The 57,671-nt window shown below is 57.4% G+C and carries 50 protein-coding genes (2 of these 50 cut by a window edge); 22 read left to right on the top strand and 28 right to left on the bottom strand.

Annotation, left to right across the window (positions count from 1 at the left end; all coding sequences use genetic code 11):
• The 13 genes from ACR0CR_RS16620 to ACR0CR_RS16560 form a co-directional block, all read left to right on the top strand.
• Positions 1-1,250 carry the 3' portion of a sugar ABC transporter ATP-binding protein gene (locus ACR0CR_RS16620; RefSeq protein WP_480601189.1) on the top strand. It extends 301 nt beyond the left edge of the window, so only the last 1,250 of its 1,551 coding nucleotides appear in the window; its start codon lies off the left edge, out of view; it ends in the stop codon at positions 1,248-1,250.
• Between the two features lie 27 nt (positions 1,251-1,277).
• Positions 1,278-2,564: an ABC transporter permease gene (locus tag ACR0CR_RS16615; RefSeq protein ID WP_480601187.1), complete on the top strand. Its 1,287-nt coding sequence runs from the start codon at positions 1,278-1,280 to the stop codon at positions 2,562-2,564.
• A gap of 84 nt (positions 2,565-2,648) precedes the next feature.
• Complete coding sequence (locus ACR0CR_RS16610) at positions 2,649-3,605, top strand: substrate-binding domain-containing protein (RefSeq protein ID WP_480601185.1); 957 nt, start codon at positions 2,649-2,651, stop codon at positions 3,603-3,605.
• 114 nt (positions 3,606-3,719) lie between these two features.
• Complete coding sequence (locus tag ACR0CR_RS16605) at positions 3,720-4,532, top strand: IclR family transcriptional regulator (RefSeq protein WP_480601183.1); 813 nt, start codon at positions 3,720-3,722, stop codon at positions 4,530-4,532.
• Between the two features lie 566 nt (positions 4,533-5,098).
• Complete coding sequence (locus ACR0CR_RS16600; RefSeq protein ID WP_480601181.1) at positions 5,099-5,308, top strand: DUF1963 domain-containing protein; 210 nt, start codon at positions 5,099-5,101, stop codon at positions 5,306-5,308.
• Positions 5,309-5,329: 21 nt separating this feature from the next.
• Entirely contained in the window at positions 5,330-6,715 is a 1,386-nt protein-coding gene (locus tag ACR0CR_RS16595) for a DUF1963 domain-containing protein (protein ID WP_480601179.1), read from the top strand.
• Between the two features lie 589 nt (positions 6,716-7,304).
• Entirely contained in the window at positions 7,305-7,982 is a 678-nt protein-coding gene (locus tag ACR0CR_RS16590) for a TetR/AcrR family transcriptional regulator (protein ID WP_480601177.1), read from the top strand.
• Positions 7,979-9,106, top strand: coding sequence for a TRAP transporter substrate-binding protein DctP (gene dctP, locus ACR0CR_RS16585; protein WP_480601175.1), 1,128 nt, complete (start codon positions 7,979-7,981; stop codon positions 9,104-9,106). Before ACR0CR_RS16590 ends, dctP begins: the two co-directional genes overlap by 4 nt.
• Positions 9,107-9,183: 77 nt before the next feature.
• Entirely contained in the window at positions 9,184-9,681 is a 498-nt protein-coding gene (locus ACR0CR_RS16580) for a TRAP transporter small permease (RefSeq protein ID WP_480601173.1), read from the top strand.
• Positions 9,674-10,987 (top strand): TRAP transporter large permease, encoded by a 1,314-nt coding sequence (locus ACR0CR_RS16575; RefSeq protein WP_480601171.1) that lies wholly within the window; start codon positions 9,674-9,676, stop codon positions 10,985-10,987. The genes ACR0CR_RS16580 and ACR0CR_RS16575 overlap by 8 nt, the downstream gene beginning before the upstream one ends.
• A 4-nt stretch (positions 10,988-10,991) precedes the next feature.
• A complete protein-coding gene (locus ACR0CR_RS16570) occupies positions 10,992-11,501 on the top strand; it encodes a GAF domain-containing protein (RefSeq protein WP_480601167.1) in 510 nt (169 codons plus the stop codon).
• Between the two features lie 9 nt (positions 11,502-11,510).
• Complete coding sequence (locus tag ACR0CR_RS16565; RefSeq protein WP_480601164.1) at positions 11,511-12,758, top strand: metal-dependent hydrolase family protein; 1,248 nt, start codon at positions 11,511-11,513, stop codon at positions 12,756-12,758.
• Between the two features lie 418 nt (positions 12,759-13,176).
• The gene (locus ACR0CR_RS16560) at positions 13,177-13,242 is read left to right on the top strand and encodes a LamB/YcsF family protein (RefSeq protein WP_480601269.1); all 66 of its coding nucleotides are present in this window, start codon (positions 13,177-13,179) and stop codon (positions 13,240-13,242) included.
• A gap of 199 nt (positions 13,243-13,441) precedes the next feature.
• Here ACR0CR_RS16560 and ACR0CR_RS16555 read toward each other — a convergent pair whose 3' ends face one another.
• The 3 genes from ACR0CR_RS16555 to ACR0CR_RS16545 all read right to left on the bottom strand — a co-directional run bounded on the left by ACR0CR_RS16555 (position 13,442) and on the right by ACR0CR_RS16545 (position 16,620).
• On the bottom strand, positions 13,442-14,446 hold the full coding sequence (locus tag ACR0CR_RS16555; protein WP_480601161.1) for a formylglycine-generating enzyme family protein: 1,005 nt from the start codon (positions 14,444-14,446) through the stop codon (positions 13,442-13,444).
• 61 nt (positions 14,447-14,507) lie between these two features.
• Positions 14,508-14,903, bottom strand: coding sequence for a DUF4345 domain-containing protein (locus ACR0CR_RS16550; RefSeq protein ID WP_480601158.1), 396 nt, complete (start codon positions 14,901-14,903; stop codon positions 14,508-14,510).
• Between the two features lie 142 nt (positions 14,904-15,045).
• Complete coding sequence (locus ACR0CR_RS16545; RefSeq protein ID WP_480601156.1) at positions 15,046-16,620, bottom strand: arylsulfatase; 1,575 nt, start codon at positions 16,618-16,620, stop codon at positions 15,046-15,048.
• A gap of 144 nt (positions 16,621-16,764) precedes the next feature.
• Here ACR0CR_RS16545 and ACR0CR_RS16540 point away from each other — a divergent pair, with 144 nt between their 5' ends.
• Entirely contained in the window at positions 16,765-17,670 is a 906-nt protein-coding gene (locus tag ACR0CR_RS16540; RefSeq protein ID WP_480601153.1) for a LysR family transcriptional regulator, read from the top strand.
• Positions 17,671-18,121: 451 nt separating this feature from the next.
• Here the strand turns inward: ACR0CR_RS16540 and torA are convergent, their stop codons facing one another.
• From torA to ACR0CR_RS16520, 4 genes are all read right to left on the bottom strand, one after another.
• Entirely contained in the window at positions 18,122-20,590 is a 2,469-nt protein-coding gene (gene torA, locus ACR0CR_RS16535) for a trimethylamine-N-oxide reductase TorA (RefSeq protein ID WP_480601150.1), read from the bottom strand.
• A 14-nt stretch (positions 20,591-20,604) separates the two neighbouring features.
• Positions 20,605-21,225 carry a TorD/DmsD family molecular chaperone gene (locus ACR0CR_RS16530; protein WP_480601147.1) on the bottom strand — a complete coding sequence of 207 codons (621 nt, stop codon included), beginning with the start codon at positions 21,223-21,225 and terminating at the stop codon, positions 20,605-20,607.
• Positions 21,222-22,748, bottom strand: a complete 1,527-nt coding sequence (locus ACR0CR_RS16525; RefSeq protein WP_480601144.1) for a c-type cytochrome — start codon at positions 22,746-22,748, stop codon at positions 21,222-21,224. The genes ACR0CR_RS16530 and ACR0CR_RS16525 overlap by 4 nt, the downstream gene beginning before the upstream one ends.
• Positions 22,749-23,368: 620 nt before the next feature.
• A complete protein-coding gene (locus tag ACR0CR_RS16520; protein WP_480601142.1) occupies positions 23,369-23,995 on the bottom strand; it encodes a TetR/AcrR family transcriptional regulator in 627 nt (208 codons plus the stop codon).
• A 265-nt stretch (positions 23,996-24,260) separates the two neighbouring features.
• Between ACR0CR_RS16520 and ACR0CR_RS16515 the strand changes: the two genes are divergently transcribed.
• The 6 genes from ACR0CR_RS16515 (at position 24,261) to ACR0CR_RS16490 (ending at position 32,062) form a co-directional block, all read left to right on the top strand.
• Positions 24,261-24,938 carry a type 1 glutamine amidotransferase domain-containing protein gene (locus ACR0CR_RS16515; RefSeq protein WP_480601140.1) on the top strand — a complete coding sequence of 226 codons (678 nt, stop codon included), beginning with the start codon at positions 24,261-24,263 and terminating at the stop codon, positions 24,936-24,938.
• A 209-nt stretch (positions 24,939-25,147) separates the two neighbouring features.
• Positions 25,148-26,599: a coniferyl aldehyde dehydrogenase gene (locus ACR0CR_RS16510; protein ID WP_480601138.1), complete on the top strand. Its 1,452-nt coding sequence runs from the start codon at positions 25,148-25,150 to the stop codon at positions 26,597-26,599.
• 173 nt (positions 26,600-26,772) lie between these two features.
• A complete protein-coding gene (locus ACR0CR_RS16505) occupies positions 26,773-28,635 on the top strand; it encodes an AMP-binding protein (protein ID WP_480601137.1) in 1,863 nt (620 codons plus the stop codon).
• A gap of 215 nt (positions 28,636-28,850) precedes the next feature.
• The gene (locus ACR0CR_RS16500) at positions 28,851-29,828 is read left to right on the top strand and encodes an NAD(P)H-dependent flavin oxidoreductase (RefSeq protein WP_480601135.1); all 978 of its coding nucleotides are present in this window, start codon (positions 28,851-28,853) and stop codon (positions 29,826-29,828) included.
• 40 nt (positions 29,829-29,868) lie between these two features.
• The gene (locus tag ACR0CR_RS16495; protein ID WP_480601133.1) at positions 29,869-30,645 is read left to right on the top strand and encodes an enoyl-CoA hydratase; all 777 of its coding nucleotides are present in this window, start codon (positions 29,869-29,871) and stop codon (positions 30,643-30,645) included.
• 403 nt (positions 30,646-31,048) lie between these two features.
• Positions 31,049-32,062: an AraC family transcriptional regulator gene (locus tag ACR0CR_RS16490; RefSeq protein ID WP_480601131.1), complete on the top strand. Its 1,014-nt coding sequence runs from the start codon at positions 31,049-31,051 to the stop codon at positions 32,060-32,062.
• Between the two features lie 252 nt (positions 32,063-32,314).
• On the opposite strand, the gene ACR0CR_RS16485 is transcribed toward ACR0CR_RS16490, so the two are convergent.
• The gene (locus ACR0CR_RS16485) at positions 32,315-32,680 is read right to left on the bottom strand and encodes a winged helix-turn-helix transcriptional regulator (protein ID WP_480601128.1); all 366 of its coding nucleotides are present in this window, start codon (positions 32,678-32,680) and stop codon (positions 32,315-32,317) included.
• A 120-nt stretch (positions 32,681-32,800) separates the two neighbouring features.
• Between ACR0CR_RS16485 and ACR0CR_RS16480 the strand changes: the two genes are divergently transcribed.
• Together ACR0CR_RS16480 and hchA are read left to right on the top strand one after the other, a co-directional pair.
• Entirely contained in the window at positions 32,801-33,448 is a 648-nt protein-coding gene (locus tag ACR0CR_RS16480) for an NAD(P)H-dependent oxidoreductase (protein ID WP_480601125.1), read from the top strand.
• Positions 33,449-33,466: 18 nt separating this feature from the next.
• Entirely contained in the window at positions 33,467-34,327 is an 861-nt protein-coding gene (gene hchA / locus ACR0CR_RS16475; RefSeq protein ID WP_480601122.1) for a glyoxalase III HchA, read from the top strand.
• Positions 34,328-34,708: 381 nt separating this feature from the next.
• On the opposite strand, the gene ACR0CR_RS16470 is transcribed toward hchA, so the two are convergent.
• From ACR0CR_RS16470 to ACR0CR_RS16375, 20 genes are all read right to left on the bottom strand, one after another.
• Positions 34,709-35,767: an acyl-CoA dehydrogenase family protein gene (locus ACR0CR_RS16470; protein ID WP_480601119.1), complete on the bottom strand. Its 1,059-nt coding sequence runs from the start codon at positions 35,765-35,767 to the stop codon at positions 34,709-34,711.
• 3 nt (positions 35,768-35,770) lie between these two features.
• The gene (locus tag ACR0CR_RS16465) at positions 35,771-36,958 is read right to left on the bottom strand and encodes an acyl-CoA dehydrogenase family protein (RefSeq protein WP_480601117.1); all 1,188 of its coding nucleotides are present in this window, start codon (positions 36,956-36,958) and stop codon (positions 35,771-35,773) included.
• Positions 36,959-36,960: 2 nt separating this feature from the next.
• Positions 36,961-39,021 (bottom strand): 3-hydroxyacyl-CoA dehydrogenase NAD-binding domain-containing protein, encoded by a 2,061-nt coding sequence (locus tag ACR0CR_RS16460; RefSeq protein WP_480601115.1) that lies wholly within the window; start codon positions 39,019-39,021, stop codon positions 36,961-36,963.
• A 19-nt stretch (positions 39,022-39,040) separates the two neighbouring features.
• The gene (locus ACR0CR_RS16455; protein ID WP_480601113.1) at positions 39,041-39,766 is read right to left on the bottom strand and encodes an IclR family transcriptional regulator; all 726 of its coding nucleotides are present in this window, start codon (positions 39,764-39,766) and stop codon (positions 39,041-39,043) included.
• 5 nt (positions 39,767-39,771) lie between these two features.
• Positions 39,772-40,959, bottom strand: a complete 1,188-nt coding sequence (locus tag ACR0CR_RS16450; RefSeq protein ID WP_480601111.1) for an acetyl-CoA C-acyltransferase — start codon at positions 40,957-40,959, stop codon at positions 39,772-39,774.
• Positions 40,952-42,442 (bottom strand): class I adenylate-forming enzyme family protein, encoded by a 1,491-nt coding sequence (locus tag ACR0CR_RS16445; RefSeq protein ID WP_480601109.1) that lies wholly within the window; start codon positions 42,440-42,442, stop codon positions 40,952-40,954. The genes ACR0CR_RS16450 and ACR0CR_RS16445 overlap by 8 nt, the downstream gene beginning before the upstream one ends.
• 150 nt (positions 42,443-42,592) lie before the next feature.
• A complete protein-coding gene (locus ACR0CR_RS16440; protein WP_480601106.1) occupies positions 42,593-43,771 on the bottom strand; it encodes an acetyl-CoA C-acyltransferase in 1,179 nt (392 codons plus the stop codon).
• 185 nt (positions 43,772-43,956) lie between these two features.
• Positions 43,957-44,079, bottom strand: coding sequence for a hypothetical protein (locus tag ACR0CR_RS16435; protein ID WP_480601104.1), 123 nt, complete (start codon positions 44,077-44,079; stop codon positions 43,957-43,959).
• A gap of 284 nt (positions 44,080-44,363) precedes the next feature.
• Entirely contained in the window at positions 44,364-44,981 is a 618-nt protein-coding gene (locus tag ACR0CR_RS16430; protein WP_480601102.1) for a DsbA family protein, read from the bottom strand.
• Positions 44,982-44,993: 12 nt separating this feature from the next.
• Positions 44,994-45,224, bottom strand: coding sequence for a hypothetical protein (locus tag ACR0CR_RS16425; protein WP_480601099.1), 231 nt, complete (start codon positions 45,222-45,224; stop codon positions 44,994-44,996).
• A gap of 431 nt (positions 45,225-45,655) precedes the next feature.
• A complete protein-coding gene (locus ACR0CR_RS16420; protein ID WP_480601097.1) occupies positions 45,656-46,738 on the bottom strand; it encodes an ABC transporter ATP-binding protein in 1,083 nt (360 codons plus the stop codon).
• A gap of 9 nt (positions 46,739-46,747) precedes the next feature.
• Entirely contained in the window at positions 46,748-47,590 is an 843-nt protein-coding gene (locus ACR0CR_RS16415; protein WP_480601094.1) for a carbohydrate ABC transporter permease, read from the bottom strand.
• Positions 47,590-48,525 (bottom strand): carbohydrate ABC transporter permease, encoded by a 936-nt coding sequence (locus tag ACR0CR_RS16410; protein WP_480601091.1) that lies wholly within the window; start codon positions 48,523-48,525, stop codon positions 47,590-47,592. Before ACR0CR_RS16410 ends, ACR0CR_RS16415 begins: the two co-directional genes overlap by 1 nt.
• On the bottom strand, positions 48,522-49,781 hold the full coding sequence (locus ACR0CR_RS16405) for an ABC transporter substrate-binding protein (RefSeq protein ID WP_480601088.1): 1,260 nt from the start codon (positions 49,779-49,781) through the stop codon (positions 48,522-48,524). Before ACR0CR_RS16405 ends, ACR0CR_RS16410 begins: the two co-directional genes overlap by 4 nt.
• A 41-nt stretch (positions 49,782-49,822) precedes the next feature.
• Positions 49,823-50,974, bottom strand: coding sequence for an aminotransferase class I/II-fold pyridoxal phosphate-dependent enzyme (locus ACR0CR_RS16400; protein ID WP_480601086.1), 1,152 nt, complete (start codon positions 50,972-50,974; stop codon positions 49,823-49,825).
• Positions 50,967-51,716: a FadR/GntR family transcriptional regulator gene (locus ACR0CR_RS16395; RefSeq protein WP_480601084.1), complete on the bottom strand. Its 750-nt coding sequence runs from the start codon at positions 51,714-51,716 to the stop codon at positions 50,967-50,969. Before ACR0CR_RS16395 ends, ACR0CR_RS16400 begins: the two co-directional genes overlap by 8 nt.
• 654 nt (positions 51,717-52,370) lie before the next feature.
• A complete protein-coding gene (gene sstT / locus ACR0CR_RS16390) occupies positions 52,371-53,600 on the bottom strand; it encodes a serine/threonine transporter SstT (protein ID WP_480601081.1) in 1,230 nt (409 codons plus the stop codon).
• Positions 53,601-54,080: 480 nt separating this feature from the next.
• The gene (locus tag ACR0CR_RS16385; RefSeq protein WP_480601079.1) at positions 54,081-54,227 is read right to left on the bottom strand and encodes a hypothetical protein; all 147 of its coding nucleotides are present in this window, start codon (positions 54,225-54,227) and stop codon (positions 54,081-54,083) included.
• Positions 54,228-54,310: 83 nt separating this feature from the next.
• Positions 54,311-55,864: an indolepyruvate oxidoreductase subunit beta family protein gene (locus ACR0CR_RS16380; RefSeq protein WP_480601077.1), complete on the bottom strand. Its 1,554-nt coding sequence runs from the start codon at positions 55,862-55,864 to the stop codon at positions 54,311-54,313.
• Positions 55,861-57,671, bottom strand: partial view of a thiamine pyrophosphate-dependent enzyme gene (locus ACR0CR_RS16375; protein WP_480601074.1) — the 3' portion only. It continues 340 nt past the right edge of the window; the window shows 1,811 of its 2,151 coding nt (coding positions 341-2,151); its start codon lies beyond the right edge, outside the window; its stop codon occupies positions 55,861-55,863. The genes ACR0CR_RS16380 and ACR0CR_RS16375 overlap by 4 nt, the downstream gene beginning before the upstream one ends.

Here is a 57,671-nt window from a genome sequence, read left to right as displayed (position 1 = left end):
AGGAGTTGAGCCTGATCCCCGAGATGACCGTGGCCGAGAATGTTCTGCTTGGGCATGAACCAAAAAAGTTCGGCACTTTTATCGACCGCAAGACTTTGCGCGAAAGGGCGCGCACAGCGCTGGCCCGGTTTGGTTTTACGCTGGATATCGACACTCCCGTCAAGGACCTGCGCGTCGGAGAGCAGCAGCTGGTTGAAATTGCCCGCGCCCTACTGATGAACGCGCGCCTGTTGATTATGGATGAGCCCACATCGGCCCTGTCTCAGGCCGAGGCGGACGTCTTGATGGAAGTGGTCCGTGATCTGGCGCTGCAGGGCGTGGCCGTTGTTTATATCTCGCACCGCATGGACGAAGTGTTTGAAATCTCGGACCGTGTCACGGTACTGCGCGACGGTGACCTGATCGGGACGCGACTGGCGTCCGAGACGACACCGGCCGAACTGATCCGGATGATGGTCGGCCGCACGGTCGAGATCAACCCGGTCGATCGCCAGAGACCTGCCACTGAAGATGTGGTCATGAAGGTCGACAACCTGTCGGCCTGGGAAGGTCATCGTCAGGTTCTTGACGGTGTTTCCTTTGACCTAAAGCGCGGCGAAGTGCTGGGCGTGGGCGGCTTGCTGGGCGCAGGGCGCACAGAGTTGCTGGAAACGCTGTTTGGGGCTCGTGGCGGAAGTTATCACGGCGAGATCACAATCGAAGGCCAAAAATTTCGTCCGGTCAAGCCGCAGGACGGTGTACGCAACGGGTTGGCACTGATCACCGAAGACCGCAAGGGCAATGGCCTGCTTCTGGATCGCTCGATCTCGGCCAACGTTGCCCTGCCCCTGATGCCGCTGCAATCCCGATTTGGTCGGTTTTCTGAAACGGAACAGCGCAAACAGGCATTGAAGGCTATTGAAACACTCAAGGTCGCCGCGACGGGTCCCGATCACCCGGTCGGCAAGCTAAGCGGTGGCAACCAGCAAAAGGTAGTTCTGGGCAAGTGGCTGGCGACGCAGCCTCGTGTCCTACTGCTGGATGAACCTACCCGTGGCATCGACATCGGTGCCAAGGACGAGATCTACGATCTGGTCGGGCGGTTGGCAGATCAGGGCATCTCGGTCCTGTTTGCCAGTTCGGAACTGTCCGAGTTCATGGCTGTTTGTGACCGCATCATCGTTCTGTGCGAAGGCCAACTGGCCGGCGAGCTTTCGCGAGAAGACATGACCGTAGATTCAATCAAGGCCCTGGCGATGCAGTTCCGCTGACTGCCCCGGCCCAATCAGAGAAAAGACATGACTGTTATGGAACCCAATAGCACCACAATCAAACAAGAGCGCCGAGGATCGGCCATGTTGATGCAAGCGCTGAACAAGACAAAGCTCTATTGGGGTCTGTTTGCCCTCATCATTTTCGGCGCGCTGACTTCGCCGTTAACCTCCAAGGGCAACAACATCTTTTTGTCGCTTGGGAACCTCACAGACATTCTGCGTCAGGTTTCGGTCACTGGGATTGTGGCTGTGGGAATGACGATGGTCATCTTTATCGCCGGTATCGACTTGTCGGTGGGTTCGGTGATGGCGCTAGGTACTGTGATTTGCGCGATGCTGCTGACACAAGAAGGGTGGACGGCTGCAAGCTATTTCGGTGTTTCCTCGACGGGAATCGTCTTGTTCGTTTGCATTAGCGCGCTGATCTATTTCGTTCAAAGCAACCTCAATCGCGAAGCTGAGACGGCCGCAACCTCTAGTGCGCCGTCGCGAATGCTGAGCCGTCTGGTTGCCGCGGCCATTGCCATCGGCGTGATGGTTTGGCTGGCCGGTCAGGTGATGCCTAAATTCGGTGTTCTGGCTGTGCTGATCGTGGTGCCTTGCATCGGAGCCGTGATGGGGACGGTCAACGGCGCGTTAATCGTTTATGGCCGTCTGCAGCCGTTCATCGTGACGCTGGCGATGATGGTGGGTGCGCTGGGTTTGGCCCGCGTGATTGCCGGACAGGACACCGCTGTTTATCCCGTCTACACCGGCTCGAATGCGACCGAAAATTTCGAGGTGCTGCGCGAGTTGCTGTGGGGTGTGCTGCCCGTACCTGGCCTGTTCTTTCTGGCCGTTCTGCTGGTGTTCTTCCTTGTGACGCGCTTCACCACCTTCGGCAGCTACCTGATGGCCATCGGCGGTAATGAAGAGGCCGCGCGTCTGGCAGGCATCAATGTGGGCCGCAACAAGATCATCACCTATGCGCTGGCCGGAGGGCTGTCGGCGCTGGCCGGGGTGCTGTATGTGGCGCAGTTCCGTCAGGGGAAACCGGATGCGGGCCTTGGGCTGGAACTGGACGCGATCGCGGCCGTGGTGATCGGCGGCACCAGCCTGATGGGTGGACGTGGGGCCATCATGGGGACATTTGTCGGGGTGCTGATCTTTGGCTTCCTCAGCAACATCCTGCAATTGAACAACATCGACAGCAACACGCAGCTGGTGCTTAAGGGCATCATCATCGTGGTCGCCGTTCTGCTTCAGGAAGGGCGATTTGAAGAGATCTTTGTCATGGCGAAAGAGCGCCTCGGCAGAGGGAGGAGGCTCTGACCTCAAAGTCTTGGAGGACCAAGGTCAGAGCAATCAGAACGCGGGAACATTGGAGAAACCCGCATCATGACTAAGGAGTAGACTATGAAAAGAAGAACATTTGGCAAGGGCCTGATGGCCGCCACCGCGCTCGCAACCTCGTTTTCGGCATCAATGGTGCTGGCCGCTGACAACTATGTGATCGGTTTCTCGCAGGTGACGACCGTTGAACCCTGGCGTGTCCAGTTCAACAAGGACCTGCGCGCCGAAGCGGACCTGCACGACAATGTCGAGTTGATCATCGCTGACGCCAACGACCGCACCGAAAAGCAGGTTGCGGACGTTGAAAACTTCATCCGTCAGGAAGTCGACGCGATCCTGATTTCGCCGAAAGAATCCGCTGGCCTGACCGGCGTGGTCGAGCAGGCAACCGATGCGGGCATCCCCGTATTTGTTCTGGACCGTAACGTCGACACCGACAAATTCGTTCAGTGGGTTGGCGGCGACAACGAACTGATCGGTCGTGAAGCCGGCAAGTTCGCGGTCGAGCAACTGGGCGGTGCAGGCAATGCCAAAGGCACAATCGTCGAAATCTGGGGTGGCCTGGGTACGCAAGCCGCGCACGACCGCGCCAACGGTTTCCACGAAGCCTTTGAAGGCGAAGAAGGCGTGACCTTCCTGCTGGATCAGCAGTCGGGCGACTGGAAGCAGGATCAGGCCTATGACATCATGTCGACCGCCCTGCGCAACTATGAAGACATCACCATGGTCTACGGTCACAACGACCCGATGGCTTATGGTGCCTATCTGGCCGCCAAAGACGCTGGCCGTGCGGATGACATCATCTTCATCGGTGTTGACGCTCTGCCCGGCGAAGGCGTGACCTGGGTTGCAAACGGCGAACTGTCGGCCACCTTCCTGTACCCGACCCCCGGTGCAGAAGGTCTGCGTCAGGCACTGAAGCACCTGAAAGGTGAGGAAGTACCGAAATCCGTTGTCATGGGCACCGAGGCCATCACGTCGGAAAACGCAGGTGAGGTCCTGAAAAAGAACGGTCTGTAAAGACTGTTCAAGGTCGGCACCCTTTCTCCTCCCTGTCGGGATGGCCGACCGGACACGCAGGGGCTTGCGCCCCTGCTGTCTACTTTGAGAAAGCTGACGGAAATGGGTAACTGAATGTCCGAACAGAAGACAAAGCTACAGAAATACTCGGCACCCGCCTTGGAAAAAGGGCTGGATATTCTGGAGTTTCTGTCTTTGTCAGATGTTGCACCTACCCTGTCGCAATTGGCGCAGGCCATCGGGCGTTCAAAAAACGAAATCTTCCGAATGATGATCGTGCTGGAAGAGCGCGGCTACATCGAACGGCTGGACGGTGATCTGTTCAAACTGACCAGCAAACTTGCGCTGTTGGGCGGGGAACGAACCGACAACAGCAAACTGGCCGAACTGGCCGAACCCTATATGGAGCGCCTCGCTGAAGAGACCGAGTTGTCAAACCACTTCTGGGTACCTAACGGAAAAGACGAGTTGATTGTGATCAACAGCGTATCCTCGTCGCAGAACTATGGCGTGACCGTTCAGGTCGGATATACAATGCCTGTGTTCCAAACTTCCGCAGGGGCGTGTTTTCTTTCAGGGGTCGAATCGAACGAAGAAAGACTGCAATATCTTCGTAATATCGTGACGCGGGAAAGCGAAGAGGCCCTGCAAGACTTTTCTGATTGCGCAGCTCTCTGCGCGGATCAGAATTTCGTTTCTCACAAAAGCCCCGAGAGCAACGCAATCAGCGAAATTTCCACCCCCATATGCCATGGTCCGGGTCGGTCGGTTATTGCTGCGCTTACGATCCCTCATTTCGCAACAGCCCTAATCGACAATCGCCGCGAGATTGTAATCGATTCATTGAAGACTACGGCTGCACAGCTTCAGGCCAGTATTGCGACCCGAATGCCCCTGCCCCGTAGGCCGTGGTACCAGGTTGGCTGAGGCTGTACTTCGAGCAACGCAGTTTAAGTTTCGGTGTTAACTTGCGACCCATGGCGTATCGCCTAGCTGCGGACGTGCTCGGCCACGTCATCATACAGGCTGCGAAGGGCAGTGTTGCCAGCGGCAACCCAACGAGGCCCGTCGACCAGTCGCCCCAGCATGTGACCCATGGCCGCAGCGCATAAGAATTCAGGGCCGCATTGTGCGCAACCTTGGCTATTTCCCGATTTGTTCCTGAAGGTCGCCAATGCGCCGGTTGCCGATGAAAATCTGGTTCAATGACGCTAACGTCCATCCGCCCCACAAAAATGCGGATATCTACTGCCGCGACGGCTAGGAGATGATCAAATGTGCGACATCAAATATGTCCCGATACCCTGCGCGCCTGGGCCGGTTTACGCCGGATGGCCACAACGTTGATATTGTCCGCGAAAACTTCAGACGGATTCGCCGAACCCACGATACCGGAGTTTCTTTCAGTGATCTGTCAGAAGTGTTTTTCGTATCACGTCCAGTAGTTTATCAAGCTTTGAGGAAACACAGCCACTAAACACTGGGCAGTACCTTTGAAACAAACTTCTGTCATACTAAAGCGCCAAGTTCCCATTCGTTTTGATGAAGCTCCGCGTTCTTGGTTGGGTGGACTTCCATTGATGCCAAGGCTCACCAAGTGGCCGCGCGATGGGGAAGGCGCACCACTACATTTCCTCGCGCAGATTTGCTGCGCTGATTTGCCGAAGGCGCTCTGGAATGGTCTGGGACCACGCAAAGGTTGACCACTGCTTTTCGCAGAGACCTTGAAAGTCGATGACTTTGCAGAAAATCCAACCGCCCAAGTTTTACACGTCAAGCGATTGGGATCAGAGCGCCAGCCCCCAAAGGACGCACCAACAGTACGTCATGCAATGTCTGACTCTATCGACCATAGTTCGCCCAATATTCGGCAAGGTGTTCCTAAATTCTGGCGCAAGTGGCCGGTAGATATTCTTGTACACGAGTATGAGGTTTCTGGCAGTGAGCAGGAGGAATGTGGTCCGCCGCTCATGCCAGTGGATGACCTGTATGCTGGACCTGTCTCGATGGATAGCATCAACGGGAACCTTTGCGCTTTGGATGGTCCGTTGACCTGGAGGGGAGCACTTTATGTTGTCGAAGGTGCCCTGAGGGACCTGGCGCCTGAAGAGTTCAAACGAAACTACATTGGAAATCAAAGGGGCTTGCTTGAGCGTCCTGTTGTGGATCGGGACGCATTTGACGAGGTCGTGGCTCAGCGGATTGCTCAGCGACCCGAATTGGAAGGCATGATTTTTCATCTACGCGCTTCAGCCCTCGAAGAAATTGAGCTTCAGGTTCGGGCTGAGCTATCAAGTGGATGGCTCTCTGAAGCGCATTCATTGCTTAATGCCAAAATCGCCGAAACCGTGAAAGAGTTGAATGATTGCCGCTCCGAAGCCGCCGAGGTTGGACTGCATGAACTGCAGCCAAACGGTGGCACATTGGGCAGTAAACTCGAGTATCTGGAAGCCAAAATCGCGTCAGTGGAAGAGGATCGCCAATACTTTGACGAGTTGATTGCACGTTATCCCGGCCCCGAAGGTGAAGCGGGCTTGACCACTGAAATTCAGGAATTGGGAAGGGGGCACTTGGCCTGGGGCGCACAAAAAAGACGGCAACTGGAAGCGATTTATGAAAGACTCCTGTCAAAAAAGCTGGACTCTCCCATTTCTGATAGCGACTGGTTCGATATCAGGAAGGCCATTACTGGCGACGGCTTTGCGTCTTGGCGTGGGCCGCTCATTGCTGGCGACAACCGCATTCTCAAGAGGGTCGAGGCCAGAGTTTCCATTGATCGATGCATACACATGGCTATCCGCGAGGATATCTTGGATTTGTACGCACATGGTTCGGATGCGAGCGCGGCACTCGTCCATGATCAGATAGAGAAACTCGAAGAGTTTCTGCGGTTTGTTGAGGACGGCGTGCTGCATCGCATGGGCGGGCAGCCAGATTTGTTTCAGGACATGACGCTTGATCCCGACGATATTCTGCTATTCCAGCTCGCATCAGATCGCGCCATGGGATGGATGTGGGGGGACCTCGGTGCGTTTTATGTCGCGATCAAAGACCGAGATCTTCGGCGCGGTTGGTTCAATTCTATAGAAGCATGGATAGAAGGCCACTGACGCCAGCAGAATATGGCAAAGTTGACAGGCTAACATGCCCAACGAACTATTCGATCCTTTACCGAATTCGCACCCTTTTGATGTCCGCACCCAGACATGGCTTTTGAGCCGATTCGCCGAGCATCCAAATGCCTAGATCAAGATGTCGTCGTCACCTTTGTGTCCAAAGTTCCTCATCAGGCATCCAAAATTAAACGTTGGCGGCACGCGTGTCGTGCTCAAGCGGCACAGCTCAAAAGACATGGCCGCACGCAAAAAATGGAAGTTGGATCGTTAGCGAAGCCGGCGCTCTTTGTTGAACGGTGCAAAAATTTGTTCTGTCCAAGGAGTGCGAGGCAAAGCGATGAACACGCGGATGAGCCAGCTTTGGCAAGGAGGTACCCACTCGCAATTTGGGACGAACAAAGCACGTAATTTGAAATGATTCGGAATTCAATTCTCAGGATCGGACGGCTTCAATGAATCCCCATGCAGGTGTTACCGGCTGAATTTGTTCAGACTTTTCGGCGAAGAGTGATTTGAATTGACAATTGTGCACCGCCAATAGATTTTACATACCAATCGGTCGGTATGTTATTTGGAGCACGAAATGGCGAAAGAAACCAAAGCCCCTTCACGTATTCGGGACGCGGATCGGACCGTCGCGCTGTTGAAACAGGCGACGATCGAGCAGCTGATTTCGAACGGCTTTTCCGGGCTTTCCATCATCCCGATCCTCAAAAAGGCTGGTGTTTCGCGCGGCGCATTGTTTCACCATTTTCCCAGCAAGGATGATCTGGTCGCCGCGGCATTCGAAGATCTGCTGGATCAATTTGCGGCACGCCTGAACGATATCTCGCTGCGGTTGCGGCAACGCCGGATCACTCGGGAAGAGTTTGTCGCAGAAGTTGGCGCGGCTTTCGCAAGCGACCTGTTCATAGCCTGTATGGAAATGTCGCTCGGCATGCGGTCCGAGCATTCGCTTTCGGAATCTGTTCAGGGCGCAATTCTCAAGTGGCGTGCAGCCCTGCTGGCTTTCTGGACGCAGACATTCGACCTGCCGGACGTGCCGGAAAACGACCGTGAAACCCATTGGGCGATGGCGTCGAATACCCTTCGCGGACACGGGTTTACCACCTCATTCGGGCATGAGGATCTGGCGCGGAACCATCTGCAAAAAGGCTTTGCAAAAATATTTCTGGACGCAGCGCAACTGCGCCCACTCACGGACGATGGGGTCCTGCCATTTCTGGCAAACGATGACACAATTCAGGGAGAAGAGAAGTGAAACCCATTCAACTAGCCGCCTGCGCGGCGTTGGCATTTGGTCCTGGTGTCGCTGTGGCGCGCGACAGCATAACGGCCGCGACATGGTTGCCGCCACAACACCAATATTCCAGGTACCTATACACCTATTGGGGCGACAGGGTTGAATATCACTCGAACGGCGCTTTGACCGCGAATGTCGAGTTAGGTTCGCCCCGCGTCACGGCGACCGGAAATCTGACCGAAATCGCCGATGGCTTGGCGGATGTGTCCGGACATTTTGCGCAATACACGCCCAGTGACCTTCCAGTTTCGAATGCGGTCGAGGAGTTGGGGATGACCTTCGATGACCCGCGCGTCATCATCGCAGCAGCGACCGAGTTCAATATCAAGGACCCATTACTTTCTGCGGAATGGGCGCGGCACGGAGTGGTTTTTGGCGGCTCTTATGCGACCAATCATTACAAACTGATCTGCAACACGCCGATACGCAATCTGCACGAATTGAAAGGCGCGAAACTCCGTCTTCCGGGGCGAGCACCTGCTGAATGGGCCAATTCCGCCGGGGCAGCAACGGTGTCCTTCAACACGAATGAGCAGTATGGAGCCCTGGACAAGGGCGCGCTGACCTGCACGACAACCACCGCGGCAGATGCTTACGTCCGCAAGCTTTATGAGGTCGCGCCACATATCACAGACATGCCCATCACCCTGTTCTGGGCGGGTTTAGGTCATGGCTATAACCCACAAACCTGGGCCGAGCTTACCGAGGATCAACGCCGTGCCGCTCTTTATGCTGAGGCGGACGCAATGGCGGCTTTGATCGTCGACGGCACTTTGCTGGAAGAACAGCAGGCCGAAGCAAAGCTGAAAGAGTTGGGCGTCACATTCCACCCCCCGCAAGAGGACCTGCTGGCCTCGATCAACGCGTTCCGCGAAGCCCAGCCAGGTGCCGCCGTAGCAATCGTTCAGGACACCTATAACGTGGCCGAGGCTCAGGCGCTTCTGGACCGGTTTCAGGCGACGGTGACCAAATGGGCAGATTTGCTGCAAGGCGTCCCTGTCGAGGACAAAGACGCGCTTGCCGCGCTGATGCGGTCGGAAATCTACGACACTCTGGACCTGACGACCTACGGCGGCAGCTAACCACCCACCCGAAGCCAATCGAGCACGGCCGGGCAACTTCAAAGCCCGGCCACAGTTCCAAGCCGAGGGCTATTCCAATGCACACTCTCTACACATGGGCAGAGCGCCTTGCGCGCGGCCAATTGGCTGTTGCTGCGATCGCGATCCTAGCAATCCTTGTCGCCATCTCACTGGATGTCATCCTGCGGGCAGTTTTTCAGGCACCGCTGACCGGAACGATGGAAGTTGTGTCTTTCTACTGCATGATCCCGATTGTCTTTCTGCCGATCATGCTGCTGGAAATTCGCGGCGAACACATCGAAACCGACCTGTTCTATCGCTTCTTCCCGCTTGGCCTGAAACGGTTCTCCATCCTTGTGTCCGGTTTTTTGTCCATCGGTATCTACTGTCTTCTGACCTACATCACCTTCGAACAGGCACTGGCCTCGACAAGCCGGGCAGAGGTCTCGATGGGCGTCAACCTGATGCCCATCTGGCCGGTGCGTTGGGTGCTGCCTTTTGCTTTTGCAACATCGGCGCTTGGCGCGCTGCTCTTGTCCCTGCGCAGCCTGCGACGGAGGGCGCTGGATGTTTGAGCAGCTGTTGCCGATCCTTTTAACCTTTGCGGCTCTGCTGACGCTGATTGCCATACGGGTTCCGATAGGGCTGTCGCTGATCACCGTCGCCTTTGCCGGTATCGCCTTTGAGGTCAGCCTGCGCGCCGCCATCGGATCAATCGCGCGACTTCCCTACGACCTGGCCGCGAACTGGAGCTTTTCAGCCGTGCCAATGTTCTTGCTTATGGGTTTTGTCGCCTCCGAGACCGGTTTGACTCGGGGGATGTTCCGGGCCTCGCGCCAGTTGCTGTCCCGTTTGCCCGGATCGCTGGCCTGTTCCAGCGTCCTTGCCAGTGCGTTATTCGCGGCGGCGTCCGGATCTTCGGTGGCAACGGCCTCGGCCATGTCAAAAATCGCCATTCCGGAAATGCTGAGCCGGAAATACGACCCCGGTCTGGCCTGCGGAACGATCGCGGCCTCGGGCACGCTTGGGTCTCTGATCCCGCCCAGTATTCTGATGATCCTGTATGGAGTTTACTCGGATGTCTCGGTCGGCGCGCTGTTTATGGCGGGCGTCGTGCCTGGGGTCCTGTCGGTTGTCATCTATGTCGGAATGATCATGATCCGCTGCCGATTGAACCCGGCACTGGCGGGTGGCAGCTACACCGGCAACGAAGATCATGTCGCCTTGCGCCAGTTGATCTGGGATATCGCGCCGCTGCCCTTGCTGATCGCCATCGTGATGGGGTCGATTTCGCTTGGGATCGCTACCCCGACCGAGGCAGGCGCACTGGGCGCCTTGGGCGCTGTACTCATCGCGGTTCTGTCCGGAACTTTCACGCTAGGCGGTTTTTACAGCGCCCTCAAACAAAGTGCGCTGTCCTTCACCGCTATTTTCGTGATCATCATCGGCGGCGCGCTTTTGACGCGCTATGCCGCAGTGGCCGGGCTGAACCAGATATTGGGAGACCTCTTTAGCCAGTCCGCCGCGGGCCCGTTGACGTTGATCCTGGCGGTTACGCTTCTCTACATCATACTTGGCATGTTCATCGACTCGATCGGATTGCTACTGCTGACAGCCCCTCTGATCCTGCCGATTGCAGTGTCACTGGAAATGAACATGATCTGGTTCGGGATCATCCTGATCAAACTTCTGGAGATCGGGCTGATCACGCCCCCAGTCGGACTGAATATCTTTGTAATCAAAGGCGCGCTTGGCAGCCGCGTATCCTTGCCGGTGATTTTTCGTGGTGTGACATGGTTCATCGCAATGGACATCCTGACGCTGGCCGTGCTGATCGCCTTTCCCGTCATCACGCTCTGGTTGCCGGGGTATCTGAGGTGACTACATGACTGAACAATCAACCACTGACGTATTGCTTGCGACTCAGGCAAAGCCGGGCCAACCCGATGTTCTTTTCGCCTTGGTGGCCCAAATCTGCGCCGATCAATTTGGATTTCGCTTTTTGACCGTGCTGAAAACGATGGGCGATGCGCGGCATCTGCGACGTGTCTACAGTTCCTCCCCAGACGATTACCCGACTGGGGCGCTGAAACCGATGGGCGGGACCGACTGGGGCGCATTGGTTCTTGGGAAAGGCCAATCCTGGCTGGGTGTCGGTCGTGATCAGATTCTGTGGGCCTTCCCTGATGCGCAACGTATTCTGGCCAAAGGCTGCGAAGCCTGCGCCTGCGCACCGGTCATCTGGAATGGCCAAACGCTTGGGGTTTTGTCGCTGAACGCCGAACGGAACAGATACTCGCCCGCCGATTTGAAACCGATGCAAAAGATTGCTCAGACCCTGATCCCGGCGTTGATTTTGCCAGACGATCGACCAACCACCGCAGTTAATGAATGAGGCCCTCACATGACATCCCTTCTGATCCACAACGCCCGTATCGTGGACGGGACGCAAGACCGGCCAACGGATCCGATGCAGATCGCAATTGAGGAAGGCCGGGTGCGCGAGGTAGGGCAAAAGGTGAAGTTTGCGGCCGATGACGTCCTGGACCTTTCGGGCCTGATCACCATGCCGGGTCTGATCGACTGCCACGTTCATGCAGTGGCCACGACGGCTGATTTGGGTCGAAACGCTGAACTGCCGTCGTCGTTGGTCGCGGCAAAGAGTGCCAGAATTATGCGCGATATGTTGATGCGCGGCTTTACCACTGTTCGCGATCTTGGCGGCGCGGATCGAGGTTTGCAGCAGGCCGTGGACCAAGGGTATTTTACGGCACCCCGTCTCGTGATCTGCGGGAAGGCATTGTCACAAACCGGCGGCCACACTGACTATCGGGGGCCGTATCACAACCGCAGTGTCGGCTGGTATGCGGGTCAGCTTGGCGCTTTGGGGCGCGTCTGCGACGGGGTAGCCGAGGTTCAGCGGGCCACCCGTCAGGAATTGAAGGGTGGTGCGCAATTCATCAAGATCATGGCTGATGGCGGAGTGTCGTCTCCCTCGGATCCGATCGGATACCTGACGTTTTCAATTGAAGAGCTGAAAGCCGTAGTGGAGATCGCCAAAAGTTTCGGAACCTACGTGGCGGGGCATCTGTATTCGGATGAAGCAATCGTTCGCGCTTTGGATTGCGGTATCGAATGCATTGAACACGGCAACCTGATTTCTGACGACACCATTCAGCGCGTGGCGCGAGAAGGCGTGGTCGTCGTGCCTACCAACATAACATATGATTTGTTGGCACGCAGGGGTGCGGAATTCGGTCTGCCACCGGAATCTGTCGCGAAGATTGAAGATGTGCGCGAGGCTGGATTGAACCGGCTGAACAAGATGCACGAGGCCGGCGTGACGATGGGATATGGCTCGGACTTGCTGGGCGGCATGCAGTCGGAACAATCAAATGAGTTTACCCTACGAGGCCGGTACTTGCCCGCGGACGCCGTGATCCGCTCGGCGACAATTGATGCCGCCAGAGTGCTTAGAATGGAAGGACAGATCGGCGCGCTGGTGCCAGGGGCATATGCCGACCTCATTGCGATTGATGGTGACCCGCTTCAAGATTTAAGCTTGCTGACCAATCAGGGCGCGCACATGCCGCTGATCCTGAAAGAAGGCAATGTACTCAAGCACAACTGTGAGGTGTCCCAAGTTTCCTAAACACCTGCCAAATTCAGTTTGTTCTATCCGTTTTCGAAGTCAGTGGGCGCCCGCATGCCTTTGTTCATGTGCTTGCGATATCCATAGACTTTGCCGCCGTCCGCCCAGACTTGCCGGATCAGCTCGGTTTGATGAATGGCCTGCTGCGCACGGTGGCTTACCGGTTCCTTAAGCCAAGCGCCGGGAAACCTCCCGAGCCGGATATGCAACGCAACGTGATCTGATGCACCGCATCCCACTTGAATGCATCGCAATACTTGCTTGTCCCAATGTCGGCATCCTCGCCTCAATTTCATGGGCAAAGTGTCTGCAAATCTGCGGGCACCGTACTGCTTCAGATTCAGTTGGACAACAAAACGCTCCTTATTGGAGAGGGGTTTGATCAGACAGGCCTAGTCAGGCAATTGATGAAGAGATCATGGCGCTCATCAGTTCCGCCAATATCGCAGCAGGATTCCACGCGGGTGATCCAATTTGTCTTTGAAGTTGGCGCAATTCGAGAATTGCACGCCGCCGCGGAATCGGTCTTCAAAGTGTGAAATCGACTGGCCGCAGAAAACAGCTTTTCACTAGCATTCGATTTTGCCTTTGCCGTACATCGTCAGGGTGTTTCTAAGATCTTGGGGCGCTTCGGCAACTGTATTTCCAGTGATGAAACTGGTTTCGAATTGGCTCCTCAGGCTCTATCGGCGCTTTTGCGTCGATGTTCCGAGAGGTTGCACCACTCTAAAGCCGATATGATTGGTTCCAAGGCTTAACTCTGCGGGCTGTCGACCAGCTGGTCTGTACCGTTGGCAAAAATTTGGCGCACACAGCCAGGAACCGCCTTTGACAACACGCATCGGACCGATTGAGGTGTTGGCAAAGTGCTGTGCGACCTCGGCACTAGGGCCCTTCGGATCACGCCCTTCGGGCGCAAAGTGGCGTGGCATCCACCAATCTGAGACGTGTTCCCAGACATTGCCTGCCATATCGTGAAGACCATAACCGTTGGCCACAAAGCTTGCGACAGGGGCCGTACCCGCGTGGCCATCATCGGCCAAGTGTTCGTTGGGAAACCGACCCTGCCAAGTGTTGGCTTTCCAGCCCTGGGCAGGGTCATAGGCATCGCCCCAGGTATAGTTGGCGCCATCGAGCCCACCGCGCGCAGCATATTCCCATTCAGCCTCGGTCGGAAGTCTCCCGCCGACCCAATGCGCATAGGCGGCCGCGTCTTCCGGCGACACCTGCACGACCGGATGATCGTCCATCCCGTCGATAGAACTGCCCGGCCCCGCAGGTTGCCGCCAGTTTGCGCCCGGCACGTAACGCCACCAGAGATTCGGGTTGTTCAGGTCTACATGGCGTGCAGGCTGGGCAAACACCATGGACCCCGGCACACGTAAAGCGTCGGGCACATTGGGGTGGCTTTCGGCGTCCAGTCCTTTTTCGGCCGTCGTAACATACCCGGTGTCGGCCACAAACTCGGCGAATTGCGAGTTGGTTACTTCCGTACGGCTGATCCGGAACCCGGAGAGTGTTACGTTTTGAACGGGCGTTTCTTCGGGGCGGTACCTGTCGGACCCCATAAGGAAAGACCCGCCGGGGATATCGACAAAATCGTCGTCAATCGACCAGTGCCCGTAGCCAATGGTTGCAATAAACCCCGTAAGCACGACCGCCACAACGGACCCAGTTTTCCACACCACAAATGCCTTTCATTTCTATCCGGACGTCGGACTGGTCGTCCAAAATTTTGCCTTCAAAAACTCATTCTGATTTCCGGATCGCAAGCAACCATGCGCCGCACAGCCCGAAACAGATTTCCAGTACCAGAAATGTACTCAGCAACCAATGCGGCACGCCATCCAGCACGAGGCTGATGAAGCGCCCCGCAGCAAGCCCCAGCATGAACACGACCAAACTCCACAACGCCGGGCCGGCGAGCGACGGCTTCAGTGCTCCGGTAATCCAAAAGGCGATCAGGGCAAGATACAGACCCATGATCGCGCGGAAAATATGGGTCAGGTTGATGGTCGAAACATCAAAACCATAAAGCGCGGGTAAAACAAGCTGTGGGTTCGCGCCATAGCTTAAGGCAATCGGGAGCAATCCAATTGATGCGACCAACAGGAAAACCCTTTCACGCGTCAGTGTGATTGGCATTTTGCATCAAAGTCCTTTGCGTTTGGGGGTAGGAGGCAGGTGAAACAGTCTGAAATCGCATTGCGCGTGCCGGTTTACCTGAGAACCTTGCACCATGGATCGCGGGGCAAGGCGGGGCGACCGCCTTGCCAACGGTACTGCGTTACTGTGACATACCACCTTCTGACGAAACCTGTTCTTCGACATGCCTCTGGTTGGTAATCTGCGAGCCACGAGGCGGGAACTCGGCAAAGGTGGCCAGATGGCGCTGTACCAGTGCAGCAGCCGGACCAAAGGCCCACATCTTGTTGCCCATCCAGCGGGTGTACATGCCTGATTCTTCGGCTGCTTTTTCGTAAGGATCGCGACGCAGGTTGAACAGAAGTGGCGCGTTCAGCTCTTCTTTCGGCCCGGACCAGCCTTCTGTCTGGACGGTGAAATGCGCTTTCCAATCGCCATATCGCACGGCCTGCAGGTCCTGACCCTCGTAGTAGATGATTTCCTTGCGATTGCTGTCCGTTTCGCCAGTTAGGAAAGACACCTGATTGTAACCGTCAAGGTGGACTTGATACCCCTCATAACCATCGATCATTGCCTTCGGCAGATTGTCCGGCCCGCCAGCGGCGGCCACCAGTGTCGGCATCCAGTCGAGGCCAGCAAAAATACCGTTGCTTACGACCCCTTCAGGAACTTTGCCCGGCCAGCGGATAATCGCGGGAACGCGGAAACCACCTTCCCAAGTCGTGCCCTTTTCACCGTGGAAAGGAGTCGTTCCACCGTCAGGCCACGTCATCGTTTCGGGGCCATTGTCCGAGGTAAATACCACGATTGTATTGTCGGCTACGCCCAATGTGTCGAGGTGACCCAGAACCTTACCCACATTGTCGTCCAGTTCTTTCATGACCACATCCTGCAGGCCACGACCGTCGCCCAACATCGCCTCGTATTCCGGGCTCAGATGGGTCCAGACATGGGCGCGGGCTGGTGCCATCCAGACAAAAAAGGGCGCTTCACTTTCTACAGCGCGGTCGATGAAATCAATCGTATGGGCTGTGACTTCGTCATCCAGTGTCTTTTGACGCTCAGGCGGGGCGGGTCCGTCATCCACGATGCGCTGCTTGCCCACCAGACCCCACCGTGGGTCAACGGTTTCATCGACAGTGTCCGTCGCATAGGCGTGAATGATGTTGCGCGGCCCGAATGTGTTATTGAATTCCGGGTCATCCGGCCAGTCAGGGTCTGACGTGTATTCCATCGCGTTGAGGTGGTATAGCCACCCCCAATATTCATCGAACCCTTTGACCGTAGGCAGGAATTTATTCATATCGCCCAAGTGGTTTTTGCCAAATTGCCCGGTCGTATAGCCAAGAGACTTCAACATGTTGGCCAATGTCGGGTCATCTTCGCTTAGACCTTTTTCGTCATCTCCCGGCAGCCCGACCGTGTGCATGCCAGTACGCACCGGATATTGTCCCGTAATAAAGGCGGATCGCCCGGCGGTGCAGCTGGGTTGCGCGTAATAATCGGTCATGCGCATCCCTTCGGATGCCAGCTGATCAAGGTTGGGCGTCTGGATGCTTTTGACACCCTGATGATAGCTGCCCAGGCTTGCCCACCCAACGTCATCCGCCATGATGAACAAGATATTTGGTCTCTCGGCGTCAGCCCAAGCCGGTGAAACACCGGCAATTGCGGCAGCAAAAGCGGCCGATACCAATAAAGATCGAATGGGTTTCATTGTGTCCTCAGTACAGTTGGGGATAAACGGGAAACGAAAGTATTCAATTTCCTCTAAGGGTTACACCTTGGATGACACAACAGCGCTGGATGACAGTTTCAGTTTGTGATTTCTAAGTATCAATTTTTGCAACCGGGATGAGCCATGCTCAATGAAAACGCACTGACTGCTTTTTTGGCTTTGGCAAAAACAGGCAGCTTTCAACAGGCGGCGAAGGATTTGGGCGTATCCACCGCATCTTTCTCGCGTTACATCGCTCAGGCAGAAGAGAACGCGGGCTTTGCACTGTTTCACAGGAGCCGGAACAACAGTTCCCTCACCCGCATGGGACAAGAATTTTTGCCCCACGCGCAGCACTTACGACAGGAATTGGACCGCTTCAGCACCCGGGTTACAGCCATACGTGACAACGGCGTTAAAACCCTGTTGATCGGATGTGGACCGCTCACGACACGAACGATCATTGCTCCTGTTCTGAAATCTGTTCGCAAGTCGTTTCCTGATTTGCGTTTCAAGGTCTTGGTCAGCGCCTATGGCCGACCATTGGACCTTTTGCAAAGCGGAGCATTCGACGTTTTTGTTGGCGACCTGACATATACGCCAAGCGCCGAGGGTGTGGAACTTAAGGTCATGGAAAAACAGAGCGTTTCGTTCCTCGCCCATCCATCTCACCCAATCCATAAAAAGGGGCCGTGCTCAATTGCGGATATCCTCGCGCATACGTTCGCTTCGCCTTATCTGCACAAACATTGGAAGGCGAAACTTGTTGAAGCACTTGGCGGGGGTCAAGAGGCAGTCAATCTGGTGGGAAAACAGCCTAAGATTGAAAGCGACGATTTTGCTTTTCTGGCCAGCCTGTTGTCCGAACCGGATGTGATTGTTGGGGCGATGAAAGAAGATTTCCACGAGCTCCTGAGAGCTAAGGAAGTGAAGGAAGTCAAAATGGTTTCCCCACTACCCTGGAATATTTGCGCCGCGAGAAAAATGGATAACCGGTCCGATGCACTTGATGCATTCTGGCATGCCTTGAACAGCTTTGAAGTTCGTTGAGTTCGGTCAATATTGGTTGGTTCAACCCGCAACAAATAGGACTGAATTGAGGTACCCCCTGGCGGTTTCTGCCGATGAACACCCAAAATCGGAAGAAATTGAGCACGTGATCGGGCGCTACATCGACCCTGACCCGGTCAAAATCTTCGGTAGACAGAACCACCGCGTCATAGCGCAACCATAAGCCTTAGCAACCGGCCCATTCTGCTTCGACAATTTGGAGAAGAATTTCGATGCAGCCCTTATCCGACGGGCACCGTCAATATGGATGAGAGGAACCCCTTGTTTTGAAATCTGACATGGCACAGCAACTATTGCACGGATTCTCTCGCTCAAATGAAAACGGCCAGCATAAGCTCCACATCCTGCATATCGAATGCGGAGTTGCGATCCGTGGATGTGTTGTTTTCTGTTTGTCGGATTTTCTTGGTCAGCCGGATAGTTGGTCCCTTCAAACAGGCTGGCTGAACACGCGGATTTCAGGTGTTGGGCCATCATACAGTTCAACCTCGGCCATGCCGGTATGCCCGCAATTGCCCTGCGCAAGTCTTGATGTGGACAGCCCGGTCGTCAGGGTGTTCACGTCCCCATAGACACACAGGCTGCCGATCTCGCGCGGGTTCAGCGGGTCGAACCAACCACCTTCGTTAATCCGGATGACGCCGGGCATGATCTCTTCGGTGATCAACACACCGGCCAGCAACTGTCCGCGATCATTGAAGACGCGTACCACATCACCGTCTGAAATGCCCCGCGCCGCGGCATCGCCTGGGTTCATCCAGCAGGGTTCATGTCCGGCGATCTCATAGGTCAGGCGATTGACGGTGCCGCAAAGTTGCGAGTGTAGTCGCATCTGCGGGTGGTTCGATGCGACATGCAGCGGATAGGTGGTGTCCGGTCCGCCCAGGCGCTCCAGCGGTTCGATCCATGTGGCATGGGGCGGGCAATCATCGTAGTCGTATTTCTCGATCGTGCGCGAGTACAATTCGAACTTGCCCGACGCCGTCCCAAGCGCGTTCAACAGAGGGTCGGCGCGGAAATCGGCGTGGCGCACGAACTCTTCTGCCGCCTCTGTAACCGGGAAGGCCAACGGTCTGTTGCTGTTCCAGAACACATCGAACACCGGCATTTCCATACCCTTGGCGCGGGATTCGATCTTGGCCGCCTCATAGAGGCCCTGAATCCAGTCCATCTCGGTCCGGCCCTGGGTAAACTCGTACCCCTTGCCCAGCTTGTCTGCGATGGCGGCGAAGATGTCGAAATCGGTTCGGGATTCAAACAGCGGATCGACGATCTTTTTCATCGGCACGATATGGCTGAGCGCATAATCACCGACCTGTTCGATGTCGTTGCGCTCATAGGATGTGGTGGCCGGCAGCACGATATCGGCGTGCCGCGCCGAGGCCGTCCACTGGAAATCCTGCACCACAAACGTGTCCAGCTGCCGCCAGGCGCGCAGCATCTCGTTGCGATCCTGCTGGTGCGAGAACGGGTTGCCGCCTGCCCAATAGGCCATCTTGATCTGCGGCAATACAATCTCGTGGCCATTGAACTGCATCGTCTTGCCGGGGTTCAGCAGCGTCTCGACCAGGCGAGACACGGGGATGGACACGGCCCCGCTCTGCGCCAGCCACGCGGCACCATCGTTGGCCTGACCCGAGGCATCGTCGATAGCCTTTAGGATCGGCGTCGTATGGGTGGGCGCACCGCCCGAAGAATAGTGATAGCTCAGCCCATAGCCGCCGCCGGGCAGGCCGATCTGACCCAGCATCGAGGCCAGTGTGATCAGCGTCCAGTGGATCTGTTCCCCGTGGTGCTGTCGCTGTGTGGAATAGCCAAGCGCCAGCATGGTCCGGTTGGACGCAAAGCGCCGGGCCAGATCACGCAGGGTATCGGCGGGCAGACCACAAATCTCAGCCGCCCAATCGGCTGTTTTCGGCGTCCCGTCGCTGTCGCCCAGCAGATAAGGCAGGAACTTGTCGAATCCGGTTGTGTAACGGTCCAGGAATTCTTGATCGTGCAGGCCTTCGGTATAAAGCGTATGTGCGATGCCCAGCATCATCGCCACATCGGTCTGCGGGCGCGGCGCGATCCATTCGCCGTTCAGCTCCTGACAAGTTTCTGTGCGCACAGGGTCGATGCAAAGAACCGGCGTGCCTGCCGCTTTCATCATCGCCACACCCGGCCACGCGCCGTGATCGGCCACCTGCCAGGATATCTGAGAGTTGTTCAGCGGGTTACAGCCCCAGAACACCATCAGTTCGGTGTTTTCCGACAGGTTCTTCCAGCTTGTGCATTGCTCATACACCTCAAGCGAGCCTGAGACATAGGGCAAAATCACCTGCGCCGCGCCGGTTGAATAATCCCCGGAACTGTTGGTGTAGCTGCCGGTCAGGTTCAACATCCGCCGCAGCAACGTCTGGCAATTGTGGAGCTTGCCGGGGCTCTTCCAGCCATAGGACCCTGCAAACAGGGCCTCCTGCCCGTAGTCGCTGCGCACGCGGGTGATCTCATTGGCGACCAGCTCAATCGCTTCGTCCCAGGTGACGCGAACAAAATCGCCCGATCCGCGCCCGTCCGGGTCGCTGCCGGGGCCGCCTTCCAGCCAGGCGCGGCGCACCATAGGATAGCGGATACGGGATTCGGAATACATCGAATCCATCACGCCGGGCAGCTGTGGCGAGGGGTGAGGGTCATCTTCCCACGGTTTGAACTCGACGGCGCGGCCATCTTCGACCATGCCCCGGAAGACACCCCAGTGGCAGCCGGACACAATCCCCTGCTGGCCGGTATCGGCCAGAGCACCGCGGGCCAGAACCGGCAGGCCCGAAAGGCCAAGCGCTGCGGCTGTCGACCCTTTCATGAAACCGCGGCGGGAAAATGGCGCGCTTTGGTGCTTGATCTGAGGCTTCGAACTCATCGTCTGTCCTTTCGTCAAACAGTCGCCAAAATCCGCGGGCGATCCCGCCCGCAGTCCAGCGCCACTGTGTCAAGAAATGCTGAAAGCAGGTGTGCGAGACCGGCGTAGAACCCCGCGCCATCCGCCTGGATCAGGGCTGGGCCAAAGCGATCAACCCAGGTCAGTTCATCCAGCAGATACTCTGCCATGTCATCCCGCCGTTGCCGCAATGCTTCGGCCAAAGCGGCCAGTTGAATACCCAGATGGTCGGTGGGCTGATTTCCGTTCTGTGCCACATGTACATCCAGCGCGCGCAAAATGCGCTGCATGCGCCCTGTGGCAGGACCGCACAGCCGTCCTGTGCCGTCCCACAGGCTGGCATAAGGCGGCAGGTAATGGCGGCGCGACACACCTTCGAACAACATGACATAGCGTTGCTGCAGCGCGGCGCACATATCAGTTTCATCCTGCGATGACATTGCATCTTTCACATGGCGCATTGCCGACGGACATCCGATTTCGTCGCCAATCTGCGTCAGAACCGCCTGCCCCTCGTCTGAGCAAAGCGCAGTCACACGATCCGCACCCGGAGGCGTCAGAAACTGAACGGCCAGCCAATCGGCCGTCACCGCAAGGCCAAATCGGGTATCGGTCATCCGTGATCCCCGTCTCCTTCGTTCAGATCCTTTGAATGGTTCTGAAGATAGGCCAAGATCAGACGGTATTCGTCATCGGTGAACGAGGTGAAGCGGCGCATGGATTTCAGCGTGCCAATCCACTGGTTCGCGGTGAAATGTGTCTTTTGCGGCAATACATGACAGGCAGAGCATGCCCGTTGATACGTGTCGCTGCTATAGTCCCACACCGCGCCGCGGTCCGTGTTCAGGCCCGCCGTATCCGACCAAACTTCAAGTTCAACCGGCACCCAGCTTTGTTCGGTGTCAGGGTCGAGTTCGGGGGTTCCGGATGTCACCGCGGCAGCGGCGTCATCCGACAGAACAGCCATCAGAACCCGCTGTCCCTTTTCCTGATAGATGATCGAGGGCGCTTCCTCTAGTTGCCACCCGGTCAGTTCGAATTGGGCTCGATCACCTTCAACTGAAACAAGCGCGACATCGGCGCCACCCAGCAGCTTGCCCTGCTCAATCATCCCCCCGTCGATACCGTCTGGGACAAGCCAGATGTTCTTGGTCTCAACGACAGTGGCTGACGTGTTGGCGGACAGCGATCCGGGCTCGGACAGCGGGAATTGTGGCGCGGTCTGAACCGCGTTTTCCAGCATCACAATTTCTTCGGTATAGTTCGGCTCGGGTATGCCGGGGGCCAATTGGTCCACCTCATCTACATGGCTCAGGTAAAGGGCCATCGCCTGAATGTCCTCGAACGGAAGTTGCGAAGTGTTCTGGATCACTTCACCCATATCGCCACCAGCCGTGCGGCCAACCGGGCTGATGCCGGTATGCAGGTAATTGGCCAGCGATGCCTGCGACCAGAAACCGATGCCGGACTCATGCGGTGTGATGTTGGGGAACCAGCCGGTACCCTCGGGGTTGGGGCCGCCGCCATAGCGCGCATCTGCGATCACATTGCCCGCAAGCGTGCGTGAGGAATGGCATTCGGCACAATGCCCTGCCCCTTCAACCAGATATTCACCCCGGTGATAGGCATCGGCATCGACACCATCGGGCACGGGGCCGGGCTCGTAAACCTTGCCGTCTAGAAAGGCCAGACGCCAGACACCGACACCCCGGCGAATGTTGAACGGGAACTTGAGTTCATGATCCGGGATGGCAACCGACTGAACAGGCAAAGTCATCATATAGGCGTAGAGATCGCGGACGTCTTCGCCTGTCAGGCGCTGATAGGATGTGTAGGGAAAGGCCGGATACAGGTTCTGACCATCCGGCATAATGCCGCCCGGCCCAACACCTTCGCGCAAGGCCCGGTCGAACTCGGCCAAAGTCCAATCCCCAATGCCATGCTCTTTGTCTGGCGAGACATTGGGCATGTGAAACAGGCCAAACGCCGTGTCCAACTCACGCCCGCCGCCCAGCACTGTGTCATCCTCCTGCCCTGGCGTCGCGTGGCAGGTCGCGCAGTCCGAGGCCACAAACACGATGCGTCCGTTTTCAAGATCAGCGTCTTCAAGGTCCGGCAATGTCCGACCGGGATGAGTCATGGCCCACGTCCAAGGAGAGGTGAGAACGAAAAAACCCAAGACGCCAAGAAAGGTAAGACCAACAATGATTCTGAGAAACGACACGCGATTCAATGCCATCTAATAAAACCTCCGAGATTTTGCGCGGCTTTGCTGAAATAAAGCCGGTTGAGCTAATTACGGTGTTTTGATTCAACCCCAACTTAACGTATCAACATGAAACTCTCGCTTGCCTTTTTCTGACAAATTGTCGCAGATCGACGCGCAGAGCGGGTTGTGCCGCCCCATGCAACGGAACCGCTTGCGGGTGGGGTCTGGAAGTCTGGACCTTTTTCTCGCCGTAACATTGCGCACGTTCCCTCATGGCATCGAACACACAATGCTTGTCCGCCTGTGTATCCCTGCAGTGTTTTTGCGCCGAGCCCCAAGCGAAACAGTTCCATTGGTGGTGGCTGTTCAACGCTGCTCCCAACAACCAGATGCGACATGTGCACAACAGTTCGAAGTGCTTCGAGGATTTTTGGGTCGATCTCGTCCAAACAAAAAAATGCAGTTTGAATTCAACTATCCAGGCGATTGAATCAGGACGTCATACACAGGAATGAGACTCTCTGTGGAATCAAGTATCGCTCATCTCAAAGCTATACGGCAGAATTTATTGCGACTGCCGCATTTGATGATTTGCCGTGCCAACCGCGATCATTCAAAATCTGTCGCGTGTCGGCAAGTGCTTTGTCGAAGGCGTCTTGCGAGCGCGTGATCTTGACCATGATGCTGGCCCCGACCCAAAGAAAGTACAGGTTGGCGGCGACATCCCCGCTGGGTTGACCAGAACGCAGCGATCCGTCGGCATTTCCGGCCTCAACCACAGTAGCCAGACGAGAAACTATGCCGTCTGTGCCGTGCTTCAAAGAGTAACGCATAGACTCCGAGAAGTCGGAAACCTCAGCACCCAGTTTGACAGCCAGACAGCGTCCCTGACAATCGTCCAGCCCTTGGGTCTCACGCCAGTTCGCAAAATACAGCATGAGTTTCTCTGCGGCTGTTAGGCCCTGCTTTGCAAAAATTTCGTCCATTTCTGCGTGATATGTTTCGAAGTAGTCTTCGAGCAGCGCAACTCCGAACGCATCCTTGGACTCGAAAAAGTGATAAAATGATCCTTTGGGAACACCGGCCGACTTAAGGATTTCGGCAAGCCCAACGGCGCTAAAGCCTTTCCGACTGATCAGGGCCTGTCCCGCTGAAACAATATTCGATCGTGTGCTCATACGCCCTGCCTGCTGCTTAAGCCATATGACCATGGCCTATAGACGATCAGTCTAGTCATGTTGAGAATGACACGCAACACCAAATTGAAAAGGTTGATATCCCGCTTTGGATGGAAGCTACTTAGAGAAAATAGATACTAGACGACCGGTCTATTGTTAGATATGTGCAGCTTGTCTTGCCTGCCCAAAACCGACTCACTCCTCTTGTCGATTTGAAAAAGCGCAGTGCGAAGCAAACGAAAAACAACATTTACGGATCTTGATCATGAAAATCCTGATGGTTCTCACATCGCACGACGAACTTGGTGACACCGGAATGAAAACCGGGTTCTGGCTCGAGGAACTGGCCGCGCCTTACTATGCCTTCAAGGAAGCAGGTGCCGAAATAACTTTGGCTTCACCGCTGGGTGGCCAACCACCGCTTGACCCTAAAAGTGCAGACGAAGGTTTTCAAACTGACGCCACACGCCGGTTTGAAGCTGATATTGAGGCCTCGGCCCAACTGGCGGCCACGATAAAGTTGGCGGAAGTTAACCACGCAGAGTTTGACGCAGTTTTCTATCCCGGTGGCCACGGCCCGCTGTGGGATCTGGCCGAAGACGCGCAGTCCATTGCATTGATTGAGGCGTTCCATGGGGCTGGTAAGCCCGTGTCGCTGGTCTGCCATGCTCCTGGGGTTCTGAAGAATGTCAAAGGTGCTGACGGTCAGCCGCTGGTTATCGGCAAGACGGTGACCGGTTTCACCAACTCGGAAGAAGCCGCTGTCGAGTTGACCGAAATTGTTCCCTTCCTTGTCCAGGATATGCTGGCGAGCAATGGTGCTACATTCTCGTCCGGCGAAGACTGGATGCCGCATGTGGTCAAAGACGGATTGCTGATCACCGGCCAGAACCCGGCATCGTCGGAAGCGGCCGCATTGGAGACAATCGCTGCGTTGAATTGAGCCCATTCGGTGGGGTTGCCATCGGCGGCCCCACCGTGCGATGTGCATGTGCCAGTATGGGTGTAGGCTGGGCGGAAAAGGACAAAAACAATTGTCCCAAGGTGCAAAGTTCTTGTCCCCACGGAACATTTCGCGTTGCATGCGCGCATAATATAAAGCTGCGAAATCCGTTCCGTCTCTCAGAAGTTTCAAACCCATAGGAGACCGTCATGTCAGTTCAGAACGTCGTTGAACTCGAAAATTCCGGACAAAACTTGCCTGCTGTGCTTGGCAAGTTGCAAGCAGCTTACAAGGCTGATCCTGCTCCGACCTACGATCAACGGATTGATCGCCTTGGTCGCCTGCACGCCGGGCTAATGGAATACAAGGACAAGATCATCGACGCTGTCGATCAGGATTTTAACGGCCGCGCCCACGCGGAAACCATGCTGGCCGAGATTCTGCCGATCCTGGAAGGCATCCGCTATTACCGCAAGAATCTGCGCAAGCTGATGGGTCAGTCCAAGCGCCACCTGCCACTGATGCTGATGGGGGCACATGCCAAGGTGCATTATCAGCCGCTGGGTGTGGTGGGCATCGTGGTTCCGTGGAACTTCCCTGTCTTTCTTGGCCTGTCGCCTCTGGTGGGCACATTGGCTGCAGGCAACCGGGCGATGATCAAAACCTCGGAATTTGCACCCAAAACCGCCGAGATGCTGACCGAGATGATCGCCAAGCATTTCACCGATGACGAGGTCGTGGTGATCAATGGCGACGTCAATGTTGCCACCGAGTTTACCAAACTGCCCTTTGACCATCTGGTCTTTACCGGCTCGACCCCGGTCGGACGCATCGTGATGCGCGCCGCCGCCGAGAACCTGACGCCTGTGACGCTGGAATTGGGCGGCAAGTCTCCGGTCATCATTCATGATGACTTTGAAATCGAGGAAGCCGCCAAGCGCGTCGTCTTTGGTAAAGGTTTGAACGCAGGGCAGATCTGTGTTGCGCCTGACTATGTGATGGTTCCGCGTGGCAAGGTTGACGCTTTTGTTGCTGCCTTCGTCAAAGCGTTCTCACGCCGCTATCCGACGCTTGCGGCGAACAAGGACTATACCTCGATCATCACCGAACGTCAGCGTGATCGGCTGGTGGACAATATCGAAGACGCCAAGGCCAAAGGCGCCACAGTCACAGCCATCAACCCGTCGAATGACAGCTTTGAAGGCACACGCAAATTGCCGATGCATCTGGTCACGGATGTGACCGAGGATATGCGCGTGATGCAGGAAGAAATCTTTGGTCCAATCCTGCCGGTCATTCCCTATGACACGCTGGACGACGCCATTGCCTACGTGAATGACCGTGACCGCCCGCTGGCGCTGTATTATTTTGACTGGGACAAGGCCCGCGGTGAGAAGATCCTGAACGAGACCCATTCAGGCGGTGTCTGCATCAACGAGGTTGTCACCCATGTTGCCGTTGATGACATGCCCTTCGGCGGCGTTGGCCCGTCGGGGATGGGGCATTACCACGGCAAGGAAGGCTTCCTGAACTTCTCGAAAGCCAAGGGTGTTGTGCGCAAGGGCAAGCTGGACGGCAATCAGTTCGTCGGCGCGCCGTGGGACAACAAGATGTTCAAACTGCTGGTCAACTTCCAACTGCGCCGCTTCAAAAAACCCTAGGCGCGACCCGCCTACCCTGTGATCCGATCTGACCCCTATCTGAGGAGTTTGGGGACATGATCAGACTGTGTCCTAGAACCGGTCGCAACGACAGGGGCGGCAACCAACAGATACGGCGGCGGCAGCAAGCCGCCGTTTTACGAAAAACACATTGTTTTGGAGGAGCACAAATCATGGCCGTTTTCAGCGATCAGCCCATTAAAACCCTTGAGGATATCAAACGTCTGGAATCCGATCTCACCCTGGATCAACGCCTGCCTGAACGCAGTATTCTCGAAGTGTTCGAAGCCAGCGCGGCCTCCTATCCCGACAAGACCGCCCTGACCATGTTGATGACCGGTGCCGAAGATGAACAAGCGCGCCGGGTCACCTATGGTCAGTTGCTGGGGCTGATCCGAGGCGCGGCCAATATGTTTGCCGATCTTGGCGGCCCTGCGCCCGGCGTTGCCTATATGCTGCCCTCGCTCATCGAGACTTATGTGACCCTCTGGGGGGCCGAGACAGCCGGTTATGCCGTGCCGATCAACTTTTTGCTGCAGGTGGAAAGCATCGTTGACTTGCTGCGCGCCTCTGAGGCGAAAATTCTTGTGACGCTTGGGCCGCATCCGCAGCTGGATATCTGGGAAAAGTCTCTGGAAATCCGCGACCAGATCCCTGGCCTGATCCTGGTGCGCATCGCGCCTCCCGGCACGCCGCCGGTCGAGGGCGTAGTGGATTTTGCCGAGGCGATCCAGGGGCAGCCTATGGATCACCTGACCTTTGGCGCGGCGCGCTCGGGCGATGACGTTGCAGCTTATTTCCATACGGGCGGCACAACGGGCGTGCCCAAGCTGGTGGCCCATACCCATCGCGGGCAACTGGTGGCGGCCTTTGGCGGGGCAACCATGTGCGCATACCGTCCCGACGACGTACTGACCGCGACACTGCCGCTATTCCATGTGGCCGGAACAATTGCCGCCGGGCTCAGCGCCTTTATGTGCGGTGTCGAGCTTGTAGTGATGTCGCCGGGCGGATTGCGCACGCCGACGATTGTGTCCGGGTTCTGGCGTCTGGTGGAACAGCACAAGGTGACACTGGTCGGCGGCGTACCGACGGCACTGGGTGCGGTGCTGCAGGTTCCGGCCGAAGGCTACGACCTGAGCCGCGTACGCGCTGGTCTGACCGGTGCGGCCTTGCTGCCCCCTGCGGTTGGGGCGCATTTCCGCGAGGTGACAGGCGCGACCCTGTTTGAACTTCTGGGCATGACCGAAGCCTCGGGTCTGGTCAGTATTGATCCCTTGTCTGGCACAGGTGCCGTCAGTTCGGTAGGCTGGCCGCTGCCCTATTCGCAGGTCGATATTCTGCGTCTGACGGGCGATGGCGCATTAGGTGACCTCTGCGAGGTGGGCGAAATCGGCGTGATCGCAATCAAAGGCCCGCATGTCTCGCCCGGCTATCGTGATGCGACGCAGAATGCGGGCGTGTTCGAGGGCGGATACCTGAACTCGGGCGATCTGGGATACAAAGACGCCGACGGGCGGATTTACATTGCGGGCCGGTCCAAGGATCTGATTATCCGCAGCGGTCACAACATCGACCCGGCCATGATCGAAAATGTCCTGACCGACCATCCCGCCGTGGCCATTGCCGCAGCCGTTGGCAAACCCGATGCATATGCCGGAGAGCTGCCCGTGTGTTTCGTCCAGTTGGTCGAAGGGGCTGAGGTCACGATGGACGAACTACAGGAGCACGCCCACGCGCATATTGACGAACGTCCGGCTTGGCCCAAGCAGATCCACATCGTGGACGAGGTTCCGCTGACCACGGTGGGCAAAATCTACAAGCCAAGCCTGCGACTTGACGCGGCCAGACGTGCTGTGGCCGAGCTGATCCAGGGTGAACACAAACTGCCAGACGCCGAAATCACAGTCACCGATGGCGGTGCGCGCGGGATGCACGTAACGGTTACTTTGCCCGAAAAGAACCGTTCCGACGTTTCGACGGTTCAGGACGCCTTGGCCGAGTATCTTTTTTCGGCAACGGTCGAAACCAAATGAGCCAACTTAATTGAGGAAAGAGCGTCGCGCGACGCTCTTTCCCACCTGAAGACCGGCACACTCCTAGTTACATCAAGCACCAAATCCCCCCGAGAACATGTCGATGTCACTCTCGACGTAACGTTTATTTTTCAGGCGCTTTCATTGCGCGAAGTGACATGTTTTCTCGCATTCAAATCGAAACCAGCGCCAGAATCATCACGGAGGCTACGGCCATGAAAACCGAAATCACCGAACTCTTTGGCATAGAACGCCCGATCCTGCAGGGCGGGATGCATTATGTGGGCTTTGCTGAACTGGCCGCTGCTGTCTCGAACGCGGGCGGGCTGGGCACGATCACCGGACTGACCCAGAAAACACCCGCCGATCTGGCCAATGAGATCGCGCGCTGCAAGGACATGACCGACAAGCCAATCGCGGTCAACGTAACCTTCCTGCCCACCGTCAATGCGCCGGACTATCCGGCCATCATCAAGACGATCATCGAAGGCGGCGTCACCGTGGTTGAAACCGCCGGGCGCAACCCTTCGCAGGTTATGCCATATCTCAAGGATGCCGGGATCAAGGTGATCCACAAATGCACCTCGGTCCGTCATGCGCTGAAGGCGCAGGAAATCGGCTGCGATGCGGTCTCGGTTGACGGGTTCGAATGCGGCGGCCATCCGGGCGAGGATGACGTGCCCAACATGATCTTGCTGCCGCGCGCCGCCGATGAGCTGGAAATCCCCTTTGTCGCATCCGGCGGTCAGGCCGATGGCCGTTCGCTGGTAGCCTCGCTGGCGATGGGCGCATCCGGCATCAATCTGGGCACCCGCTTTGTCGCCACCAAAGAAGCCCCCGTGCATCAGAACGTCAAAGACGCGATTGTGGCAGCGACCGAACTGGACACCCGCCTTGTCATGCGCCCACTGCGCAACACCGAACGAGTCATGACCAACCCGGCGGTCGAACGGATTCTGGCCAAGGAAAAAGAAAAAGGCGCAGAGATCCAGTTCGAGGACATCATCGACGAAGTAGCCGGTGTGTACCCGCGCATCATGAAGGATGGTGACATGGATATCGGTGCCTGGTCCTGTGGCATGGTTGTGGGCCTGATCAACGACATTCCGACCTGTCAGGAACTGCTGGATCGGATCATGTCCGAGGCCGATCAGATCATCAGCGAGCGCCTCGCTGCGTACAACAACGTCTGACAGGCAGGCAATCCAGCGCCAACCAGCAGGAGTATCTGATATGACCGAAGAAAACACAGCCCAACCAGGTGTGATGACCGAAAAGCTGGGAACAGCCCTGCGCGTGACAATGTCGAACCCCGGCAAGAAAAACGCGATCGACCGCGCGATGTATCTGGGTCTGGCCGAAGCACTGACAAGCGCAGCCAACGACCCAGAAATACGTGTGGTCTGGCTGCGCGGTGCGGATGGCGACTTTACCAGTGGCAATATGGTGAGTGATTTCCACAATTCCGCCTCTGGCGATCATCCGCCGGTCGTGGCCTTTCTGGAAGCACTCATCAAGTTTCCCAAGCCAATTGTTGCTCAGGTCGAGGGTGTGGCCATCGGCGTCGGTACAACGATGTTGATGCATTGCGATCTGATCTACGCGGCTGAGGAAACCGTGTTCCGGATGCCCTTTGTCAACCTTGGGCTCGTCCCCGAAGCAGGCTCCAGCTACATCGTGCCCCGCCTGATGGGACAGGCCAAAGCGGCCGAGTTACTCTTGCTGGGCCGGATGTTCTCGGCGCAGGAGGCGCTGGAAAACGGGCTTGTCAGTCGCGTCGTGGCGCCGGAAGAGCTGGACAACACGGTCGCAAGCGCTGTGGCCGCGCTTGGTGATCAGCCCCCAAATGCGGTCGCAAAAACCAAAGCGCTGTTGCGGCGCCCTCTTACCGGAGATCTCTGGACCCGGGTGACCGAAGAATTGAAAGACTTCGGGGATCAGTTGCAGCAGGACGAATTCCGCGAAGCATTCTTGGCTTTTGTTGAGAAACGAAAACCGGTCTTCAAATAGAAACCAGACTCACCCAAAAGAGTTCATTGGCCGGCAAAATCTCTGCCGGCCATTATTATTTGTGACATGCTTGATGGCGCCCGTGGTATTTGATCGGTTTGCGGTAGCGGGCGGCGCAAATCCAATGCCGCTGGGTGCCAGATTCGCGATCTTCAGAGAACATCAAATTGAAGAGCTTCTGTGAAAAGGAGCGAAACACTGCAGCCTGATCATCGGCCAGGCAATGCAAATCATTCGCGGCACCGCTAAATCTGCGAATGGTGAAACCTGTTGGCCAGCCGCCATCAGTGGCATCCGGCTTTTGGCATTTTGCTTTCCCTTAGTATTGCACAGACTGTTTAAAATGCGCCATTCTTGGTGCTATACTAAACAGTAAGCGCTTGCGGAAACTAAAGGACGTGCTTTGAAGGACCAGCACTATTCCACTTCAAAACTCAATGCGGCAGCGCGGGTATTGAAGCGCCGCGGGTTGGACCAAATCCGCGTTTTTGATGGAACTGGTGTCGATCGATCAGAGCTTTCGAACAAAGACTACACTGTTTCACTCAACCAGATTCTCAATGTTCTAAGAAACATCTCTGAACAGCGCTGGCATCCGACTATTCCGTATGAGATTGGCAAATCTCTGCATATTTCCGACTATGGGTTGTTTGGTTACGCCGTCTTGAGCGGAACGCGGTATCGGGAAACTGTGAGATTTGCAGAGAAATTTCATTCACTGGCGGCGCCTACCGCCGAAATAAAGTTTGTCTTCGACGGCAAGTTGCAGGGCTGGGAGTTTGAGCCGGCCGCGTTGGTCGCGCATTCCTCTGATTTCTACGATTTTCTCGTATGTCTCCAAATGGGAATATTTTTTTCATTGCATCAAGACGTCTTGGGCCAGGATTATCAATCAAACCTGATAGAGTTACGATGTCTGCAAAACAGTTTCTATACTGTCGAGGAAGACGCCGCCGAGGTGTATCGGTTTGGGGCTGAACGGAACCGGTTCTGCGTTCCCTCTGAATGGAATGAACGCAGACTTGAATTGGGCAACAACAGAACTTTTCAACAGATCACTGAGATCTGCGAAAAAGAGCTGTCCGAGATTTTGAACAACGGCTCGGGCCGCATCTCGGGGAAAGTTCGAAAAGCGCTGGTTCGCAGCGCGTTTTTTGATGCGAACATGGATCAGATATCAACGCAGATCGGGCTTACAAGTCGCACGTTAAGGCGCCTTCTGAAGCGTGAAAACACAACCTTCAGCGACATTCTCGACGAGACCCGGCAGGAAATCGCACAAAAATACTTGCGTGATGCGGACCTAAGCACACAGGAAATCGCTTTCGTTCTTGGGTTTTCAGACGCAGCCAGCTTTCACCGAGCATTCCGTAGGTGGACAGGCGAAACACCAAGACAATATCGAAGCGGCTTTTGAAAACGCGATTGAAATTGTCTTGATTTGGGCTTGAAACGAAAGTGCGTTGCAGGGGTTTTCAGGACAACTGTGGCATGGATAGCCGGCAGATAATGAGTTGTTCGTCTTCCATCTTGTATCAAGCAAGCGGCTATTGAACTCAACCTCGCCAAAAGTAGATTTTCAGTGTTTCGGGCAGCACATCGGCAGAAACTTCGCTTCTAGCGAAACACCAATCCTTACAAATATTAGGTTGATCTAGAGGCAAGCTTTTCAATCCGAAACAGCCGCATCGTAGGCAGTGCGAGCCTTATCAATCCTGGTCAAGTTTTCCAGTGCCCAGTAGCCAAGCGCTGTGACCGGCTCACGAAATGAATCCCCCATTTCCGTCAGGTTGTATTCGACCTTTGGCGGGATCGTCGGGTGATAGATGCGGTTCACCAGCCCGTCGCGTTCCAGCTCTTTCAGGGTCAGGCTGAGCATACGTTGCGAAATGCCAAGATTCCGTTTCAACTCATTGAATCGCATTGTTCCGTATTGGGCCAGTGAGATGACCACGAGAACGCTCCATCGATCGCCGACCCGTGACAGAACTTCGTTGATGCGTTTGCTATCCGGGCAGCGTTTATCATCCAGCATGGCAGTTCCCATTTTGTAACCGAGAGACAAATTTGTGCCTTCTTGTGGCGCAAACCAGTGCTCATTAGATAGTCAGTCACAAATGTTTACTGCCCAAACTGGGTGCTGACAATAGGACCAATGACCGTGACTACCAAAACGCTGAACGATCACCTGAACTGGCGCTACGCCACCAAAAAAATGGACCCCGCGAAGTCTGTTCCGCAGAGCAAAGTGGACGCAATCATCGACGCGATCCGCATGGCTCCCACCTCGAGCGGAACGCAGCCTTTCGAACTGATCGTGGTCACCAATTCCGACCTGCGCGCAGAAATTGCCAAAGCCGCAATGGGGCAAGAGCAGATCACCGATGGTTCACATCTTCTGGTGTTCGCCGCATGGGACACCTATACCGAAGCCCGCATTGACGAAGTTGTGGACCTGAACGTGCAGGCGCGCGGGGACCTACCGTTGATTCACGGCTACTACGGCAATTTGAAAGAAAACTACGTGCCGCGTGATGCCGGAGTGAACTATGCCCACGCCGCACGTCAGGCTTATATCGCCCTTGGAATCGGTCTGGTTGCCGCCGCCGAGCAAGAAGTCGACAGCACCCCGATGGAAGGGTTCGATCCTGCCGCCGTGGATGCGATTCTGGGCTTGCAGGACAAGGGCCTGCGGTCGGTAATCCTGATGCCTCTTGGGTACCGGGCGGAAGAAGGCGACTGGCTATTGCCGATGCCCAAAGTTCGCAAATCCCGCGAAGCTATCGTGACCGAAATCAACTGAGTGCAGACAGGAAATCACATGGGATTTATCCGAAAACTGCTCAAGGCAGACCCCACCCCCACAGCTGACGGCGCATACGAACCTTCGCCGCTTTCGCTGAAACTGGCAACCTCTGCCAAAACGGACTACGACGGCGGAGCATATGCGGCCCCCTATACGGGGGGTGACAAGCGCGTGCTGATCGTCTGCACCGAACAGCGCAATCTGACCATGGCAAACGGCAAAATGTTTTCGACCGGCAACCACCCGGTTGAACTGGGCTTGCCCATGCTGCACCTTCTGGCGGCCGGCTTTCACGCAGATGTCGTCACGCCAACCGGCGCGCCCGTGATCATCGAGGATTGGGCAATGCCACGTGAAGACGAAGCGGTGATGAAACTATACGAGGATTACGCACAGGCTTTCGCCAATCCGGGCAGTCTGGCCGAGTTTGTTGCGTCGTCGATGGGTGACGAGACCCCCTATGTAGCCGTGTTCATTCCAGGCGGCCACGGGGCCATGATCGACCTGCCCGAGAACAATGATCTGGGCAGGTTGCTGCGTTGGGCGCATGAACAGGATCTGTTCACCCTGTCAATCTGCCACGGCCCTGCGGGTTTGCTGGCCGCGAGCGACGAAGCGGACTTTGTCTACAGCGGCTATAAAATTGCGGCGTTTCCAGATGCCGTGGACAAACAGACCCCGATGATCGGCTATTTGCCGGGCCCGATGCCGTGGATGTTCGGTGAACGGCTGAAATCTCTGGGTGTTGAGATCGTAAACTCAAAGGCGGATGCGTCCTGCCACGCCGACCGTCGCCTTATCACAGGCGCAAGTCCAAAAGCCGCCAACAGATTTGGGCGGCTGGCAGCAGAAAATCTGCTTCAGTCCGTGGCCTAGTCGCGGAACCTAGTGATTTTCGAGCGACGGCATGGTCCTAATCAATCGTAATGGCTTACGATGGCGCGATGCTCGCAAATAGTAAGGCCGGTACGAGCGGCACGGATCTTAGAATGCAGGTGTTCGATCCGATCTTCTCGGTCCTGCCGGGGCATGTCGCGGCGTTGTTTTAATACCCGCAACTTGCCCCGGCTAACAAGAACCGCTGGCCCCCGTGATCACCACCAGCCAGATATCCGAACCCGGCGCGCGGGCACCGCATAACGCGGCATTGACCGGCTTTAAGACCAGACGCGACAGCAGGTTGCGACGCGCCGGTTCATTGATGGTGACGATCAGCGTCGGGGCTCAGGTGTCAAACAGAACAGCTTGGCAGACGGGTCAGGCCGCCATCACGCGCTGCAGCTGCGCATAGCGGTCGCCCAGCTGGTGATCGATCATCGACAAACGCTTGGCATAATGCGAGCCGGGATATTCCCAGGTCATGCCGATACCGCCATGCAGCTGGATGCTTTCCTCAGATATCAACGCTCCGGTACGCCCAATCAGGTTCTTGGCCATGGCGACGTATTTGCTTGCCTCATCTGTACCCAGCTTACTGGCGGCCAGAATGGTGATGGACCGGCATTGTTCAATCTCGATCGCCATATCGACCGCGCGGTGCTGCAGCGCCTGAAAACTGGCGATGGGGCGGCCAAACTGTTTGCGTTGTTTGAGGTAATCGACTGTCATCTCAACCAGTACTTCCATCACGCCGACGGCTTCGGCGCACAACGCCAGACGGCCCGCGTCCAGCGCGGCCTCGATGACGGTTTCGGCGTCTTCGCTGATGCAGGTCGCAGACGCAGAGTCGAGGATCAATTCGCCCGCGCCGCCTCCGTCGATCATGGCATAGTCGATGGTCTCGGGTGCTTCGACCAGAAACAGACCCATCCCCGCATCGGTACGCGCCGCGACCAGAGCGCCATCGGCCCCTGGCAGGCCATAGACCACCGATTTGCGCCCGTTCAGAACCCAGCCATCTCCAGACTTGTCCGCGCTGGTGCGGATCAGCGGCAGGCTGTCTGCATCGGGTTCAAACACGGCCAGCGCCAGTCGTTTGCTGCCCTCGATCATCTCTGCGACCAGCGCTTCCGCCCCGCATTCGGCGGCGGTGCGTACGCTCATCAGGGCGGCCAGCATCGGTTCTGGGCACAGCCCCCGGCCCAATTCCTCGAACACAGTGGTGATGTCAAACCCTGCTCCGCCGAACCCACCTTGATCTTCGGGCACGAAGGCGCCGATCAGACCCAGGTCGCACAGTTCAGACCAGTTCGCCGGCGAATGGAACGGCGCGGCGTCGATGGCGGCGTTGCGAATGCCGAAATCATACTGATCCGCCAGATAGCGCCGCACGGTGTCCGCCAGCATCTGACGGTCTTCGCTCAAGTTGAAATCCATGGCTCAGCTCCGAAACATGTCTTTGGCGATGATGTTGCGTTGAATCTCGTTCGATCCACCAAAGATCGAGAGTTTGCGATTATTGAAGTAATTGGCAGCGCCCCCCGCAGCTTCTTCCGGCACGGACATCGCGTTTTCGGGCAAATCACGGGCCGGGAAAGGCGCGGCAGACGCGCCAAGCGCGGTCTTGATCAAGCTCTGAATCCGTTGCCGGATCACCGTGCCCTTGATCTTCAACATCGAGCTTTGCATCCCCGACGCAGCCCCTTCCTTGGCCGCCGACAGCATCCGCAGATTCAGCACGCGCATGGCTTCCAGGTCGATCTCGACTTCGGCCATTTCAGCGGCAAACAGCGGATCTTGCGCCAGCGGCTTGCCGCCCCGCACCAATTGCTGCGACAGAGACTTGAGCTTCTCCAGATCCTTGCCCGACATGCCCACCCCGGCGATATTCGTGCGCTCATGCGTCAGCAGGTACTTGGCGATGGTCCAGCCCTTGTTTTCTTCGCCCACCAGATTGGTAAGCGGCACACGGACATCGGTGAAAAAGACCTCGTTCACCTCATGCCCGCCATCCAGCAGCATGATCGGGCGCAGTTCCACACCGGGCGTATCCATATCTACCAGAATAAAGCTGATGCCTTCCTGCGGCTTGCCCTCGGTCGAGGTGCGCACAAGGCAGAATATCTTGTTGGCGTGCTGACCTAGTGTGGTCCAGGTTTTCTGGCCGTTGATGACATAGTCATCCCCATCCCGCACCGCGCGGGTTTTCAAGCTGGCCAGATCCGAGCCCGCACCCGGTTCCGAATACCCCTGACACCACCAGTCCGAGCCATCCAGAATACGCGGCAGAATAGTGGCTTTCTGCGCGTCAGAGCCGAATTTGATCAGCACCGGACCCAGCATGTTCAAGCCAAACGGCACAATGCGCGGCGCGTTGGCCAATGCGCATTCTTCTTCGAAAATATGGCGTTCCACCGCACCCCAGCCGGGGCCGCCATATTCGGTGGGCCACGTCACGGCCAGCCAGCCACGGGCATTCAGCCTGGCGTGCCAGTCTTCCATTTCCTCTTTGGTCAGCCCTTCGGTGTTGCGTCCCTTGCGGGCAACGTCCTCGGGCAGGTTTTCGTCCAGAAAGGCGCGAACCTCGGCGCGGAACGCTTCTTCCTCGGGTGTGAAGCTCAGGTCCACGTTCAGGTCCCCTTGTTCAGATCGTTGAAGGTTTTACCAGCATCCGCCAACTCACGCAGCAAGGCGGGCACCTTCCAGTAATGAGGGTCTTCTTTTGCGAAATGCTCGATCCGCTGGATCAAAACATCCAGTCCGGTGATGTCGGCATATTGCAACGGGCCACCCCAATGGCGAGGGAATCCGTAGCCGAACAGAAAAACCGCATCCACGTCGATGGGGCGCAGGGCGATTTTGTCTTCGACCACGCGCGCGGCCTCGGACACCATCGCGGCCATATAGCGATCAACGATTTCCTGATCGGTAAAGCTGCGGGCTGTGATGCCTTTTGCGTCACGTTCGGCCTGTGCGAATTTCGCGACCGCCGGGTTCACACTGCGAGATTTGCCGTCATAGACATAAAAGCCTTTGCCGCTTTTGCGCCCGAACCAGCCCTGTTCGCAGACGCGGTCTGCGATCTCGACATAACGTTCCTCGGCAGGGCGAAACTCGGCCTGCCGCTTGCGGGTGGCCCAGCCGATATCCTGCCCCGCCAGATCCGACACGGCGAACGGTCCCATGGCGAAGCCGAACCCCTCAAGTGCGGCGTCAATCTGTTCAAACGGCGCGCCGTCCAGCTGCATATAGGCCGAGGACTTGCGGTAATGCGCCAGAATGCGGTTACCAATGAACCCGTCGCACACTTCGGACCGAACCGCGATCTTTCGCAGTTTCTTGGCCAGTTTGAAACTGGTCGCAACGATCTCGGGCGCAGTGTCCTTGCCCACCACAACTTCCAACAAGCGCATCACATGTGCGGGTGAGAAAAAGTGCAGCCCGATCACATCCTGCGGACGGCTGGTGCAGGCTGCGATTTCGTTCACGTCCAGATAAGATGTGTTCGAGGCTAGAATGGCCCCTGGTTTGCAGACCTGATCCAGCTTGCCAAAGACCTCGCGTTTGACCTCAATGGATTCAAACACCGCCTCAATGACCACATCCGCATCCGCCAACGCGGCCATATCGGTTGCGCAGGTCAGCGTAGCCAGCGCCGCTTTGCACTGTGCCTCGGACAGCTTGCCACGCTTGACCGCCCCATCCAGGTTTTTAGTGATCGTCTCGCGGGCAAATGCGACGCGGTCCTCTTCCATCTCGATCAAAGTGACGGGCATCCCGGCCAGCAACATCGCCGTGGCAATGCCCGAACCCATCGTGCCGCCACCAATCACGCCGCCTGTGTTCAGATCGCGCGCTTCGGCATTGGCCTCTGGGATATGCGCGACGGCGCGCTCGGCGAAAAACGCATGTTTCAGACCTTTGTGAGCGTTGCTGGCCAAAGCTTCGACGAACAGCGCGCGCTCAGCGGCCAACCCATCAGCAATTGGCAAGCTGCTGGCCTCGGCGGCCTTCAGTGCGCGTTCGACAACCTCGCCCTTGGCTTTGGCCCGGAAGGTGGCCAGTTCGTCGGCGGTAATACGATTGTCCAGTTCAGCGGTCACGCGGGGCGTCAGCGTTCCGTCCAACACCTGCTGCGCGGCGGTCAGAGCAACCGTTTCGGGGTCACCTTCTTGCAGATCATCCAGTAGTCCGGCCTTCAGACCAGCCTCAGCCGAAATCGGCTTGCCCGAAGTGATCATGGTCAGCGCCGTGGTTCCGTCGACCAAACGCGGCAGGCGCTGGGTACCGCCTGCGCCGGGCAACAGGCCCAGATTCACCTCGGGCAAGCCCAGTTTCAGCCCCTTGACCCCGACCCGCACATGACAGCTGAGCGCAATTTCAAGCCCACCGCCTAAAGTCGTCCCGTGCAGGACACAGACGATGGGCTTGGCACTGGCCTCAAGCAGTTCGCACACGTCAGGCAGGACCGGCGGTTTCGGCGGCTGGCCAAATTCACGAATATCAGCGCCTGCGACAAAGGTTCGACCGGCCGCATAAAGCGCGATGACCTTAATGTCTTCATCGCTCGCTAGGTCACGCACTGCATTCACCAGCCCGATACGTACATCATAGCCTGCTGCGTTGACCGGCGGGTTGTCGATCTCGACAAGGGCGATCTGACCGTCTTTGCGCGTTTTAACCGCAGTCATTAGGTTCTCCTGTTTTCAATCACATATGCCCAAGGCTAAGCCTAAGCGTTTGCACCGTGTCGCGAAGTTTCGGCGCAACAGTCTGTTCCAGTTTTGCCGCATCCAGATCAGAGGCGTTCGCGCCGCACAAAAAGGCAAATGGCTGTGATCCCGGTGATGTCTGAAAGGGCACAGCGCAAGCATTCACACCGCTGTTCCACCCTCCCAACGAGATCAGGTAGCCCCGGCTTTCTAATTGCTGGCGATCCGCGCAGACCTGATCCGTGGCAGGATTTTGGCCCGCGTCGGCGGCCAGTATGGCGCGCCCGGCGGCGCTTTGATCCATCGGTAGGCGGTGGCCCTCGCTCAGCCACAGCGAAGAGGCGTTGCGCGGTCGCCAGCAGCGCGTCAACATCGCCGCATCGCCGTGACGCATAGTCAGCGCCACCAACACGCCGGTGTCATCGGCCAGTTGCTGCATCACATTCTCAGCCATCGGCAGAAAGGACAAGCCCGCCCGCGCCGTGTATCCCAGCGCCATGACCGAGGGGCCAAGCCGGTAAGCCTCGGACGGGTGCAGCTGTTCCAGAAACCCCATCGAAGCCAATGTGAAAGTCATCCGCGCCACGGTCGAGGGCGGCATCCCCGTGCGCCGCGCCAGTTCGCGGTTGCCCAGTGACGCATCATCGGGCTTGAACGCCTGCATGACCTGCAACCCTTTTGCCAGAGTCGAGGCGAAACGGCGATCTCTCTCTGCGTTCGACATGGGCCTTACACGCGCTCCAAGATCAGGGCGATTCCCTGCCCCACGCCGATGCACATGGACAGGCAGGCATACCGCCCGCCGGTTTCTTCGAGGTGACGCATGGCTGTCAGGATGATCCGCGCACCTGACGCGCCCAAAGGGTGCCCAACTGCAATCGCGCCCCCGTTCGGGTTCAGTCGGCTGTCCGCAGGATCCAGATCCAGATGCTTGCAACAGGCCAGAACCTGAGCCGCAAAAGCCTCGTTAATCTCAATCAGGTCCATATCCGGCATGGTCAGCCCCGCCCGGTCCAGCGCCTTGGGCACCGCGTAAGCAGGGCCGATCCCCATGATCCGGGGCGGCACACCGGCGATGGCTCCTGCCACGATGCGCGCGCGGGGCGCGGCGCGGTCGGTCTTTGCCCCGATCATCAGCATCGCCGCGCCATCATTGACGCCCGACGCGTTGGCCGCCGTTGTCACCCCTTCGGGGAAGATTGTCCGCAGTGATGCCATTTTTTCAAGCTGCACATCCGGGCGCGGGTGTTCGTCCTGCGTGACCTCATGGGTTGCACCTTTACGGCCTTTGATGGTGATCGGTGTAATCTCATCCTCAAAGAACCCGCGCGCACGGGCGGCTTCGAAACGGGCCTGAGATTCGTATCCGAACCGATCCGAGTCCTCGCGCGTGATCTGATAATCCTGCGCCAGGTTGTCGGCGGTTTGCGGCATCGGGTATTCACCATGCATCTCGGCGATGCGCGGATTGGGAAAGCGCGCACCAATTGCGCTGTCATAGATTTGCGCCTGTCGGGCATAGGGCGTTTCCGACTTGGCGATGGTGAACGGTGCGCGAGTCATGCTTTCGACACCGCCCGCCACGTACAGGGGCGCCTCACCCACTGTGACCGAACGCGCCGCGTCCAGCGCCGCCGACATGCCCGAACCGCACAGGCGGTTAACGGTCAGCCCGCCGACCTCAACCGGCAGACCAGCGAGCAGGGCGCTATAGCGGGCGACATTGCGGCTGTCTTCGCCGGACTGGCAGACATTGCCCAGAATGACGTCTTCGATCTCGGCGGATTCAAAAGTGCTGCGCTTGACCAGCGCCTCCAACACTTGCGCGGCCAGATCATCGGGTCGAACAGAAGCCAGCGTCCCGCCATGCCGACCAAAGGGGCTGCGCAGCCCATCATAGATATAAGCGTCAAGCATTGTCGGCCTCTTCATCCAATTGCGCCAGTTCCGAGGCAAAGGTCTCGACCAGCCTGTGTTTCAGGATTTTTCCCGTCGCGGCCTGCGGCAGCGCCTCGGTGATCACGATGTGGCGGGGGATTTTGTACCGGACCAAAGCGTCGCGCAGATATGCTTTCAGATCCGCCCCAGTCGCCGGAACGCGCAAGGAAACAAAGGCCAGAACGTCCTCATTCCCGTCTCGCGCCCGGCCCACAACGGCGGCCTGCGTGACCGAAGGGTGGGCGTTCAGCGCCGCCTCTATCTCGGGCGGATAGACGTTAAAGCCGGAATGAATGATGACTTCCTTGCAGCGGCCCACGATATAAATGCGGCCATCACTTTCGATCCGCGCCAGATCACCGGTGCGCAAGAACCCGTCCTCTGTGAAAGCATCAGCCGTAGCCTCAGGGTTCCGGTAGTAGCCTTTCATGATGTTCCGCCCGCGCGCCAGCAACTCTCCGACCCCATCGGCACCGGGATTGTCCAGCCGAACATCGATGCCAGGCAGCGCGGGACCGACGGTTTCGTCGTGCGGCGGATGTTCAATCTGCGTGGCCGCTATACCTGGTGCGCCTTCGGTCAGGCCATAGCCGTTGTGTATGGGTTGGCCGAATATCCGCTCGACCCGCCGCTTCCAGCTTGGGTCCAATGGCGAGCCGCCCGAGGACATGTATCGCAGGCCGGTCTCGACCCGTTCGATCCCGTTGTCCTTGCAATGCTTGAGGATCAGCGCGAACATCTGCGGCACACCCGACAGCATGGTGGCACCTGCCTGCAGCCCTTCGATCACCAGCGCCGGGTCAAACCGAGGTTGGAATCGCAGGCTGCCTCCGGCCAGAAGCGTGGTCAGGATGATCGAGGAAAACCCGAAAATATGCGTGCCCGGCAGCACCGCCAGCGCCTGATCAGTCGCCGTCGCCTGCCGCCGCTGCATCGAAGCGTGCGCCATGAACAGCAGGTTGTCATGCGTCAGCATCACGCCTTTGGGCGCACCGCTGGTGCCCGAGGTATACAGGATTGCGGCCACTTGCTCTGCGTTGTCTTGTTTGGGTTCGGCAGCTGTGTCGCGAAGCGGCGACGCCACCAATTGACCCAATGCGCGGGCACCCAGCCGGTCTGCCTGAGCCTTGGCCGCCGGGGAAACATCCGGAGTAAAGACCACGCACCGCGCACCCGAATGGGCGACAACCGTATCAATTTCGTGATTGGTCGCACGGGCGTTCAAAGGCACGATCCAGGCATCCAGCGTGCTGAGTGCCAAGCAGGTCACCGCATAGATCGCACAGTTTTCCGCCAGCACCACAACCCTGTCGCCCGGACGCACGCCATAAGAGAGCAGTAACTCTGCCGCCTTCCGCACCGCGTCCGACAAATTCTCATAGCTGAGACACGCGCCATCGTGGTCGATGATCGCCAGAGCCGATGCGTCCTTGCCTTCGATCAACTGATGGATTCTGTGCAATGCACTCTTCCCGGCTGCGTTTTGGGCGTTTTAGCGGCTAGGAGCTACAGCGTCAACATGCGGACATTCATTCCGCATTGCGGAATGTTTTTTGAACGAAACACCGACAACTTTCGCAGCCGGTGCCCAGTTCAGAACAATGATTTAATGTTAGAAAATCTCGAACAAACCCGCCGCGCCCATACCGCCGCCGATACACATGGTCGCCACGGCGTGTTTGGCCCCACGACGCTTCCCCTCAATCAGCAGGTGACCCGCCATGCGCGCGCCAGTCATGCCAAACGGATGACCGATCGAGATTGAGCCACCATTTACGTTGCATATCTCGGGGTTGATGCCCAATGTCTCGCGGCAATAAAGCGCCTGAGAGGCAAAGGCTTCGTTCAGTTCCCACAGGTCAATGTCTTCGACACTTAACCCATGGCGTCTCAGCAATCGCGGCACCGCAAAGACCGGGCCGATGCCCATCTCATCTGGCTCACACCCTGCGACAGCAAAGCCCTTGAACGCGCCCAATGGTTGCAACCCTTCGCGCTCGGCGACCTCGGAATCCATCACAACACAGGCTGACGACCCGTCCGACAGTTGCGAGGCATTCCCAGCGGTGACAAAATGTTCCGCGCCGCGCACGGGCTCCAATCCTGCAAGGCCTTCCAAAGTAGTAGTTGGCCGGTTGCAATCGTCGCGAGTGATCGTCACGGCCATCTCTGAAATTTCGCCCGTTTCCTTGTCCTTGACCAGTTGCACTGTCTCCATCGGCACGATTTCATCATCGAATTTGCCGGCGGCTTGGGCGGCAGCGGTGCGTCTCTGGCTTTCCAAGGAAAGTTCATCCTGCGCCTCTCTCGTAACGCCATAGCGCGCGGCCACGATATCCGCGGTTTCGATCATGGTCAGGTAGACGTCAGGCTTGTGCTCGGACAGCCAGTGGTCGCGGTCATGCGGTCCCGGCTTCTGATTGCGCAGCGAGATCGATTCGACACCGCCCGCAATTGCGGCGGGCACACCATCTTGCACCACCGCATGCGCAGCCATCGCAATCGCCTGCAACCCCGAGGAACAGAAGCGGTTGATTGTCGTCGCCCCTACCGTCACCGGCAGGCCGGCACGCAGCACTGCCTGACGCGCGATGTTGGCCCCGGTCGCCCCTTCGGGAAAACCGCAGCCGACGAAGGCATCCTCGATCAGTGCGGGGTCAACCTTGGACCGGTCCACCGCGTGCTGTATGGAATGACCCATCAGAGTGGCCCCGTGGGTGTTGTTAAACCCACCTCGGAAGGACTTGGCCAGCCCGGTGCGGGCTGTCGAGACCAGAACAGCTTGTTTCATTGGGGATACTCCCTTTTCTGTAGCGCATGACAAGAAGCAGGTTTGCCTTTTTCCTTCATCGTGGCAATGGCCTCGGCAATTTGGCCGACAACAGTACTCGCTTAAGGTTTATGCTGAAACGCCCCTGGTCTAAGCCAGAACCAGCGGGGCTCGACGGGACGGCGCGGGGTATTCAGTGATCGGGATCAGGCCGCCCTGAAATGGGCCAGACGGCCCACGATAGTGCGATCCGCATCCGCTCGCCCGACCGAGGCCACAAAGGGGATCTCAAGCCCATCCGCTCGGGGCATCCGGATCAAGTTGGACACGTCATCTTCGCCCTGGCGCCTGCGACAGTCGAACCCGTCGACCGAGGCCGCGTCACAACCGATTTCCTACGCCTTCAACGCATGGCGAAGTGAGGCACATTTGTGGATCACCTTGATCATGGCTTGCCTGAGGTAGGACATCACCGGCCCTGTGCTGCATCTGGCGGTTTACTGTTCTTATCGCCGCCGTCGATGATGGCCCGGATGATCGGATGCTGGATTTCGAACGATCAAGTGATCTTGGTTTTCATGTGCAGTTCTGATTTTGCTGTTTCAGATTTAGGCTACGCCTGTTCGGCGGCTTCCAAAATGGCTTCTTCAACCTGACCCAGACGTTCCTTGCCAAAGTACATTTCGTCGCCCACGAAGAACGAAGGAATGCCAAAGACGCCACGATCTACCGCAGCCGAGGTATTGTCTATCAAGCGTTGTTTGGCGTCTGGCTCATTGGCCCGCGCCAAAAGATGCGCGCCGTCAAGCCCGGCGTCGTCCATCGCCTTCGTGAACACGTCGGGATCGCTCATGTTCAAGCCCTTTTCCCACATCGCGACCATGCCGGCCTGCACGTAGTCCTTTTGCATCCCATCAATCTGGGCCGCCGCCGCGCCCCGCATCAGCAGCAGCGAATTCACCGGGAAGTGCGGATTCATCTGGAACTTGGTCAAAGCGTGCTTGCGGACAAAGCGCGCGATCTCGACCTTTTCATACTGCATCTTGCCTTTGACATCGCCAAACACCACGAACGGAGGCCGATTGCCCGTGGCCTTGAAGATCCCGCCCAGCAAACAAGGTTTGTAAGCAAAGGTCACTCCGGTGCGGGTCTCGATTCCACGAATGGCTTGATCGGCCAGATAGGCGTTGGGGCTGGCCATATCATAGATGAACTCAATTTGGGGGAGCATAAAGGGTTCCTTCTACCATCTCTCATTCCACGGGCGCAGGTCCAGCTCATGCGTCCAGTCCCTGCGCGGCTGGTTGTGTAACGTGGCGTAGTTTTCAGCAACGCGGTCGGGGTTCAGAAATTGATCGCTTTCTTGCAGTTGATCGACGCCGGGTATGTTATCACGGATAAAGGTGCTGTCGATCATGCCGTCAATGATCGTATGGGCGACATGGATGTTCTTAGGGCAAAGCTCTCGCGCCATCGACTGCGCCAATGCCCGCAATGCGTGTTTGGTCCCCGAAAAAGAAGAAACCCGGCTCTGCCGCGCACACTTGCCGTTGCACCAGTAAAGAAGATCGTCCCCCGCCCGCGCGGCAGCATTCGGGCCGCGGCCTCCCGACCCATCATCAGGAACCCGGCAAAAGTCGCCATTTCCGGGACCTCAGGGAAAACCTGGACGGTGGTGCCGGTAATGCCGGATCGCACATTTGCACCGGCATTGAAAACAGCAGCTGAAGCTTTTCCGTCATCGGTATGCGCGTTGGCGACCTTGTGCCCAGTGGCATGATGGGGGGGTTGCCATTTGATCGAACGCGCATCGCAACCCGCAAGGCCAGCTAGGGTTGCGCCCTGTCAAGGTTTGCGGTCCGCTTGGATTTTCTGACGGGTTGCCTCAGCAACTGTGGTCTCAGCCTAATGCTCAAACCCTTCATGACCCCGTTCAATGGCAGTTCCATCGCGGTCGAAAACATGGATGTTTTGCCGGACGAACCGCAAACCCAACCTATCCCCAGGCTTAGCAGGGACGTTGCCATGTTTGCGAACCATCAGAGGGCCGATCCCATCCACATTAACGTAGATATTCGTGTCCGATCCAAGATGTTCGACGACATCCGCAACCGCATCAAAGTCGCCGGCACCGGGTGCTACGACATCCAGGTGTTCGGGTCGGATGCCCAGTTCGGCAGCACCCGAGATCGACTGTTCCCAATTTAGCTCCAGCATCGCACCGTTTTGCAAAGCGATCCCTGTTTCAGTTACCGAAACAGGCACGACGTTCATTGTGGGTGAGCCAATGAACTGCGCCACGAATTTGTTGGCTGGCCTTTCGTACAGTTCCAGCGGGCTGCCGACTTGTTGAATGACGCCTCCGTTCAGAACGACAATCCGGTCCGCCAGCGTCAGGGCTTCGACCTGATCGTGGGTGACGTAGATCATCGACGCCCCCAGCCGCTGATGAAGATGCGCAATCTCCAGGCGCATTTCGACGCGCAAGGCCGCGTCAAGGTTCGACAGCGGTTCGTCAAACAGAAAGGCGCGAGGCTGGCGCACGATGGCACGCCCCATGGCAACGCGTTGTCGCTGACCGCCCGACAACGCCTTGGGCAATCGGTCCGTCAGGTGTTTGAGACCAAGCGTTTCAGCGGCCTTCGCAACTTTCGACTGGCGTTCGTCTTTCGGGTCACGGCGGATTTCCATCGAAAAGCCCATGTTCCGGGCTACGTCCATATGGGGATAGAGCGCGTAAGATTGGAACACCATCGCAATATCCCGATCCCGCGGGCGCACGTCGTTCATGCGCGAACCGTCGATCAGAAAGTCACCGCCGGTGATCGGCTCAAGCCCGGCGATCATGCGCAGCAGCGTGGACTTTCCGCAGCCTGACGGGCCAACCAGAACCACGAACTCGCCATCCTGAATATCCAGGTTGATGTCGCGCAGCACCTGCACCGAGCCATAGTTCTTGCTGACATCGCAAAGTTCGATACGCGCCATTGCGGCCTCCTATCCTTTGACCGCGCCCGAGGTGAGCCCCTGAACGAGATAGCGTTGAATGAAGATGAAGAACAAACAGCTGGGGATCAGTGCCAGCACTCCCGCAGCCATCATCTGTCCCCAATCGACCGAGAACTTGGACACGAAAGTCAGCAGCCCCACCGGGAAAGTCATCGCGTCGTTCTTCGAGATCAGCATTAGCGCAAACAGCAGTTCCGACCACGCGGCAGTAAAGACAAAGCCCAGCGTTGCTCCCAGCCCGGGCAGGGTCAGGGGGAATACAACCAGCCGCAGCGCCTGAAACCGCGAACAGCCATCCATCATCGCCGCGTCTTCAAGATCGGTGGGGATGCCGTCAAAGAAGGACTGCATCAGGAAGGTGGCGAAGGGGATATTGAAGGCGGTATAAACGATAATCAGACTGGTTAGCGAATTCAGCAGACCCAGATCGGCCACGATCTTGTAGATCGGCGCGATGATCATCAGCAGCGGAAACATCTGGGTGATCAGCATTACCGCGATGATGATCCGCTTGCCCGAAAACACGAAGCGCGAGAAGGCATAGCCCGCGCCTGCGGCGATCAGGGTCGTCACGAATGCCGTGCCCAGCGACACGATTAGCGAGTTGCGGAAATAGGCCAGAAAGTCGGTCTGGAACAGCACGGTAGTAAAATTCTCGAAGGTGGTCGCACTTGGAAACAACCGCGTCCCTTCCGAGAAGATCAGCGCATCCGGGGTGATTGCAATCTTGGCCAGCCAATACAGTGGGAACAGCGCAAAAAGCAGATAGAAGGCCAGAGCGGCATATTTGCCAACAATCAGGGCAGGGTTGCGGGAAACGACGGAAGACATCAGACCTTCACCAGCTTCTTGCGCAGCCACAACAGGATCACGGCATAGATCAGCAGAATAAACAAAAGCGCGACCGCGATGGTCGAGGCATAGCCGAAATCCAGCTTTCGGAAAGCGGTGGTGAAGATGTAGGTCGACAGGATCTGCGTCGAATTGGCCGGACCTCCGCCCGTCATGACAAAGATCAGATCGGCGAAGTTGGCGATCCAGATGGTGCGCAGCATCACAGTGATGGCGATCATCGGGGCCAGAAACGGCAGGGTGATCTTGGTGAAGATCTGCCAGGGTGAGGCGCCGTCAATCTCGGCGGCTTCATAGAGTTCGGATGGGATGGATTGCAGCGCGGCCAACAAGGTGATGGCAAAAAACGGCACTCCGAACCAGATATTGGCGGTGATCGGCCCCCACATGGCAAGGTTGGGATCGCCAAGGATGTTGAAGGGTTCCGACAATACACCCAACGCGGCAAGCCAGTGCGGCAGCGGGCCAATGACCGGATTGAATAGCCACGCCCATGTCAGGGCCGACAGAAAGGTGGGCACGGCCCAAGGCAGAAATACCAAAGCCTGAAACAAGCGTTTGCCGAAAAATTCAGTATTCAGCAACATAGCCAAACCAAGGCCCAACAGGAACTGAAAGGTGATGGACCAGAAGGTCCAGAAAAAAGTGTTTTCAAGGGCGATCCAGAATTTGCGATCCCCCCACAGGTCGAGATAATTCTCAAACCCCACCCAGCCGGTTTTGAACGGGTTCAACAGTTCGATGGATTGAAACGAATAGGAAATGCCGATGATCAACGGCACCATCATCACCGCCCCGATCAGAATCAGCGCCGGGGACAGGTAGAAAAACGGCTCGACCAGGTATTGCAAGTAAAGCGAGCGTCGCGCCCGGGTTGATCCGGGCACAACAGTTTTTTGCAGACGCGCGGTCATTGACCAGCTTTCCACTTCGCGTATTCGTCGGTCAGCATCTCGGCCCACTCATCCGCAACGTCTTGTGCGCTGCGCTGACCCAGCAAGGCCTCCTGACTGGATTCCAGCAAAACGGTGCTGGCGAAGTAACCCCATTGCTCCAGATAGGTGGGCATGGTTGTGGGCTCGTACTGCTCACCATTCAGTTCCTCGAACCAGCCTTTGAACTGCTCAGTCTTGAAATACGGGTCCTGATCAGCACCTTTATGGATCGGGATGACGCCCACGCGCTTGGCCCAGGTGGCATTGGCGTCAGGCGAGGAAAGGGATGCGACCAGATCGAACGCCTCTTTCTCATGTTCGGTGGCCTTGAACACGGACCAGCCCGAAAACCCAATGGTCGGGAACGCCTTGCCGGACGGGCCAACCGGCATCGGGATCACGGCGAAATCTTCCGCAGGCATCCGTTCGGCGATTGCTATCAATGCGTCGGGGTCCTGATCGAGGAAAGCGCAAGTTCCGGAATAGAACCCGGCCACGATCTCGTTAAAGCCCCAGCTGACGCTGTCCTTGGGGGCATAGCCCTTTTGGTAAAGGTCGATCATGAACTGAATGCCTTCGGCCGAACCGGGTTCATTGATCCGGCTCTTGCCATCCTCGGTGAAGAATTCATTTGTACCATTCAGGGCCGAGCTGAACATGACCCAGCCATTCGTGCCGCCGGGACCGCCGCGCAGGCAATAGCCGTACTTGCCGTCTAGCTCGGAAACCGCGGCCGAGGCTGCCATGAATTCTTCCATCGTGCCCGGAGGGCTGTCGACACCTGCCTCGGCCAGCAGTTTCTTGTTGTAGAACATCGCCCGCAGATAAAAGCCGTAAGGGATCATATAGAGGTCCCCGGCCTGCGACCCCATCGCGACGGTCTTGTCGGTCAGCGTACCGCCATGTTCCCAGTCGGCCACGTAGTCCTTGAGGCTTACCAACTGATCCGAACCGGCATAGAGCGCCTGCCAGGTGTCAGGCATTTCCACCACATCCGGAATGTCGCCACCGGCAACCATCGTGGCCAGCTTTTCAAACGCGCTGCCCCAGGGCAGAGACACGATCTCGACGGTGACGCCTTCGTTGGCAGCTTCGAAATTATCAACCAGGCCTTGCAAAACCTCGGTCCGTTCCGGGCTGGTTATCACCTCGACCAGTTTCAGCTTGGTCTCGGCATAGGCTGCCGACCCCATCAGAGTGGCCGCCAGGGTTAACCCTGTCAGTATGCGTTTCATTCTCTGTTTCCCTCCATGAAAGAACTGTTGTGAATGCCCGCTTAGACGGTGCTTGTTGCGAGCGCGTGCTCGAAATCTGCCCAAAGATCGTCAACGTCCTCCAGCCCGAGGCTTAGACGTATCAGGTTCGGTGAAACCCCAAATCTCTGCATTGAATTCTGTTCCCCTGCCTGCGCCAACCCGACGCGGGCGGGCAGGATCAGGCTTTCGAACCCACCCCAACTGACGCCAAGACGGAAGATCGAAAGCGCATCGGCAAAAGATGGAATGTCGACACTGTCGTCGAATTCCAGCGACATCAGGCCAGACCGGCCCTTGAGGCCCGGAACCGTGTTGGCGCCGGGTGAATGGATCGCGGTTACCTGCGGCAAGGCGGACAGCCGGTCGACAAACGCATTGGTCGTTGCCTCGTGCTGTCGCATCCGAACGGCCAAAGTGCGCAATCCGCGGATCAGCAGAAAAGCCTCGAATGGAGCCAATTTGGCCCCCAGCAGCGGCAGCGTCAGATCACGGATGCGGGCGATGTGGGTCAGGGAGGAAACAACAACGCCCGCAACCGTGTCAGAATGCCCCGATATGTATTTCGAGGCAGAGTGGATCACGATATCAATTCCCAGAGAAATCGGGTTTTGGAACACAGGGCTGGCCCAGGAATTGTCGGTCATCGTTAGCACCCCATGCCGCTTGGCATGGTCACCGACGCGGCGCAAATCCATCGGGGTGAAGATGACCGAACTGGGGCTTTCCAGATAGGCCAGCGTGACGTCCTGCAGCAAGTCGGCGTCATTTTCGAACCGGTCAACGGGGTAATATTCGATTGCGACGCCCATTGGCCGCAACATTCGCTCCATGAACCGATAGGTGTCCGGGTAAACATTCTCGACACAGGCGATCCGGTCGCCTGGACGGATGAAGGCCAGCAGAGCAGATGAAATTGCTGCCATGCCCGAGGCAAAACCAACGGCGGCTTCTCCGCCTTCGGCTTGTGCCATCAACGTTTCAAACGCCGTAACCGTGGGATTCTGAACCCGTGTATAAAGCGCGGTATCGGTCAAACCGGCCATCCGGTCTTCGAACGCCTTGTAGTTGTCAAAGGTGAACAGTGACGTCTGGACAATCGGCGGCGCAACGGACCCAATTGTTTCGTCGGCCACAGCCGCCAGCAGCGTGGCAAGGTCCGGGGCTTCAGTCATTCTGATGCTCCATCACTTGACGAAATTCAGTTTCGACCAATGCAAGGATTTCTTCCATCAGCCGCGCGGCTTCTTCGCCTTTTCCGGCGATAACGGCCTCGGCCATCGGCAGGTGTAACGGGATGCTGCTCTGCCCCAGATGAGGTTGCCCAAAAGGTGCCTCGTAAACCTCGTTGAAACCCTGCTGAATTTGCAGGATCAGCTGTCCGAACAAAGGGTTCCCCGATGCCTGGTGCAGAGTGTCGTGGAACCGACGATCTGCATCGCGCCAGTCTTCTCCGGCCTCATAGGACGCCATCAACTCCATCGCCCGCGCCATGATCAGCCGTTTTTGCTGCGCATCGGCGTGGCGCGCTGCCAGCCGCACCGTCTCAATCTCAAGCGGGCGGCGCACGGCATGGGTCCGCAACAGGCTTTCGGCCTCAAGTTTGACTGAGACGGGCAGATGGATCGAGTTTGAAACCACCTCGGCCGCCAGTCGGGTGCCGGCTTTTTTGTTGCGCACCACGATGCCCATGTTCTGCCATGAGGTCAGCGTCTCGCGCACCTTGGCGCGGCTGATCCCCAATTGCTGCGCAATCTCGATCTCGGTCGGAAGCTTGTCGCCGATCGTCAACCCGTTGGCTTCGATCATCTGCGACAGCGCGTCGATAACATCCTTGCTGGTGCTGCCGCGCGGCAGCTTCTGCAGGCCTGCGCCTGGCTGTGTCACGGATTGAGGTTTGTCGGGTGTCTGCGGCACTGACCGTTTGCTCCGATTCCGAAGATACGATCAGCGTTGCATATAATGTCGGACAAAAACAAGTATTTTGTCCGACATTATTTTACCTCGGGCAGACCAAACAGCAGCTGAGTCACTAGTTGTACACGCGATACGTGCGGCCTCCACCCGAGCGGGGTCTTCCTTGCATGCCTTCCATGATGATAGTGGCAGTGAACATGTCTGTAACAGTACGGAGGACGACAGGATGCAGGTTTATGCAGCCTGTTTGTCCAATAGGGCTGACAGTGATGGGCCGGATTCTTCGGAAACGCCGCCTCAACTGGATCGTTGATTCTTGGTCACGCGCGCATGTGAATTGAAGTGGTCGATCGCCTTTCGGATTGGGCCTGTGCCACGACGCTGAATGGTCCAGACGTGAAAACAGTAGCCACGGAACTGCCCGATACCGCATAGCATTTTCTATGTCTCCTCTCTTGTCCGGCCCACTGCATCGCCGGCGGTGGCATCGGTAAAATGAACCTTGAACGCTTCTCATCGAAACTTTCATCCGCCAGATTTTCGCGTGGTTCTGACCACTGTGATCAGCCGGCGCGGCAGCTGCGGGGCGCGCGGTCATCGTATCGGGGCAAGAGCCATTGCCCCCGCCCGACATTTGCTACTGGCCCTCACCTTTTAGGCCGCGACTTCCTCAAGCGGCAGCTTTGTCGGATAGGGGTCGCCCTGAGCGTATGAGCCCGCCGCAGTGAACAGAACGTCCGTCGACGAATTGAGCCCGGTTTCCGCTGAATCCTGCAGCACACCAACAATGAACCCGATGCTGACCACCTGCATGGCGGTTGCATTGTCGATGCCGAACAAGCTGGCCGCCATCGGGATCATCAACAGCGATCCACCGGCCACGCCGGATGCGCCGGTCGCCGCAACGGCCGCGATGACGCTCAGCAACAGGGCAGACAGGAAGTCCGCCTCGATCCCGACAGTATGCACCGCGGCCAGTGTCATCACGGTGATCGTGATCGCAGCGCCGCCCATATTGACGGTCGCGCCGATCGGAATGGTGACAGAATATGTTTCTTCATCCAGATTCATCCGCCGACACAGCTCCATGTTGACCGGAATGTTGGCGGCCGAGCTGCGCATGAAAAATGCGGTGATGCCGGATTCCCTGAGGCAGGTGAAGACCAAAGGATAGGGGTTTTGACGGATGCGGAGAAAAACGATCAGCGGGTTGATCACCAGCGCCATGACCACCATGCAGCCGATCAACAACAGCAGCAAGTTGCCATAGCTGACAAGTGTCGAAAATCCGGTTTCTGCGATGGTCGAGGCCACGATACCAAATATCCCGATCGGAGCGACCCTGATGATTGCCGAAACAATCTTGGTGATCCCGTTGTCAAGGTCGGACATGAGTGTTTTCATCGTGTCCGACCCATGCCGGAAAACGAGACCCAACCCAATGGCCCACGCCAGAATCCCGATGTAGTTGGCCTGCGCGATGGCATTGACCGGATTATCTACCAGCCGCAGCAGGATGTTCTTGACGACCTCACCCAGCCCTTCGGGTGCCGCCATGGTTTCCGCCTGCACCGCAAGATTCAACGATACGGGAAACGCGAAACTGGCAGCTACAGCCAGTAACGCCGCAGCAAAGGTGCCGATAATATACAGAACCACAACCGGACCCATCCGGGCCTGACTGTCCCGCTTGTGATTGGTGATAGCAGCGCAAACCAGGATCAGCACCAGCACAGGCGCAACTGCCTTGAGGGCATCGACGAAGAAATCTCCGAGCAATCCCACGGCTTTGCCAGCATCTGGCCAGACAGCGCCAAGAAGGACGCCGACGACAAGCCCAATGATGATCTGAGTTACCAGGCTTCCTTTGAGAATGAATTTCATCGGACTCACCTTCACTGATATGGATGGAAAGCACACGCGAGGCGCATACCTTCATGTTGGAAAATCAAAACCGGATTTCCGTTATATGGGAGGATTGGTGTGATTTTAAACGCCCGTCAGCAATGCATCTTATTACATGCATCATCGCGACACTTGGCTTTCGTTCAAAAACAGGATGTTACTGATATCCGAACAGGACAAAAAATGCGCATGCGCCAAAGTTTCGGGCCGCTTCGGACGCGGACGGGCTTCTCCGGTGGGGTGGTTCAGAACGTCACTGCGACTCTGGCCATGTTCGGACTGTAAGCCGCCCCAAGTACTGGCACGACATGGTGGCTTTACTGGCAATACCTTGGCACGCCACGCCTAGCGTTCCACGGCCAATTGCGCTTTGTCCGGATCGAACACGCCTGCCTTGACCGCCAGTTTCAGAACTACACGCTCCGTCGATCTGGCAGGCAAGTGCGTCAAATCCGGCAATCATGGATCGGTCCAGCGTTGCACGATCGAGACGCTGAAGATCACGAACGGCTGGACCAAGGGCACGTTCGCATAGGCGTCGGAGTTGAAGTCGACCGAGCAGGCCAACGCGCAGTGCGACAGCCCAACGGCAGAGCGATTCGCCAACCAAAGACCGGCCGGCGTCCTTCAAGGCCAAAAGCGTGACAAATCCAAGACATCCTTTCAGGTGGAAACGAATGCCGCGACGCTCACAAAAAGCTCTCGACTGTTTTTAATGCGCCATCCAACGCTTTGCCCTGTTCGTCCTGCAACGCAGCCTCTCGCAGGCGGGCCACCCAGTCCGCTGCGTCGTGGCGACCCCGCAGGCGTTCGGCCGCGGCAAGGACCTTGTCGAATTTGGTCAGCCCGCGCGCATGCGTGTCCGAATAGCCCTTGATCAGGCGGCGGCAGCGCAGAACCTCGACCGCAAGGGCATAATCTTCGGGCCCAATCCGACATGCTGCGGCCAACCATTCGTCCAAATGAGACTGTTCTTGTTTGTGGCGCAACGTCCGCCGTCGCCAGATGCGCAGACCACCAATGCTATACAATACCAGAAACGACACCAGACCGCTGCTGCGATAGCGCCGGCCCTTGCCGAACCAGCGGTCAATGCGGTTCATCCAGCGTTCTGAATCCGCGATGCGTGATCCTATCGCGGGCGGAAGCATGCCCACGATCTCTTGCGCGCGGGGGTGCATGAATTCTGTGACGTGGATCACCTGCGCCGCAACCGCGCCCATCTCGCGCCGGATGTTGTCAAACCGATCCCGGCGCGTCTTGAGGTCGGCCACGCGGATGATATCGTCATAAACCATCGCGTTCGCGATGTATTTTGCCGCCTCTCGGGACAGGTCGAACCCTCTTTCGGGTGCGTCCAGCGCGATGACCCTGCGCAGCCTGTCCAGATATTCCCGGCCATAGTCAACATCCTGAAACTCAACCGTTTTCTGCAGCCCCAGCCGCGCAATCTCTCTGATTTCTGCTGGCAAATCCGCAACATCATCCATCAGTCTGTCAAGAGCGTCGCGCTGCGAAGCTGCGCCCGTCACGACCTCGGCCGCGTCTTGCGCAACCTTCGCCGGGTCGGGCGTCTCTGACCCTTCCTGCGTGACCGCATATCCCGCGTCGAACGCTGCCAGAGAGGCATCGACCCCCTTCCCCCCCTGGCGGATCGCGTCCTCAAAGGCGGCGCGTTCGAAAGGCAGCACCTGCGCCCCGGCCAGCGCGCCGAAAAGCGTGGCCGAGATGACCGAGCCGTTGGCAACGGCCAATTGATCCATATCCGCCAGAATTACCCTGCGTGCCGCAATATCGGTCGCCGCCAGAACCTCGGCGGGGTCGGAGATGCCGTTTCCAGGTACCATCTTTTCGCTAACAGCCAGTGCCCGGTGGGATGAGGCAATCAGCGTCGTCCGGTCCGGCGTCACAAAGCCGCGCGTGATGGCCCGGCCCGCCTCCATCAATTCGGCGGCGATCAGGATGTCGATATCGCCGGCTGCCGGGGCAAGCGAGAACACAGGGATGGAACTCGACACATTCGGGGCCATTTCGATGTAGTAAATTGTAGCCCCGGTGCGCTGCGATACGCCGGCGACAGACGTTGCCTGCGCGACATAGCCCTGAGCCCGCGCAAGGCTTTCGATCCAGTTGGTCAGCACCCCACCGCCCTGCCCGCCGACCGCCAGAACGGCAAGCTTGATCACGCCTGTTTCCACAGGATCGGACATGCCAGCCTTTGGTGTCTGCCCGTGCGCGTTCATTGCGCCGTCTTTCGGAACATGATCTGTCGGGTTTCACGCCGCTTTTGCAGCCAGGTGACAATACGCTGTGTCCGCTCTGCCATCCAGCGTTCGGCGGGGCGCGGATTGTGCACGACATCTGCACGATAGAACGAGGGGCACAGCACAGCGGCATCCGCTACCTCACCACAATTGCCACAACCGACGCAGGTCTGGTCGATATGCGCAATCGGATCGTCCCGCAGGGGATCGCCCGTGTCTTTCAGCGAAAGGGAGGGGCAGCCTGAAAGCCGCATGCACGCGTGATCGCCGGTACAGATGGCGTCGTCAACGCCAAATCGGGGCTTTTCGACACGGCGACCTTCTTTGATAGCCCGCTCCTTCCTAGGCCGTTCGCGGCGTTGACGGTTCAGCATGCATTCGGATGAAGCGATGATCACCTTTGGCCCGTCATAATCGGTTGTCAAAGCCTCGCGCAGAATGTCCGCCACTTTCGAGACGTGATAGGTGTGGTCGATCTGGCGCACCCATTTGACCCCGACGCCTTTCACGGCCTCGGCAATCGGTTGCTGTGTTGTCTTGGTGGCACTGTCGGCGCGTGAGGACAGCAGGTCCTGCCCGCCCGTCGCCGCGGAATAGTAGTTGTCGACGATCAGGGCGACGCTGTCGGATTTATTGTAAACCATGTTCCCGATCGACGAACTCAGGCCATTGTGCCAAAACCCACCATCGCCCAGGATCGAGATCGCCCGCTTTTCGCCGCCGCCATCAAAGGCCGCGTTCGATGCAGGGCCAAGCCCGTATCCCATTGTCTGTCCGCCGATTTCAAAGGGCGGAAGGGCGCCGAACAGGTGACAGCCGATATCGGCCGAAATCTGATGTTCACCCAGTTCTTGCTGAACGATCTTCATCGCCGCAAAGATCGGGCGTTCAGGGCAACCGGTGCAAAATCCGGGCGGGCGGACCGGCACGGACTTTGTCAGATCGGGAATGGCGAGATCCGGTTTGTTTGGCGCCCGCACTGTATCCGGCAAGAGGCCCGGCGCAGCCTTGCGCAAAAACCCAGTGATTCCGTCCAGCATGACCTGACCGGTATATTCCCCGGCCATGGGCAAAATGTCCTTGCCATGCAAGCTGACAGAGGCACCTGTCCGGTACAGATGGGCGGCCAGTTGTTCCTCGATAAAGTTGGGCTGGCCTTCCTCGATCACCAGGATGGCGTCTTTGCCCTCGGCGAATTCCGTGAACTCATCACGCAGGATCGGATAGGTTACGTTCAGACAATAGACCGGCACCCCGGTCGGACCATACAGATCCGCAAGCCCCAACCGCTGCAACGCGCGGATCACGCCGTTATACATCCCGCCCTGACACACGATGCCGATCTTGCCGTCCGCAGGGCCGAACCGTTCGTTCAGGGCATTTTCGCGAATGAACGCCTCGGCTGCTGGCCAACGCTGATTCACCTTGTCCTGTTCGTGCTGAAAACTCATCGGCGGCAACACCACGCGCGCAAAGTCCTTTTGCGGGTTCGACAAAGCCTCGCGCACGGTCAGGGGTGGTCTGACATTGTCGCGGGTCTCGAAACTGCCGGTGACGTGACACGAACGGATGCGCACCATCAGCATGACCGGCGTGTTGGATGCCTCGGACAATGCAAAGCCGTCGCCCACGGATTTGACGATCGAAGGCAGATTCGGGCGCGGATCAAGCAGCCAGAATTGCGACTTCATCGCAAAGGCATGAGACCGCTCCTGCATGATCGAAGAGCCTTCGCCGTAATCCTCGCCCACGATGACAAGCGCACCTCCGTTCACCCCGGACGAGG

Source organism: Ruegeria sp. AM2 (assembly GCF_056540685.1).
This window is presented reverse-complemented; position numbering and strand designations above follow the sequence as displayed.

Excerpts from the sequence above, each read along its gene's own strand:
- ACR0CR_RS16450 (WP_480601111.1), bottom strand. The coding sequence starts at position 40,959 with ATGCTTGACGCTTATATCTATGATGGGCTGCGCAGCCCCTTTGGTCGG.
- ACR0CR_RS16590 (WP_480601177.1), top strand. The coding sequence starts at position 7,305 with ATGGCGAAAGAAACCAAAGCCCCTTCACGTATTCGGGACGCGGATCGG.
- ACR0CR_RS16615 (WP_480601187.1), top strand. The coding sequence starts at position 1,278 with ATGACTGTTATGGAACCCAATAGCACCACAATCAAACAAGAGCGCCGA.
- ACR0CR_RS16565 (WP_480601164.1), top strand. The coding sequence starts at position 11,511 with ATGACATCCCTTCTGATCCACAACGCCCGTATCGTGGACGGGACGCAA.
- ACR0CR_RS16540 (WP_480601153.1), top strand. The coding sequence starts at position 16,765 with ATGCTCAATGAAAACGCACTGACTGCTTTTTTGGCTTTGGCAAAAACA.
- ACR0CR_RS16460 (WP_480601115.1), bottom strand. The coding sequence starts at position 39,021 with ATGACTGCGGTTAAAACGCGCAAAGACGGTCAGATCGCCCTTGTCGAG.
- ACR0CR_RS16380 (WP_480601077.1), bottom strand. The coding sequence starts at position 55,864 with ATGAACGCGCACGGGCAGACACCAAAGGCTGGCATGTCCGATCCTGTG.
- ACR0CR_RS16470 (WP_480601119.1), bottom strand. The coding sequence starts at position 35,767 with ATGGATTTCAACTTGAGCGAAGACCGTCAGATGCTGGCGGACACCGTG.
- ACR0CR_RS16575 (WP_480601171.1), top strand. The coding sequence starts at position 9,674 with ATGTTTGAGCAGCTGTTGCCGATCCTTTTAACCTTTGCGGCTCTGCTG.
- ACR0CR_RS16495 (WP_480601133.1), top strand. The coding sequence starts at position 29,869 with ATGACCGAAGAAAACACAGCCCAACCAGGTGTGATGACCGAAAAGCTG.
- torA (WP_480601150.1), bottom strand. The coding sequence starts at position 20,590 with ATGAGTTCGAAGCCTCAGATCAAGCACCAAAGCGCGCCATTTTCCCGC.
- ACR0CR_RS16410 (WP_480601091.1), bottom strand. The coding sequence starts at position 48,525 with ATGACCGCGCGTCTGCAAAAAACTGTTGTGCCCGGATCAACCCGGGCG.
- ACR0CR_RS16420 (WP_480601097.1), bottom strand. The coding sequence starts at position 46,738 with ATGGCGCGTATCGAACTTTGCGATGTCAGCAAGAACTATGGCTCGGTG.
- ACR0CR_RS16500 (WP_480601135.1), top strand. The coding sequence starts at position 28,851 with ATGAAAACCGAAATCACCGAACTCTTTGGCATAGAACGCCCGATCCTG.
- ACR0CR_RS16400 (WP_480601086.1), bottom strand. The coding sequence starts at position 50,974 with ATGACTGAAGCCCCGGACCTTGCCACGCTGCTGGCGGCTGTGGCCGAC.
- ACR0CR_RS16580 (WP_480601173.1), top strand. The coding sequence starts at position 9,184 with ATGCACACTCTCTACACATGGGCAGAGCGCCTTGCGCGCGGCCAATTG.
- ACR0CR_RS16570 (WP_480601167.1), top strand. The coding sequence starts at position 10,992 with ATGACTGAACAATCAACCACTGACGTATTGCTTGCGACTCAGGCAAAG.
- ACR0CR_RS16550 (WP_480601158.1), bottom strand. The coding sequence starts at position 14,903 with ATGCCAATCACACTGACGCGTGAAAGGGTTTTCCTGTTGGTCGCATCA.
- ACR0CR_RS16485 (WP_480601128.1), bottom strand. The coding sequence starts at position 32,680 with ATGCTGGATGATAAACGCTGCCCGGATAGCAAACGCATCAACGAAGTT.
- ACR0CR_RS16610 (WP_480601185.1), top strand. The coding sequence starts at position 2,649 with ATGAAAAGAAGAACATTTGGCAAGGGCCTGATGGCCGCCACCGCGCTC.
- ACR0CR_RS16605 (WP_480601183.1), top strand. The coding sequence starts at position 3,720 with ATGTCCGAACAGAAGACAAAGCTACAGAAATACTCGGCACCCGCCTTG.
- ACR0CR_RS16510 (WP_480601138.1), top strand. The coding sequence starts at position 25,148 with ATGTCAGTTCAGAACGTCGTTGAACTCGAAAATTCCGGACAAAACTTG.
- ACR0CR_RS16525 (WP_480601144.1), bottom strand. The coding sequence starts at position 22,748 with ATGACTCATCCCGGTCGGACATTGCCGGACCTTGAAGACGCTGATCTT.
- ACR0CR_RS16455 (WP_480601113.1), bottom strand. The coding sequence starts at position 39,766 with ATGTCGAACGCAGAGAGAGATCGCCGTTTCGCCTCGACTCTGGCAAAA.
- ACR0CR_RS16520 (WP_480601142.1), bottom strand. The coding sequence starts at position 23,995 with ATGAGCACACGATCGAATATTGTTTCAGCGGGACAGGCCCTGATCAGT.
- ACR0CR_RS16545 (WP_480601156.1), bottom strand. The coding sequence starts at position 16,620 with ATGAAACCCATTCGATCTTTATTGGTATCGGCCGCTTTTGCTGCCGCA.
- ACR0CR_RS16530 (WP_480601147.1), bottom strand. The coding sequence starts at position 21,225 with ATGACCGATACCCGATTTGGCCTTGCGGTGACGGCCGATTGGCTGGCC.
- sstT (WP_480601081.1), bottom strand. The coding sequence starts at position 53,600 with ATGAAATTCATTCTCAAAGGAAGCCTGGTAACTCAGATCATCATTGGG.
- ACR0CR_RS16505 (WP_480601137.1), top strand. The coding sequence starts at position 26,773 with ATGGCCGTTTTCAGCGATCAGCCCATTAAAACCCTTGAGGATATCAAA.
- ACR0CR_RS16425 (WP_480601099.1), bottom strand. The coding sequence starts at position 45,224 with ATGGCGCGAGAGCTTTGCCCTAAGAACATCCATGTCGCCCATACGATC.
- hchA (WP_480601122.1), top strand. The coding sequence starts at position 33,467 with ATGGGATTTATCCGAAAACTGCTCAAGGCAGACCCCACCCCCACAGCT.
- ACR0CR_RS16405 (WP_480601088.1), bottom strand. The coding sequence starts at position 49,781 with ATGAAACGCATACTGACAGGGTTAACCCTGGCGGCCACTCTGATGGGG.
- ACR0CR_RS16430 (WP_480601102.1), bottom strand. The coding sequence starts at position 44,981 with ATGCTCCCCCAAATTGAGTTCATCTATGATATGGCCAGCCCCAACGCC.
- ACR0CR_RS16480 (WP_480601125.1), top strand. The coding sequence starts at position 32,801 with ATGACCGTGACTACCAAAACGCTGAACGATCACCTGAACTGGCGCTAC.
- ACR0CR_RS16415 (WP_480601094.1), bottom strand. The coding sequence starts at position 47,590 with ATGTCTTCCGTCGTTTCCCGCAACCCTGCCCTGATTGTTGGCAAATAT.
- ACR0CR_RS16440 (WP_480601106.1), bottom strand. The coding sequence starts at position 43,771 with ATGAAACAAGCTGTTCTGGTCTCGACAGCCCGCACCGGGCTGGCCAAG.
- ACR0CR_RS16515 (WP_480601140.1), top strand. The coding sequence starts at position 24,261 with ATGAAAATCCTGATGGTTCTCACATCGCACGACGAACTTGGTGACACC.